This is a genomic window from Gemmata algarum (genome assembly GCF_034097035.1).
Taxonomy (GTDB): Bacteria; Planctomycetota; Planctomycetia; order Gemmatales; family Gemmataceae; genus Gemmata; species Gemmata algarum.
Map to the genome: position 1 here is coordinate 1 of NZ_JAXBLV010000191.1, position 57,671 is coordinate 57,671.

A 57,671-nucleotide genomic window follows, 5' to 3' on the forward strand; every position below is an offset into this window, starting at 1 on the left:
TAATGCCAGGGCGCGTCACGATGACGCAGATGTGATTACAACAGTGTACGGCCCAGGGGCCAAGCGGCGCTGGCAGAATCGCTTGCCTTCAATTCGGCGCGACTTTCCTCAAAACGAAGTCTTCTACCCGCTGCGACGGACCCGCGCCCGCCATCCCTTCAACTTACGTCTTTTTCTGCTTCTCGGCCGGTACGCGCGTTGATGTCAGCGACAGTACGGCGATACGAGTGGCCGAATTTGCCCGCCTACGGCGCTCCGCGGGTCACTTGGATTTTAGGGCTTTCGCCAGCTCTTCGAGTACGGGTTTCACGTCGGTTTCGTTGACCGAGGTGAACGCGAACGACTTCGCCACCTTCCCCTTGGTCACGAGCACCACCGTCAGGTGAACGTCGGGGTTCACGTTCCAGTTGTTGGGGCCGCCCTTCTCGCCGTCGAACGCCGCGAGCGAGGTCTTCGCGAACTTCAGCGACATGTTGATCCGCGGCAGGTACTCCTTGTGCTTGTCGAACGCCTTCTCGCCGAGCCACACGGCCACCACCTCGGCCTTCTCCGCGGTGTCGCCGATCTTGTTGTCCAACTCCTTCAGGAACCGCGCCACCGGGCGCCCGCCGACCGGGACGCCGCTCTCCTCCGCCCGCACGAACACGTAAACCGTCGGTTCGCCCTTGCGGTCCGCGACCAAGTCTGCCTCCTTACCTTCGACCTTGCCCGCGACGCCGAACGCTTTCAGCGCGGGCGCCGTCTCGCCGGCCTTCGGCCCGGACTCCTCGGCCCGCGCACCAACGGCGAGCGTGAACACCGCACAGACCGCGAATAACGCTTTCATGGCTCCTCCAGCGATCGCTAATCGGCTCCGCCGTCGGGCGTCACGCTCAGCGGGTACTCCGGCACCGCGAGGCCGAGCGTCGGGATCGCACACAACCGGCGGTACCCGCGCGACACCCGCCGCTCCTCCGCTGTAACGAACGGGGCGTCCATTTCCGCCTTTGCGAACGGCCCATCACACGCCACCGGCGCGAACGCCGGGTCGACGATGTACTGGGCCAGCGCCGGGTTGCACCGCAAATGCCGTTCCGGCAGCAGGTGCAGGGTTTCGAGCGACACCTCGCCCAGCACGAACCGCAGGTAAAGGTCCGAATCGGTGACGGCCTCCACGTCGCGCCCGCACACCTCGCACCGGTAGCCCTCATCGCACTTCGCCATCGATTGCCCGCCGCTTCGGGGTTGTTGTCCCTATATTAAGCTGATGGCCACGCGAGGCGGCGCTGAAATCGGGAGCGTGATGGGCGTTTTGGACCGGTTCCGGCTCGACGGACGCACTGCGGTGGTCACCGGCGGCAGCCGGGGGCTGGGCCGCGCGATGGCCCAGGCGCTCGCGGAGGCCGGCGCCGACCTCGTGCTCGTCGGCCGGGACCCTGCCGCGCTCGAAACCGTCCGCAGCGAGTTGGCCGCCCTCGGCCGTTTCGTTGCCGTCGTGCCCGGGGACGTGTCCACGCCCACCGGTGCCGAGGCCGCGTGCCGCGACGTGCTGGGCCTGAACCGGCTGATCGACGTGCTGGTGAACAACGTCGGCGGGCGCCGGGTCGATGTGGCCACGGAAGACGTGCCGCTCGCGCAGTGGCGGGAGCTGGTCGATCTGAACCTGACCAGCGCGCTGGTGTGCTGCCAGCAACTGTGTCGCGGGATGCTCGAACGCGGCCGAGGGGCCGTGGTGAACGTGACCAGCATCGCGGGGCCGATCGCGATCAAGGGCATCCGGGGCCGCCATTACGAGACCGCCAAGGCGGCCCTCACGGCCCTCACGAAGTCGCTGGCGGCGGACTGGGCGCCGCGCGGGGTGCGGGTGAACGCCATCGCCCCCGGGGTGTTCCTCACCGCCCCGAACCGCAAGTGGTTCGGCGAGAAGCCGACCTTCCAGAACGAGTTCGTGTCGCACATCCCGATGGGCCGGATGGGCGAGCCGGAGGAGCTCGGGCCGGCGGCCGTGTTCCTGGCTAGCGACGCGGGCAGCTACGTCACCGGGGCCACGGTCGTCGTGGACGGCGGGTACACGCTGTGGTGAGGCGAAAGGCGCGGGCCGCTCGTTGACGGGATCACCAGGACCGAGATCAATGCTCTTGTCCCTCTTGTGATCCCTTCAGGCTTGGCGCGATTCTGTCTTCTTGTGTGCGTTCTGTGCTTTTTTCGGCCATTCTGTCTTCTTTTGAGGTTACGTCGTGGCGCTGCCCCTCGTGGCGATTGTCGGACGGCCGAACGTCGGCAAGTCGTCGCTGTTCAACTGGCTCGCCGGGCGGCGGATCAGCATCGTGGACCCCACCGCGGGCGTCACCCGCGACCGCGTGTCCACCGTCGTCGAGTACGGCGGGCGGGTGTGGGACCTTATGGACACGGGCGGGATCGGCATCGTCGACGTGGACGACCTGAGCGCCGACGTGGAGCGCCAGATCCAGTTCGCGATCGAGTCCGCGGCGGTGGTGGTGTTCATGGTGGACATCCGCGAAGGCATCGTGCCCCTCGACGAGGACGTGGCGGCGCGTCTGCGGACCATCAACAAGCCCGTCATCCTGGTCGCGAACAAGGCCGACACCGCGAAGCTGGGCGAGCAGGCCGGCGAGTTCAACCGGCTCGGCTACGGCGAGCCGCTGTGCGTGAGCGCCGATCAGAAGCTCGGCAAGGACGAGCTGTTCGAGGCGATCGTGGCCCGGCTGCCGCCGGACACCGGCGAGGTCGCGCCCGCGGAGCCGGCGCTCATGCTCGCCATCGTCGGCCGGCGCAACGCCGGGAAGAGCACCTTCATAAACAGCCTCGCGGGCGGCGAGCGGGTGATCGTGTCCGAGATCCCGGGCACCACCCGCGACAGCGTGGACGTGCGCATCGAGCGGGACGGCAAGTCGTACGTGGCGATCGACACCGCCGGCGTGCGCAAGACCGCGAAGATGGGCACCAACATCGAGTTCTACAGCAACCACCGCGCGCAGCGGTCGGTGCGCCGGGCCGACGTGGTGATGCACTTCTTCGACGCCCGGCACCGCGTGAGCCGCGTGGACAAGCAGCTCGCCGAGTACGTTGTTGAGGAGAACAAGCCGGCCATCTTCGTCGTGAACAAGTGGGACCTGGTGAAGGACGGGATGACGACCGAGGAGATGGCCGAGTACATGCGGAAGATGTTCCCGATGCTCGACCACGTCCCGATCGCGTTCATCACGGCGAAGGACGGGAAGAACGTGCTGCGGGTGCTCCAACTCGCGGTGCAGCTCCACAAGCAGGCGGCCGTCCGCGTCGGCACCGGCGACCTGAACCGCGTGATCCGCGCCGCGATGGAGGCCAGCCCGCCGCCGATGGCAGGCAGCAAGACGCCGAAGGTGTTCTACGCGACGCAGATCGGCATCAACCCGCCGACGATCGTGCTGTTCACCAACGGCCCCGAGCTGTTCGAGCAGACCTACGTGCGGTACCTCACCAAGACCCTGCGCGACACGTTCCCGTTTCCGGAGGTGGCGATCAAGGTGGTCCTGCGGGCGAAGGGGGAGGGCGGGCGCCGCGCCGCCGACGAGGAGCCGGTCGCCGAGATGAGCGACGCGGACGAGGAGGTGCCGATCGTCCGCGCGCCGCGGCCCGCCCCGCCGGAGCCGGTCGAGGAGAGCGAACCGGAACCGGCCCCGCGCCCCCGGAAGAAGTCGCGCGGGTCCGAAACATGGGACTTTTAAACGTGTGAACCGGTCGGTTGTGTCTATTTCTTGTGACGCAAGCGGTCCCGTTTGTGCGGCGCACGAAGGCCGCACAGACGGGACTGCCTGCGTTACAAAGACAACGGCCATAACAGATTCCGACAGTTCGGATCGTGGATCGACTCGGCCTTATAATGCACGTCCCGCACCATCGCTTTGCAAACGGGCCGCACTTCACACCAAAACCACGTCTGCCCTTTTCCCACGAGCCCGCAGGCCGCACTCGACTGCTCTGGTCCCTTCCGGCCGGGCTTGCAATAATGGTGCCCCGGTTCCGCACGACCGAGCGGCTGTAACGGCAGTGGTGTTGTCGAGGCACTCGATTTAGCGCATTACGTCGTGCCGCGTGCAGTGGACCGCAACAAGAGCCCGCAACCGCGAAGGGACGGCCGTGACTCACCGACTGCGTTAACCACGATCAAGGGCTTGAAGGTCTGCACCTCGGGCGGAAGACGGTGGCCGTGAAGTCGCTGACCCGGGGCGAGGTGGTTTCAGCGTCCGCCGACGGCACGGCGGTCGATCCGGCGTGCCTCGGTCCGCTGCGGGAGGACACGCTGGTGCTGGTGTCGCCCGAACTGGCGCGCCCGGCGTCGGTGACGACACGTTCGTTCGGCTAATGGACTGTGGCCGGACGGGCACTCGTTTTGCTCCCTAGTTACGCACACACGGAGGTCGTAGTTGATGCCGTTATTCTCTCCGCGGTTTTATCTGCTCGCCGCGCCCCTTGTGGTCGCCCCGGTCGCCGTCGCCGAACCGCCCCGTCCCTCCGAACAGGAACCGGCTTTCGACGTCCTGTACACGCGACTCGAGCCCCGTGAGGCGTTCCGGTACAAACTGGGCGGCGAGGCGGGTGAGTGCTCCGCCGGCGTGTTCCGCTGGGAGGTGCCCCGGACCGAGTTCGGCACCAACGGGCTCGACCGCACCTTTACCGGTTACTGCGCCCAGGTGCGGGTGCCCGTCGTCGCGGGCGAGATGTACCGGTTCCGTCCCAACAACCTGTACGATCCCGCGAACTACAACCTCGCGGGCGCCCCGAAGGAGCGGCTCGACGCGGCCACGAACCGCCGCGGCCGGCTCGTAGGGGAACTGTTCGCCCGCCACTTCCGCGATCCGGTCCGGAAGCCCACGAACCCGACCGACGCGGTCGCGTTCCAGGTGGCCCTGTGGGAGGTCGTCCACGAGGCCGAACCCGCCGAAGGGAACGTCGCCCTGGACCTGTTCGCGGGCGACTTCCGGGCGAACTATCCCCAAAACGAGGCCCCGCAGTACGTCGCCCGGGCGCAGGAGTACCTCGGCACTCTGACCGGGACCGAAGAGGCCCTTGCGACCGAGAACGCGGACCTCACCGGGCGCGAACTGATCCGGTTACAGGGGGTCGAGAACGCCAAGGGGATCGTCGCGCAAGCGCAGTTCGCGCTGCGGTACGCCGGCGGCGGCGCGGGCGGCGCCGGGACGTTCGCCCGCGCGCTGACCGCCGGCGGCGGGGGCGGCGGTCCCGGCATCGTGCCGCTGGGCGGCGGGCCTGGCGGCTCCGGCGGGGGCGGCGGGTTAGGTATTGGTGGCAACGGCGGGGGCGGCGGGCCGAACAACCCGAATCAACCGCCGCCCTCGTCGCCGCCGCCCGTGTCCCCACCGCCGCCGGGCGGCGGGGACGTGCCCCCGCCGGGCAATCCGCCCCCACCGGATGTCGAAATCCCACCGGGCGGTGGCCCGAACGACCCCGTCCCCGTTCCCGCCCCGGCCGGGCTCGCGCTCGGGGCTGTCGCGCTGGTCGTAATCGGCATCTATCGGCGCGATCGGCTGTTCGGCCGACGGGCGCCCGAATAGACCGTTAACCGGTCCGATGTAGACCCGACCGAGTGCGATGAGCATGTGTGCCGTCGCCCGAATTTTGCCGGCGCACTTCTCTCAGTCTTTGGTCCGGAGCGCGTTCCCGACCCACGAATGACCTTGGGGCAGCGAAGCGGTTACCGAACCGGTCGGCCGCGTCGGCGTTGTCCCGGGTCGTCATGCCCATGCTCTCATCGGAACCTTCGTGCCGTGCGAGGTTCCTTTTGCCAAACATTGCGTTCATCACCCGCACGCGGCACGGCTTGCGGAGGGCGCGCCTGGTGACGCTTCGGCCGCCACCGGGGCAGCACCCGGCCGTCCCACTCATCCCGCTTCCTGTGCCGCCTCCGGCGCCCGTTTCGACGGGTCGCGTGCGAGGAGCCGGACCGAGGCGAGGAAGCACACGAGCGCCAGGACTCCCCCTATCCCCATCGCGGAATTGGGCGGGTCGGCGGGGATCACCCCGAACCTCGTTCCCAGGTTCCAAACGCTCGACGCTGCGTTGATGGACGCGTGGCATAGGACGGCCGGCCATACTGATCCGGTGCGCCACGCGACCGCCCCCAGCCAGAGCCCGACCAGGAACGCGAACACGATGTTGGCGGGGTAGATGTGGATGAGGCCGAACAGCCCGGCCGTGGTGGCGATGGCGGCCCACGCCGGCCACCGCGCGAGGAGCCGCCGCTGTACGTACCCGCGGAAGAAGGCCTCCTCGATCAGCCCCGGCACGAGGGCGATGAACAGGACGAATGGCACCGCCGCCACCGGCGTCACCTTCTCAAAGGCCCGCCCGAACGTCTCGTCCGGTGGTGCCACCAGCGACACTGCCTCCGCGCCCGCGACCCCGACCGCGAGCGGGACGAGCGACCCGATCGCAAGGACCGGGTACCCCCAGGCCGTCAGGGCCGGTCGGACGAACCCGAGGCCGCCGCGCGGCCGGACCGGGGCGATCCGGGCGGCGGCGATCGCCGTCGCGAGCAGGGCGAGTTGGTTCACCAAATTCAGTGCGACGAAGATCGGGGTGTCGGCAAGCAGGTCCGGCAGGTCGGCCGCGAGCCTCTTTGCGTTGCCGCCGGTCACGACGTACCACACCCCGATTGCCATGCCGGCGACGAGTTGAGTGGTCAGGGTCAGGGCGACCGCAACCACGAAGGCGACGAAGGCCGGACCGACCGACGGCGCCCGGCGGCGGGGGCGTTTGGGAGGGAGCGGTTCGTCCCCGCGTTCATCGTTTGTCATACGTCTCCCCGTGCGAGGGTAATAGCTTGGGCTTGCCAGCGCATCCCGTTTCCGCCCTTCAACTGGATTTCAGTCGTTTCAAGTTGGTTGTGCGCCGCCCGCAGGGGGGGGCAACCTCGGCGTGTCCGGTCCTGCGATTGATCTCATCACGGCTGTCGCCAAACTTGAAACTACTGGAATGAACGAATTCCGGCCCGTGTGTCCGCTTCGTGTTCTTGCCGCCGGCGTGTGCCCGCGCGCTTGCGGCCACCGCTCGGCACCCGCGCCCGCCACGCGCCCCTCCTCCCGTCCACCTCCGCTATGATGAACGCGCTCCTGTCGGTTCCGGAACGCGCGGCCGCGGGTGCCACCGGGAACCGAGCACCCGGGACTGGAACGGCCGGGCACACCTTCGGGCGGCCTCGATGCTCACCTGGCACGCACACGCGAACGCGGTCACGGCTCTGGCGTTCGGCCCGGAGGGGCGGTTCCTCGTGTCCGCTGGCGATGACAACTCCGTGCGGATGTGGGATCCGCTGAGCGGGGCGGAACAAGCGTGCCTTGTTCTCCGTCACGCGCTCGCGATGGTGCCTGATCGAGCCCCTCCGCTTCGGAAAATTTTCCTGTCCCGTGGCGGCGAACATGTTGCGGTTCACCGCGAGCGAAGCGGGCTCATTTTCGTCGATCGTGCTGCCTTCCGCGTATTCGCAACTCAGTGGGCGGCCACGATCGTCGGCCCGTGTCTCGGCCCAGATGGCGCCTCGGTACTCGGATTGATTGAGTCGCCCCTTATTGGGATGCGACAGTGCGTTCAGTATTCACTCGCCGACGGCTCCGTTGCAGATCTCCCGCGAGTCGTAGACGGGTCCGCCCGGGCGATTGCGTTCGCGCCGGACGGGTCGCACGTGGCGATCGGTCGTCAGTTCTGGCACTGGCCACCGGTCGATTCGTCGCGCGGCACAAACATCGAGACGAAGCGTTACGAACCCGAAGACCTCGCGTTCTCGGCCGACAACCGGCACCTGTTCGCGCTGGTCGGCGGGAAGATCGTCGTGTACGGGCTGCCGGGCGGGCTGTACCGAACGAAGCTCAAGGGGCACACCGGCCGCATCACCGCAATGGCCCTCACCCCGGACGGCTCGCGGCTCTGGACCGCGAGCCGCGACGCCACCGTGAAGTGTTGGGACACGCACGCCCTTACCCTCGACCGCACCTACACCTTCCAGACCGGCGGGCTGGACTGCCTCGCCGTGTCGCCGGACGGGAACGTCGCGGCGGTCGGCAGCGGGCAGAAGGAGACGATCACGCTCTGGGATTTGGGTTAACGCGTGACGTACAATTCCGGTATCCCGTTCGCACTTCTTCACCCGTGCCGAGGAGCCGGAATCATGGCGTTCGACCCCGTTAAACTGGCCGCCGACACCGAAGCGTTCTGCCAGGAGGTGCGGCCGGCCGAAGAGTTCGCCTACGCGAACCGGCAGTTCAACGATCAAGTGGTGCCGCTCGCCGCGAAGTACAACCTCCTGGGCATGAACGTTCACCCGGAGTACGGTGGGCGCGGCGCCGACGCCGTCAGCTACTTCAAGGCCCTCGCCCGCATCGGCCGCGAGGGCACCACCGTCCGCACGTTCTTCTCCGGGCACCTGAGCATCGGCGCGTACCCGATTCAGACGTGGGGCGGCGAGGCGCTCAAGCGGAAGTACCTCCCGGCCGCCGTGAAGGGGGAGAAGATCCTCGCCTTCGGGCTCACCGAGCCGGAGGCCGGCAGCAACCCGCGCGAGATGACTACCACCTACGAGAAGAAGGGCGACCACTACCTCCTCAACGGGGTGAAGTACCTGATCTCCAACGGCGGCATCGCGCACGCGGTGGTCGCGTTCGCGTACCCCGCGGGGCAGGTGGGCACGGGCCGCATCTCCGCGTTCGTCGTGGACACGAACGCGAAGGGGTTCGAGGCCGAGAGCTTCGCCGCGAACGCCAAAATGGGGATGCCCACCTCCAACACCGCGATGTTCGAGATGCACGACGTGGCCGTGCCCGCGGAGAACCTGCTGGGCGAGGAGGGCGACGGGTTCCGCGTGGCGATGGGCACCCTCGTGAGCGGGCGCCTCAGCGTCGCCGCCGGGTGCCTGGGGGTGATCGAGGACTGCCTCGCGGAGGCGATCTGGTATGCCAAGGAGCGGAAGCAGCACGGCAAGGAGATCGCCCGGCACCAGCTCGTTCAGGAACACATCGCGCACATGGAGATGGACCGCGTCGCCTCGGACGCCCTGCTGGTCCGCGCTGCCGAGGCCAAGGACCGTTCGGGTGCGAGCCCGGGCGACAAGGACCTCGCGCGGCAGGCCGACCTGCTCGCGGCGCAGGCCAAGTTCTTCGCCACCAACGCGGCCTGGGACGCCGCCGACCGCGCCGTTCAGGTGTTCGGCGGTCGCGGGTGGAGCACCCTCTACCGCCCCGGCCGGCACCTCACCGACGTGCGCGTGTGCCGCATCTACGAGGGCACCGACGAGATCCTCAAGCTGAAGATCGCCGCCGCGCTGCTGGGCAAGGAGTGGGAAGCGTTCAAGTAGCCGGAATGGGGGCAAATGCCGCCCCGCCCGTGAGCGGGTGGGCGGCACCTGCTCCGCCGCTGCCGAACCCGCCGTAACAACCCGAGAGAGGTCCGTGCCCATCTCCGCGGAACCGGGGCGGGCCAACACGTCCCCGTTCGCTGAACCGTCTGTCCGCACACCGCACATGTCCACACCCCTTATTTCACTCTATTTGGTCGTTCTGGTAGTTCGTGCCGCGCCGTGTGAAGCGATCGGCACCGGGGCTCATTCACAGCGTCGAGGCCAACTGCACCGGCGGCTTCGGACATAACGGCATTTTCTGCAACATGTTGTGTCCTGCTGATTGGAGCCGTTCGGGGGCATTCCGACCGATTTCGAGAGCCGCGCCCGGGGCCAGAAGCGTGGGATTCGTGGGTAGCGATCACCCAGCGAGTTGGTAGCTGGCCGGTAGCGAATGTCCCGTCGGCGCCCCGTTCAAGTACCACCCGTGCGATGCTGTAACCCCCGTTACACGTGAGCCGCGTCAACCGCGGGCGAGGCGATCCGTCCCGGTTCCTCTCTTCTGCGTGACCGCTCCAAAGGCGCTCCGGGCGCTCGGCACATTGCGGGGGCGGACGCCCGGCTCGGTCGGTTGTAGCGGCTTCTCGTACCACGCGCGTTTCACCCATCGCGAGGGTGAGGAGTAACCGAACCGGTATCAGCCGAGCGAACTCGATTGAAGCTGGTTCGCGATGGCTCCGCCTAATACCAGATGGCACGCGGCGCGCAGGACGCGGTGAAGGTGGGTATCGTCAGCGACGGGCTCGCGTCCGGGAAAGCGGGTGAGGGGCGACCTCGACTTCTTGGGAATCGGTGGCGGAACGGACGGCTGGTTGGGGCTTCGTTCCGGCCCCATCGGGCCTCGCACTCATGAAGACAGGATCGACAGGATGAACAGGGTTCATAACCCACGCGGGAGAACCGCACCCGGGCCAAACACAGCCCGACCCCGGCCCACCTCCCTTCCGCCGGCCCGGTCCGCGGAGCTTCCGTGGGCCAGCGGAAGGTAAGGGGGTGGCGCGGGGAGGAGTGGTCCTGGTGCGGGGGGGGCGCCGGGCGTAGACCCACCCCCCAGCCCCTCCCTGAAGGGAGGGGAGCAAAATACGGGCGAACGCGAAGCGTGGCACGCTCCTCTCGCACCGGGACCAACGCTCTCGGCGCCACCCCCTCCCTGAAGTGAGTGGGCCGGGGGGTGGGTCTGCCCGCATGCGCCCCCTCCCGCGCCGGAACCACTCCTCTCGGCGCCACCCCCTCCCTTTAGGGAGGGGGCCGGGGGGTGGGTTGTCTTTGCTCTCCTCCCTTCCGCCGGTCCACGGAAGCTCCGCGGACCGGGGCGGCGAGCACGGCGCGGGGGGGGCGGGGGGGCGGTTGCCTTCGGGCCGGCTTCCGCGGCCCGCCCGGGTCGGGTACCATCCATCACGACGCGCTTCGAAGGAGAGCCATGTTCCGCAAGCTGCTGGCCCCGGTGGTCGTGCTGGCGTCCCTGATCGCCGCCGGCGAGTGGCTGCGCGCCAACGGCTCGAACCGTCCGCTTTCCGCCGACGAACTGCGCGCCCACCTGCGGGGGCGGTTCGACCTCCGGGACGTCACACTCGACCCGCAACCGGACGGGCGGTTTGAAGGACGTGGCGTGGGCACCAAGGGGGAACGGTACCGCTTCTTGGTCACGCAAACGAGCGACACCCGCACTGTTGTCACCGAGTACGGGGGGACCAACGTGTCGGACACCGGTTATAAGTTGCTGACCTCGACCACGTTCTCCGACAACCGCCACATCTACCTCTTGGTGGCGTTCGGCTGTCTCATTTACGTGGGCAAGGTAATCCGCGGCGCTTCTCGCCCGGGGCACCGCGGAGCGATCCCGGCCCCGCACTGAGCCGAACCCGGAGGACACCCGCGTGGAGCGCCGGCCGCACCCCGATTACGACCGCACCACCGCGCGGCGTGTGCTCGCCGGGGCTGCGGTGGTCGGGCTCGCGCTCCTCGGCGGCGGGGCGGCGCACGCGCTCGGGGCCGGTGCGTGGGCGGTGTGGCTCGGCGGCGTCGGGTTCCTGGCGGGCTGCGCGGTCATCGTCCGGGCGCCACTGAACCGCGCCCCGTGCCCGGCGTGCGGTCGCCCGCTGGCCCGCGAGCCCGACGCCACCGTCTTCCCGTGCCGCCCGTGCGGCGTGTGGTGGGCCACGCGCTCATACGGCGCCGATTTCCGGGACGCAACTTCGGCTTCCCAGGATTGAACTTCGTTGACAGAGGCCGGCTACAGAATCATGTCGCTCTTCACCGCATTCGGTATCACACGGACTCATTGGCTCCCACCGACCGGCCACACCAAGGCGGTCCCGTTGGCGTGACCGGTTGCGACCGACTTGCCGTCCGGGCTGAACGCGGCGGCCGTCACCTGGGGGCGAGACGGGAACCGCCGAACCTCCTTCAGCGATGCGGCGTCCCACACGCACGTCGGGCCGGCCACATGCTTCCCGTCGGGCGAGAACACCAGCCACTCGGCCGATGTTTCTGGGGTGGGCGACCGGCGTATCACTTTGCCCGTCTGGGTCTCGACCAGGACCAGGTTGTGCGTCCGCTTCGACGTATCCAGCCACTCCTCACCGCCGATCGAGATGGCCACCGTTTTCTCGTCCGGCGACACCGCTACGGCGCGAACCAGGTTCGGGCGCGGGGCCTGTTCCGGGCGCGGGCGGCCGAGCACGTCGTGATCGGCAACGGCCCACGAGAACCGCTCCTGGCCCGTCGTCACGTCGTAGCCGACGGCTCGCTCGTCGTTCATCAGGAATAGCGTCTTTCCGTCCGGGAACGCGGCCCACTGGAACTTTGCCATGTCGATCGTTGGTTGATCGTTCGGCAGGACTTCGCCAGCGGCGAGGTCCCAAACCTGGATGCTGCGCCCGATCCGTGATTCAACCAGGACGGCGACGTGCTTGCCGCTCGGAACCGAAATCAGCTCCTTCACCCGCCCGATAAGGCCGCCGGAATACTTACGTTCGCCGGTCGCCGTGTCCCACAACTCGGCTTGCCACGGCAGGAGCGCCCCGCGCTCGCTCAGCGCGTAGGTCAGCACCCACCGGCCGTCGCGGCTCGGTACCACGGGAGCGGCCCCGCCAGCGGGCGGGAGGGAGATGGGGCTGGCGCGCCGGCTCACAAGCGCTCCGGTGCCCGCGTCCCAGGTGGCGTTCGACCCGTCGGCACCGGACACCCGGACGTTGCGACCGGTTCGGTCGAACGCGACCCCGATCACCGTGGCTGGCAGAGACGACGGGCGGCCGATTTCGGCCCCGGTTCGCGTGTCGTACAACCGGATGACGCCCCAGTACGTTCCGACGGCGAGCGTGGAGCCGCCCGGGCTCACCTCAACAACCGTCGGTCCGTAAGCTCTCGCGTCCGGGCCGGCCCATCGGGCGAGTTGCTTGCCGGTGGTAACGTCCCATTTGGTGACCAGCGTGGCCCCTCCCCCCGTGGGCGCCTGCGAGGCCACGTACAGCAAGCCGCCCGGCCCAAACGCCGCGGCGCCGAATAACCCGAAACCGTCGGCCAGCACCAGCACTCGCGCGGGACCGGGCACCGTCTGATCCCAGACGGCCACTTCCGTTCCGGTTCCCGACAGGTGCGCGTTGCTCACGGCGGCGACCCATCGGCCGTCCGCGGACATCGCCAACCGGCCCACGCCCGACCTTGCGTTCCGAGTGAGCACCTGAGACGGCTTTCCGGTGCCCGTGTCCCAGAACCTCACGGACGGGTCATCATTCCCGGCGGTAATCAGATGCTTCCCGTCCGGAGAGAACAGGAAATTCCCGGTCGTCGCGCCGTCGAACTTGAGTTGGTGCTGAACGCGCCCCGTCTTTAAGTCCCACAGGTAAACTTCGTGCGGGTGCCCTTCCACGAGGGTGCTACCGTTCGGTGACAGAGCGAACCGTTGCCCCCCGATCCCGATGTCTTGTCCCCGCGGACCGGTGCGGGACGGGACGACGAACCGCTCGGTGTGCTTCCCCGTCGCCAGGTCGTATTCGCGAACCGAGAACCGAAGCGGGGTGCGATCGACGTGCGGGGCAACAACCTTCGTCTGGTCCGGTGAGAGGAACGTGGTACCGAACGTGGTCTTGATGTCTCGCGCCTGGTGCGGGACCGCGGCCCCGGACTTGGCGTCCCACTGACGAACCTTTCCGCCGCCGTAGGAGAAGAGCCGGGTGCCGTCCTCGGAAAACCGCAGTTGAGTAAGCATGTCCGGATGACTCAGCGCGCTCGAACCGAGTCGCACAGCGGCCCCTTCGGGCAGGTCGGCGGGAACCGCGGGGGTGGGCGGGGGCGGTGAATGAACTGGCGGCCCGGACCAAGAGCCGGTCGCGACCGCAACCGCGAGCGCGACGGCGACCACGCCGCCGCACCATCCGGCGGCGGCGCCTCGCGCGACCCACCGGAACTCGGATCGGGCCAGAGCCGTTGCGCGGCTCCCCGGAACTGCTTCCGGACTCAAGAGCACGGCGCCCGCGTCCCCCGCAAGTGCAAGCGCCGCCAGGGCCGAGCCCAGTTCAATTCCGCGGCGCTCGAGCCGGGCTTTCAGCCGCTCGCGCCCGGCGGCGAGACGGCGGCGCACGGTCCGAATGCTCCACCCGCACGCCCGCGCGGCCTCGTCTTGGGTAAGGCCCTCCAGGTAACAGAGGACGAGCGGCACCCGCTCGCTCTCGGGGAGCCGATCCAGTTCCTCGTCCAACATCTGGGGCAGGTCGCCGCCCATCGGCAACCGCTCCGGTGCGGCGATCCCGGCGGTCAGTGGGACCGTCCGTTCGGCTTCCCGGCGCTGGTGTACCGCCGCCCGTCGCGCGATCCGCCGGGTGACCCCGAACAGCCATCCGGCCAGTCGGTCCGGGCGCGACAGCGCGTGCGCCTTTCGCGCCAGAACAAGGAACGCCGCCTGGGCCACGTCGTCGGCTAGGTGCTGATCCCGCACGGCCCGGCGCGCAGCGGCCAGAACCATTTGTCCGTGCCGCCGGGTGAGTTCGGCGAACGCGTCGCCGTCCCGGGCGAGGGCGAACCGGGTGACGAGGTCGGCGTCCGAAAGCTTGGACGGAAGGCCGGACGCGAGCAGGCGTCCGATGGTCGCGGGGGCAGTGCTCACAACTTCCTCCGGCGGGGGCGGTGGGACTGCTGTAATACTGCCCGGCGGAGGGGCAAAGGGGCCAACAATCGCGCGCGTTTACCGCCGGCCCCGGAGCCAGGCATTCTCAGCGGCGGGCAAACGGAACTTCGTGCGCGTGGTGCTGATGTCGCTGTTCCGAAACCGATAAAACGCTGCGCCCGGGAGCCGGGCGGTTCCTCAATCCGTCGCCAGCGGTTGAGCGCCTCCCGGGATTGCGCCGAACGCAGGCGGCTCGGCGTGTGCCTCCCGCCGTCCGCGACTACAATTCTCCTCCGCCCACCTCACCACCGGAGCGTTCCCCATGTTGCGTTTGTTCGCCGCCGCGCTCGTCGCCTGCTGTGCCACGCTGGCGTCCGCCGAAGACAAGAAGCCGATGATCGGGCACATGGTCTACTTCAAGCTCAAGGACAACACGCCGGAGGGCCGCAAGAAGCTCGTGGCCGCCTGCGAGAAGTACCTGTCCGAGCAACCGGGCACCGTGTTCTTCTCGGCGGGCGAGATCGGCGACGACTTCAAGCGCGACGTGAACGACCGCGACTGGGACGTGGCGCTGCACCTGGTGTTCGTCGATAAGGCCGCGCACGACAAGTACGCGGTGGACAAGGAGCACCTGAAGTTCATTGACGAAAACAAGGAGACCTGGGCAAAGGTCCGGGTCTTCGATTCGGAGCTGCGCGGCTACAAGACCGGAAAGAAGTAAGCGCGTTCGCGCGGGGCACCTCAAAAATGGGTGGCGGAACGCACGGGGTGTTCGTGCGTTCGCTTCGGCCCACACGGACCCCGCGTTCACAAAGAACAAGTTTTGACAGGATGAACACAGGGCTGCGCAAGGGTTTAATTTGGGTAGCTTGGGCAGCTAGCTGAGCCACTCGATAAAACGACGAAGGGATTGGAAAACAAGGAGTTACGACATTTCGCTCCCGTTGTCATTCAACCGAGTTTGGATCTCTGCGTAGCCCTGAGGATGAACAGGATTCACTGGATGAAGACCGATTGCCTCGGAATCCTGTTCATCGTGTAAATCCTGTCAACATCTTCTGACTTGCGCCGGGGCCGTGGCGACCGATTCGGTTCCCCGCGCGACACGTGCGGCCCGGCGGAACGTTGTACATCACTTCGGCTCGTCCCGATGATTACGGTCGCTGGTCGCGTCCGCCGCGGGCGCAGAAGCCGCCCGCTTCCGGGGCCAGACGAGCAGCATCACCCCCGCCACGACGAGCGCGGCGGCCGGCCCGGTTCGCTCCGTCACCGCTTCCCCGACAACGGCCCACCCGAGCAGCACCGCGACCACCGGGTTCACGAACGCGTACGTCCCGACGGCCGCCGGCGACGTGACCGAAAGGAGCCAGTTGTACGCCGGCAGGGCCACCACCGCGACCGCCACCAAGTACCCCACCGCGGCGGCCGACTGCCACGACACCGCCGTCAGGTCGAGCCGGCTGGTTTCCCCGGCCGCTAACCCCAGAGCGACCATGATGGCCCCGCCGGCCAGCATCTGCATTGCGGCGGTGAGAGCCGGTGAGGTGGGAAGGTCGGCGTACCGGTTGAACAGCGACCCGACCGCCCACGCCACCGCCGCGCCGAGGAGCACGACGGCCCCGACCGGGTCAACGCCTCCGGGGGCGGACAGGACCGCCACCCCCGTCAGCCCGAGCGCGATCCCGGTGACCTCCATCGCCCGCGGCCCGCGCCGGCCCCCGTACCCCCAGTCGAGTAACAGCAGCCACGCCGGAAGGGTCGCGATGACGAGGGCCGCGGCCCCGGACGGCACCGCCTGCTCCGCCCACGTCACCCCGCCGTTGCCCATAACAAACAGCGGGACCGCCCCGATCACGGCGTTCCGCCACTGCCGGGCCGTCGGGCGGGGCACGCCGGCCGGGCGCCCGAAGGCATACAGGGCCGCGCCAGCTATGAGGAACCGCGACCCGGCCATCAGGAACGGCGGGAGGGTGTCGATCGCCAGCCGGATGGCGAGGTAGGTCGAGCCCCACAGGATGTAAATGGCGGCGAACGCGGCCAGCAGTTTGACCTTGGACGGCGACCCGGTTCCCATCACCCCTCCCGCTCACGGTTCCATCGAACAGAAGGGTACCCGCCCCTGTGCCCGGCCTTTCAAGAGATCATTTGGCCGCGGGCCGACGAGCGCAACACGTGTGGACGTGCCGACGCGGCACGGTTCGCAACTGCCCGGGCCATCACCTTACGAAATGCCACCGCGGGGGCCACCCTCGCGAGCGGCGGCTCAAGAACGGGGATTACGGTGTGCGCTTCCGGTGCCGCTTGAGATGTGTGATACCGAATCCCGTCGTTTCCAGTTCGCACCTCGGAACGGTGCGTTGGTTCGGAGTGTGGTCCGCTCACTCCGTGAGCGGTCGCTCCGGGGATCGGATGCGCGTTGCGCGCAACGACGGAGCGGATGACACCGGGAGCGGATCGGATACGCGGAGCGACCGCTCACGGAGTGAGCGGACCACACTCAAGCGAACCACGCGGCAACGAACTGAAAACCACTGGAATGCAATTGAAGAGTAAATGCGTGCTGTAGCCGGCCTCACAAAGGCCGGCTACAGCATACGGCGTGGATACGGATCAGCCGGGGATTCGGTGCCAGATCGGGTTGCGCCCGGAGTGACTACTGCCCCACCAGTTCTTTGACGAGCGGGGCGGCCGGGTACAGCTTGCGGAGCGCCTCCAGCACCGCCTTCGAGTGGACGGCGATGTGCCGGGCCTGCACGTCGGTGTACACGAAGTTCCGCACCAGCCCGTGCCGGTTGCGGTCGAAGTTGATGCCGACCAGCTCGCCGGCGCGGTTCAGCACCGGGCTGCCCGAGTTCCCGCCGATCGTGTCCGCCGTCGAGACGAAGTTGAACGGCGTCTTCAGGTCGAGCGTGTCCTTGCCGTCAAGCCAGCGCTTCGGCAGGTCGAACGGCTCCGCGCCGCCGAGCTTCGCGGACTTCTCGAACGCCTCGCCGAAGGTGGTATGGAAGTTCAGCTTCTCGCCGCCCACCTCGTACCCCTGCACGGTCCCGAACGCGAGCCGCAGGGTGAAGGTGGCGTCCGGGGCCACCGTGCTCCCGTACGCCAGGAACCGCACGGCGGCGAGCGCCGCGTACGCCTGCCGCTCGGGCTCCTCCACCTCGTTCTCGTAGCGGGCGCGGAGCTTGCGCGCTTCGGCGTCGATCGCCCGGGCGAGCTGGATGAGTGGGTCTTTGCTCTCCGCGACCGCCTGGGCGCCGCCTTCGACCAGGCGCTTGCGCTCGGCCGGGGCGAACAGCTTCGTGCCGGCGGTCAGCTCCTCGGCCCGCGCCGCCGGGTTCTTGCCCGCGAGCGCGAGTTTCACGAGGTCGTGCTCCCCGCCCAGGTTCTCGGCCAGGAAGGTGAGCGACGCGGCGAGCTTCGCGCGCTCCAGCTCGGGGTACAGCGGCGCGGGGCTGAAGAGCTGGTACTTGAGCGACTCCAGGTTGCTGTCGCGGTACTCGCGGAGCCGGTCCGCCGACTTCTTCGGCAGCTCGTCGCCCATGCGCACGCAGTGCCGGGCGATGCCGAACAGCGGGCTGAAGAACGCGTGCCCGGTTTCGACCAGCGCGTGCGCCTTCTCGAACCCGCGCAGCTTCGCCTGCACCGCCTCGATCCGCTCCAGCGCGCTCATGGCGTCGTCGAACGCCGACCGGAGCTTCGGGTAATGGGTCTGTTCGCTCAGCCCCCGCGCGTCGGCGGCGGCGCGCAGGAGGTCGCGCTCGGCCCGCTGCTTCTGTTCCATGATTTTGGGATCGAGCAGCCCCTGGAGCTGCCCGCTGAACGCCTTCCGGGCGTTCGCCACGCTGTGCAGGTCGGTCGCGGCCTGGCGGGCGCACTCGGGGCTCTGCTCGCCGTACTGCTTCAGCGCCGCTTCGAGGGTGCGCAACCGGTACAGCGTGTACGGGAGCAGCTCATCGCGCCGGTGCTTGAGCCGGGCGAGCGTTTCGAGCCGCTGGGTCGTGCCCGGGTGCCCGGTGACGAACACCAGCTCGCCGCTCTGCGGCCCGGTCTGGCTCCACTTGAGGAAGTGGGGCGTCTTCGCGGGCTGGCCGTTCTCGTAGGCGCGGAAGAACGTCACGTCGAGGTTCATCCGCGGGTACTCGAAGTTGTCCACGTCGCCGCCGAAGCTCGCGATCTGCTTTTCCGGCGCGAACACGAGCCGCACGTCGGTGTACTTCTTGTAGCGGTACAGGTGGTAGAGCCCGCCGTTGTAGAGCGTGACCACGTCCGACCGCAGGCCGGTTTTGTCGAGCGACTCCTTCTCGATGCGGCCCATCACCGCCCGGCGGGCCGCGAACGCCTCGGCCGCGGTCATATCCGGCTTGACCGCCGCGTTCACCTCCTTCGTCACGTCGGTGATGTCCTGGAGAACATTGATCTCCTGGTCCGGGCACTTCAGCTCTTTGTCGCGGGCGTCCGCGTAGAAGCCGTCCCGGAGCAGGTCCTTGCCGGCCGTGCTCAGCTTCTGGAGCGAGTCGGCCGCGACGTGGTGGTTCGTCACGAACAGCCCGTCCGGCGACACGAACCCGCCGGACCCGCCGCTGTTGAGCCGCACCGACGCGAGCATCGCGTTCTTCAGCCACGGGTCGGTGAGGTCGAACTGGTGGCGCTCCTTGAGGAGCTGCCGGGGCGGGTCGTTGAGGAGCCACATCCCTTCGTCGGAATGCGCCATCGGGAACCATCCTCCCACAAGCACGAGAGCCAGCGCCGCGCGCGTGTATCGCATAGCAAAAGCCGGGTTGGTTGAGCGGGGAGCGGGTCGGTCACTTCACGTTTCCGGTCGGGGACCGGCTCGGTCGAGCGCCGGGCGACGTGTGTCGCCTTCGGCACCGCCCGGAACGCGAAACCGGAAACGACCGGAACGCTCTCCGTTGTACCCGGGCGCGCCGGGCGCCGCCATCCGTTGTTCCGCGGCGCTTAGCCGTATTTCTGCTTGTGCTCGGCCTTCAGCCGTGTGTACTCGGGGTCGGCTTCGGCCTGCTTCCAGACGGTGTAGAACACCGCGGCGGCTTCGGCCTTCACCGGATCGTTCTTGTACGGCAGCACGCTCCCGTCGGCGCCGTACTTCCGGCCGCCCTTGTGGTTGGCGTACCGCCGCGCGCGGGTGTACCCCATTTGGAGGAACTTGCGCGCCATGTCCATGCCGACAAAATCCCCCCGATCCTTGTAACCGAGGAACAGCGCGTAGATCGCCCGCGACGACTCCTGGGCCACGTCCGGCGTGGCGAACCGCCAGTGCGGCAGGATCTCGCCCTTGTACGGCTCGACCAGCAGCACACCCTCCTCGCCGCGCCCCACTTTATAAAGCTCCGGGTGGTCGCGGAAGTTGACCGTGCGGAAGTCGAGCGCGTAGTCGAACGTCGGGCTGCGGTGCGTGTCCGCGCGGGGCGCGCGGCGGTTCGGAGATGCTCTCGCCATGTGACCCCTCCCGGTCGGGAGAATGCAGTTCGTGTGCCGTCCGGCGCACGGGCGCATCACACCGGCCGGTGAACCGCTCACCGTTTTGGACCTGGAATTTGAAGCGACAGATTTCTGTCCGCTCGGCGGCCCCGTCTGGCAGTATCACGGGACCGAGTTCCACTCGCTGGAGTGCGTCGTGACCCACATTACGCTCGCCCGCCTCATCCGCCCGGGACCGTGCGCCGGCGCGCCCGACGCCGACCTGCTCGCCAGATACTCCGGCGAGGGGGACGAGGCGGCGTTCGCCGAGTTGCTCCGCCGCCACGGCCCGATGGTCCGCTCCGTCGCGTATCGCGCGCTTCGCGATCGTCACGCGGCGGATGACGTCGTGCAGGCGGTGTTCCTGATCCTCACCCGTCAGGCCGGGCGGCTGACCCGTCCGGACCAACTCGCCGGGTGGCTGTTCGGGGTCAGCCGCCGGGTCGCGCTGCGGGCGGTGCGCGTGCGTCGGCAGCACCGAGCCGCGCCCCTCCGCGCCGACCTCTCGGCCCCGGCCCCGTGCGATCCCGGGTGGAGCGATCTGTTGCGCGTGCTCGACGACGAACTCGCCCGATTACCCGAAGACGAACGGGTGCCACTCGTGCTGTGCTACCTGGAGGGCCTCACCCAGGACGAAGCGGCGCGCGTCTGCGGGTGGAGCGTCCGAACGGTCCGGCGCCGGCTGGCGGCCGGGCGCGACCGACTGCGCCGGCGGCTCGACCGCCGGGGCGTCGAACTCGGGGCCGCTCTGACGGCCCTCGCGGTGGCTGCAAGCCCGGGCCGGGCGATGCCGCTCGAACTCGGCACCGGCCCCATGACCGGTCGGGTTTCGGACCTGGTTCGGGCCGAACTCGGCTCGGGCCGGTGGGCCGCTCTCGTCGGGTTGGTCGCCGGGCTCGCGGTCGCGGCTACCGTTGCAATCGGGGGCCTGGCGCCCGCCCGCACCGCGGCGCCGCCCGCGGCCCCCGCACCGCGCGTCGTCACGAACGCACCTGCCGATCCCGATCTGCCATCCGGGGCTCTCGCCCGGCTCGGGTCGGTCCGGTTCCGGCACACCGAACCGATCGAACTCCTCGCCGTTTCGCCGGACGGCCGGACCGTCTACGCCCGCGGCGGCGGTTGGCTGTCGGCGTGGGACGCGGGCGACGGCCGACGTCTGTTCCGGGTCGAAATCGGAGCGGACACCGGCTACCGGTCGTTCGGGACGCTGTTCGCTGCCGCCGACGCCGTTCGGGGCATCCGCGTTGACGGTAACGGGCGTGAGGACAAGAGGTACTCGGTCGTCTCGTTCGACCCGCGAACGGGACGGGAGCTGACGCGCGCGGAAATCGCCGCGGGCGTGGCGGTCAGCCCGGACGGGAGCCGCATCGTTCGTTGGGACGCGGGGGCCGCCGTGATCGAACCGACCGCACCCCGACCGATCTCCTATACGCTGTTCGATGTCGCGAGCAACAAGGAAATCGCCGTGCTGGGCCGCGGCCTGCGCCTCTCGGTCCAGTTCTCCGCCAACGGCCGCACCGTGGTGCTCGCCGATCACGGCGCGAGCTTCCGGGCGTTCGACGCCGCGACCGGGAAGCTGACCGGGGAGTTCCGGTTCGGCGGGGAGAACGGCCGGCAGATGACCACGATCCGGGCCGGGACCGAAGACATGCGGCTGGCTGTTCCGACTCCGGACGGCCGGGCGCTTGCGTTCTGGGGATTGGACGGAGAAAAGGCGGTGCTGAAGGTTTGGGACATCGGGGCGAAAACCGCGCGAACGCTCGGCGACGGGGACGGGCCATTCGCCGAGGACTCGATCGCGATCAGCCCCGACGGCTCGCGGGTCGCCACGTTCCGGCGGCGCGTCGGGTGGACGGTTCGGGACACCGCCACGGCGAAGGAAATCGGCCGCATTCCCCAGCCCGGAACGAGCCAGCGGGCGGCGCTCAGCGCGGACGGCCGGACGCTGTACACCATCCGGGACCGGGATTCTGTCGTGACCGTTCTGGACGTGGCGAGCGGCCGCGCGGTCGAACCGCGCCCGGACACGACAGGAGAAATAACCGACCTCCGGTTCGACCGCGCGGGCCGGTGGACCGCGCTGGCCGACGGTGCGCTGGTCACGTGGGACGCGGCAACGGGCCGGATCGCAAACCGGTCCGGTCCGTTCCCCATCGGCAAGCCGGCCTCGTCCTCGCGGTGGGCCGTATCTGCGGACTGCGGGCGTGTGTTCCGAACCGATTCGTCTTTCGGGTTCGCGGACGTGAGCGATGTGGGCACAGGTAAAATCGTGTGGGCGCAGGAGGGGGGCCATCCAGGTAAAATCGTGTGGGCGCGGGAGGTGGGCCATCTCGGTTTCGTTCACGCCGAGTTCGATCCGACCGGGCAGCGGGTGTTCGCGGCTCATTCCGGGTGGGCGATCGCGTTCGACGGGCGGTCCGGGAAGACGCTCTGGACGGCCACGGCCGGCACCGGGTACGGGGCGTTCGGGACGGCACTGGCGGTCAACCCTGATGGCCGGTCCGTCGCGCTGGCCGGCGGCTGGGCATCGACCCGTCGGTCGGGGACGCTGGGCCTGTTCGACGCCGCCACCGGGAAGCAACTGCACACCTGGGAGAGCGCCGGCTTCGAAGCGGGCGCGCTGACGTTCGCACCGGACGGTCGAACGCTGTACGCCGCGGAAGCAGGGGAGAACTACACGGTCGCCCGGGTCCGCGCGTACCGCACCGGTACGGGAAAGGTCGTGACCACCTTCAACGTCCCCACGCCGCTACCGCGGGTCGCCACCGTCAGTCCGGACGGCCGGACCCTGGCCGTTGCCTCCGGGCGCCACGTCCACCTGCTCGAACCGCTCACGGGGCGGCTGCGGCACACGTTCACCGGCCACGAGGCGCGGGTGAGTGCCCTCCGGTTCCGCCCCGACGGCCGGGTACTGGCGGCAGCCAGCCCGGACGCGCCGGTGTTGCTGTGGGACGTGTACGGCACATCCACCGGCCGCCGGCCGCTTCCCGCCCCGGATGGCCTGGGGAAGGCGTGGGACGATCTGGCCGGCGCAGACGCACAGGTCGCGTTCCGCGCGGTCCGGGTGCTCGCCGCCGGGACGGATGCGATTCCCGTTCTGCGCGAGCGGATGAAGGCCGTCCGCCCGCCGGATCTGGAAACGGTGAATCAGTGGGTTGCGGATCTCAGTTCGGCCGACTTTGCGACGCGGGAGCGGGCCACGGCCGCGCTGGCGAAGGTCGCTCGACTCGTGGAGCCCGAACTCCGAAAAGCGCGAGAGGCGTCCGAACGGCCCGAAGTGCGACAACGGCTCGACGCGGTGCTTGCGGACGCCAAACCGTCGGCCGAGGAACTCCGCGTCGTCCGGGCGGTGGAAGCGGTCGAGGCGATCGGCACCCCGGCCGCAGCGAAGTTACTCGGCGAGTGGGCGGAAGCGGGTGGCCTCTTGGCCCAGGAAGCGAAGGCCGCGGTCGCACGGCTCAACGGGATGTGATCCGGCGGCGAACCGTTCAGTCGGTTGGGACCGGAGCGACGCCGAGTTCCGCAAGCAGCTCCTTCACCTTTGCTCCGATGAGGTCGCGGACCTCGCGGAACTCCTCGGGCGGCATCTCGCGCGGGTCCGGGATCTGCCAGTCGAACCGGCGCCGGGCCTTCACCAGCGGGCACGCGTCGCCGCACCCCATCGTCACGGCCGCGTCGATCTCCTGGCCGTTGTAGTCGTCGAGACCCTTCGAGGCGTGGGAGCTGAGGTCGTACCCGAGTTCGGCCATCGCCGCGACCGCCTTCGGGTTCACCCGGCCGCTCGGGCGGCTGCCCGCCGAGAGCGCCTCAACCCGGGCGCCGCCGTAGAGCGCGGCGAACGCCTGGGCCATCTGGCTGCGGTTGCTGTTCTCGACGCACACGAACAGCACGCGGGTCTTGCGGTCGCTCACGCACATTCTCCTTTGCAGCAGCCCGGTTTCTGGATGAGCGCGCAGGTCGGAACCGCGACCGCGGCCCCGAGCAGCGGGGCCGCGACGTAGATCCACAGGTGCTGGACGCTGCCCGAGACGAGGGCCGGCGCGAGCGACCGGGCCGGGTTCATGCTCGCACCGGAGATCGGCCCGGCGAAGAGCGCCTCCAGCGCGATCAGCGCGCCGACGATGACGCCGCCGAGTGCCCGCACCGGCGGCTCCGCCGCGGTCACCGCGAGGACCACGAAAACCAGGACCGCGGTGAGCCACACCTCGAGCACGAAGGCGTGCCACGGCGGGCCGTGCGGGAGCGTCGCCCCGAGCGTCGCGTGGGCGGGGAACATCGCCCAGAGTAGCCCGCTGGCCGCGAACGCCCCGGCGAGCTGCGCGGCGGCGAACGGCAGCACCCGCCGGCCGGGAACGCGCCCGGCGAGCCACAGGCCGACCGTCACGGCCGGGTTCAGGTGCGCGCCGGACACGCCGCCGACGGCGTAGGCCATCACGAGCACCACGAGGCCGAACGTGAGGGCGACGCCGAGGTGCCCGATCTTCCCCGGGTTCGCGGCGTCGAACACGATGGCGCCGGTGCCCGCGAACACGAGCACGAACGTGCCGAACGACTCGGCCAACAGGCGACGCGACACGGGCGGCCCTCGACTTATGGTGTGCGGGGTCGTTCTAGCGAGCGGCGGCCCGGGCGGCCGGCCTTCCCGTGGGCGCCGGGGGCGGTAAAGTAACTCCGGTTCCGGCCCACGCTCCCGGCGCGACGACCATGCACCCGCCCTTTCCCGACCCGTACGAACACGACCACCCGCCCGTTCGGAACACGAACGAGGTCGCCACCTCGACCCTGTCGTTCAGCGCGTGGGCCGCCGACCGCGTCGCGGCGCTGGTCGGCTCGTGGTGGTTCATCGGGGTCCAGTCGCTGGTTCTGGCGGTGTGGGCGGGGTTGAACGTGGCGGCCTGGGTGGAGCACTGGGACCCGTACCCGTTCATCCTGATGAACCTGTTTCTGTCGATGCAGGCAGCGTACACGGCCCCGATGATCATGATGAGCCAGAACCGGGTCGCGGCGCTCGACCGCATCCGCGCCCAGAACGACTACGAGATCAACCTGAAGGCCGAGGAAGAGGTCCGCGTGGTGCTGGCGCACCTGGAGGCCCAGAGCGCCGTACTGCGACAGCTCCAGCAAGAGCTGCGCGAGTTGAAGGCGCAGCTCGGAAAATCGAACTGAAATCGCGTTCCTGCCGCCAACGTCAGACAAGAATACTGGGACCAGAGGCACCAAAGCGATTTACATCGGGACTGACTTAATAGCGTCGGGCAGGAGAGTCGCTCCCGCCCGGTTTCTGCGTTACTTGAGTGCGGTTTGCCCAAACGGTTCCGCACCCCAATAAGCTGCGGCTTGCACATCTCGCCTGGCCGTAGCCGCCGGCGTCACAGGGAGGGCGTTGCCGTCCAACCGGCCGAACTCGTGCAAGCCACCGGCCCGTGAACGCTGCGAGAAAGTCATAGCGCCAGAAGTGGACCGGATCGGGCAATCCATTTGACCTTCCAGCCCCAAACGGGTTCTTCCTTACCCGTTTTTACACTCGCCTTTGTTGCCACGTCGCGGTGGCCGAAGATGCTCCCGCCCAGCTTAGCAATGGCGCTGTATTTGATCCCTCCGCTCGTTGACTTGGCGATCTTGATCGACACCGTACCGGTCCCGACCACCGCCACGTTCCCGGCAGCCTTGATACCCCCGATCTGTGCCTCCTTGACGGCGGTAACGACGAAATCGAACTCCCTCTTCTTGTTGTAATACGCCTCGAACTGGGCCTCGACCTCGTGATAGCCGCAGGCCTCCACGGCCCCCCCACCGAAGTCGAACTCCCCCTTCCCGTTCCAGGAACTCTTGATGTCCGACATGGAGGTGACAACGACGAGGTACTCCGCGCTGCTGGTGTAAGAGGCCGTGGCGCCCACCTCGACCTTGGGAAAATTCAACAGATTGCCAGACAGTTCGGCTTGGGACACGGCCGCGGCCGAGCTCTCCAGTGACCACTTGTCGATCTCGATGCCACCCCGATTTTTGAGAGCGTTCTGGTGCCATCTCAACTCGAACCGCATCGCCCAAAGAGACTTGTCCAGCTCGCCAGACAACGCGAAGGTCGTTTCCTGCTTACCGCTTCGCTCGTGCGGCAAAAGTAGAAGTGTCGATAAAAATGCAATAATCATATAGATCTTTGGTAGCTTTTCTGTTGCCCACTCGGTGGCGACGATTTGGAGGGGCTCGCCCTTCCGCGCTTGTCCACTTGCCTTCGCCGCCGGTCCTTTCGAACATCCGCAACCGCGCTGCATCGGGGAGCCGGTTTTCGAATGTCTCATGGAAATGGGTTGTTGTAATATGACGATTGATAGACATCGGGCGGTTCATTTCGGAGCCGACGAGCATGGCAGGAATCCGTTTCGCTCCCTTCCTTCCCGTTGCCCGCCGGGGGCTTCAGAGCGGTTAAATCGGGTAACACGGCGGGGTACCCGAACGCCCGCCTGTATATCGCGTCGATGTCGGGGTCATCGGGGTGGCTTTGCTTGGCTCGGAGAACGGCCAACCGGTCGGCCCGCAACCTGTCGCGTCCCGGCGCGTCGAGATCGAAAAGGTCAATGAAATCTTGTCCGGCGGTAGTTTTACCCGTGATTTTCCCCCGGTCGTCAACGACGAGATGGTCCGCAAGGGGTGTGGTGAGGGGGTTGATCGGCAGCGGTTCGGCTCGGCGGTAGCTATTGCAGTCGTTACAGGCGTAGATCAGGTTCGTGTAAGTGGCCGCCAACTCCTCGTTGAGTGATTGCGGTTCGAAGTGATCGGCCCCCAATTCGGCGTGCCCGCTGACGCTGGAGCCCCAGGTCTCGCGCTTGAGGCAGTACACGCACCGGAAGACGAATTCGTCTCGCAACCACGGCTTGTAGGCCTGGTACTCTGTGTACCCTGCGGGAGCGTGCTTGTGCGCATGAGCCGCGGTAGGGTACGCGAACGGCGTCAGCAACGACATCAAAGAGCGCCCTTGGCAGCAAGGATGGCTTCGATTTCCGGGGCGAAGTAGTGGGGCGGTTTCGACGCACGCTCGACCAACGCCCGCGCTGTTGCTTGGAGGAAATCGAATTCGGCTCGTTCAACCTCGTCCAGTCCCTCTCGGTTCTTTTTCCGACTCAGAGCCACCCGGCGAGCGTTTTTCGCTTTCCATTCGGGCGAGTCGAGGGAGCCGATTGGTTGAGACATTACGAGCGATTGCTGATCGGCCGCCGCACTTGATAGCGGAGAAACTCCCGTCCCAGCCGTCACCCCCATACCCGCGAAGAAAGCCAGCAGCGCGTCCCTGGTCGACTTCGGGCGGCCGGGGAAATGTTCCGGTTCGACGGGTGTGAGCGAGCCGGGCTGGTGGGAGGAGGCGACGTATCCCGCCCACGTCACCGGCGAGCGGTGGAACTGGACCCCCAGGCGTTTGGCGATGCTCGGCAGCGCGGTTGCCGTGGCGGGACTTTCTCGGGCGGTATCGGCGAATGGCACCCAGGCGATCAGAGGGAGCCCCTTCGCGTGCGCGAGTTGAGCAACCTGGGTTGCGAGCTTTCCGCCAATGCCCCGGCCCCTGGCTTCGTGAGCAACAAATAGTTCTTCCAACTCGATCGACTTGCCGGTATCGAGTGCGAAGGCCCAGCCGAGACGCTCTTTGTCCGGATTGCCGGCCTCGAATGCGTACACACGGCGATCGAACTCATCCCGGCCTTGCCACGCCACCCAACCCGGCGACGGCTTCCTGACCTGTATGTTCGTAAATTCTTCCAGGAAGTATGTCGTCCAGTGTTCAATGATGTATCTGTCGTAATAAGCAAAAGGGAGCATGCCAAAGCCGAGACGTCCCCATCCTTCTCCCCATGAATTGGCAAAAAGAAAATGGAGCGCGTCTTGCACTCCCTCGACAACGGTCCCTCCGCTCCGGAATGGCATCTTCAGGTGGACCGCGTGTGTTTCCGGGGCGGCCACTTCACCCGGCGCGGGCATCGAAATGAACCCGTCGAGCGGCTTGACCCAACTCGAAAAGAGTGGAAGACACACCTTCGTGAGAGCTTCCGGCCCGCGTCGGGAGATAACGTGCGCGGCTTCGTTAGCCGAGCGAATGCGGCGGTAAAAGCGCCTTCGCTTCGGCCAGAAGAACCGCCGGAGGTGGGCCGGGGTGTTCTGGAACGTCCCGTCCTGATTGACGGGAACCATGTGCTCTTCAAGGGAGTCGGGCAACCCCTCCAGGTACAGGAGGCGCATGTTCGTAACACCCCACTGCCCCACGTCGTGGGGGTGGCGCCCCTCGAACTCGAGAGACCGGGTGTACACGTAAGGGATCTTGTGCATTTTGGGCGGCTCCCGCAGCCATTCTATCCGCTCTCTTGCCGCTGCGAAATCCTGGCCGTGTTCCGCTTGCGCGAAGTCCTGAGCCGTGCCACCTGCCCCGGCGGTAAGATCGTGTCGAGCCAACCGAACAGGTTTGCGGTGTGCGGCAGAGGCGGGCGGTCCACGTCACTCCTCCGTCGGCCGCGGGCGGTTGCCCCAGTGCGCAGGCGGGGCGCCCGCCACGACCACGCCCTTCTCGTGCCAGCCCATGTGCGCCCGCACGTCGCCGGTGGTGTAGCGGAGGGTCAGCCCGCAGCGGCGGCGGTCGCTCGTGTTCGCCTCGGAGCCGTGCAGCAGCAGGTCCGAGTGCAGCGACGCCTGCCCGGCCTTGAGCTCGACGTACACCGGGGCGCCGTACCGCTCCACCTCGGGCACCGTCTGGTTCAGGACGTTGCTCTCGTCGGTCTCGCTGAGCTGGTAGGTGAGGTGCCCCAGCCCCTGCGTGCCGGGGATGTACTTCATGCAGGCGTTGCCGCGGTCGGCGTCGTCGATCGCCAGCCACACCGTGACCGCCTTGCTCGGGGTGAGCGGCCAGTAGCTCGCGTCCTGGTGCCAGCTCACCGTCTTGCCGTCCCGCGGCATCTTGCAGAAGAAGTGCGACCCCCACGCCACCACGCTCGGGCCGAGCAGGTCGGACACGACGGCGACGATCTTCGGGTTTGTCAGCACGTCCCACACCCGCCCGTGCCGCAGGTGCGCGGAGCTGATGGAGTAGCTGTCTTTCCCTTCCGCCACGTACCTTCGCAACAGGTCGTCGAAGTAGCGGCGCAGCTCATCAGCCTCGCCCGCCGTAAAGATGTCGAGCGGCTTGACGTAGCCGTGCCGGTTGTAGTGTTCGACCTGCTCGCGGGTGAGCGTCTTCGGGTCGGTGGTGCCGCTCGGGTGAAACGAGAGGTCGCGCGGGATCTGCTGGAGGTCGTCCTGTCCCGGGATCGCTTGGAACGTGTTCGGGGCGCTCATGGTGGGGCTCTGTGGGGAGGGGAAGAGCATTTTACACGCCCCCGGCCGCACCGCCACACGGCGCGTCGCCCTCATTCACGGCCCGGCTGGTTGTGTCTGTTTTTGTGGCACAGACATTTCTGTCGGTGCGGCGCGAGAAGGCCGCACCGACAGGAATGTCTGTGCCACAAAGACAAAAACCAAAACGGGCACCAACAGCCGCTTCGTGTATCAGCCGGTGCGCACCGGATTCATTAGATTCAAGACAGTGTGATTTTGAATGCGTTGGTGCGGCACGTTTATTAGTCAGACATGAAATGACCGGCACACTACTTCCGCAACAACTTCGCGCACGCGGCCTTGGCGGCGGCGCTCACGTGCTGGTCCGGGTCGCCGCACGCCGTCTGGATGTAGCCCAGGAACTGGGGATCGAAGTAGCCCAGCTTGCACAGGTGGGTGACGCACGCCGCCCGCACCTCGCCGCACGGGTCCGCCTGGGCGGCCTTGAACAGCACCGCCTTCACCCCGTCTGTCGAGCCGTGCCGGCCCTCCGCTAGGCCCTTCGCGGCCGTCAGCCGCGCCGACGGCGCGTCCATCGATTGCAGCGCGATCACGAACGGCTCCACGTCGCGGTCGAACGCCACTTGCGGCGGGACGTACCCCGCCGGCACCACGATCTGGAGCGGCTTCGTCGATGACGTGCCGCCCGGCGGGACCGGGATCGGCGGCAGCCCGCTCCCGCCGCCCGGAGCTGCGGGGAGCGGCACCGGGATCGACGGCGGGGCGGTTGTTGCCGGGGCGGACGGGAGCGGCGCCGGGATCGCCGGGACCGTCGGGAGCGGTGCGGGGATCGACGGCGTTGTCGTCGCCGGCGCGGGCGCCGGAACGCTCGGGGCGGTCGTCACCGGTGGCGGCGTGACGGGCCTCGTCGGCATCACGCGCGGCGGCTCGGCCGTGGTGCTCCCGCCGGTCAGCCCGCCGGCGGGCGTCGGGATCACGGCCGGCGGGGTCGCGCTCGTCGGCTTGGCGCCGGCCGGCGCCGTCATGGCGGGCGCGCTCGCGGCCGGCGGCTTCTTCGGCCCGAACACGCGGCCGAACAGGCCGGGCTTCTTCGCCGGCTCGTTCGGCTCCGGGGACTTGTCCCGGTCGCCGAACACGCGGCCCAGGATCGGCCGCTTGTCCTTCTCCTTCTCTTTGTCCTTCTCTTTGTCTTTCGCGGCGTCGGGCATCGTTGCCGCGAGCGGCGGGGTTAGCGGGTCGTTGGCCCGCGGCTTCGCCTTCGGCGGCGCGGCGTCCGGCGCCTTCGGCGGTTCGACGGGTTTACCCGGCTCCGGCGCCCCGGCGCCCTTCGCGGGGGCCGCGTCCGGCTGGTCCACGAGCGTGATCGTTTCGCCGGACTTGGTGTCCTTGAGCTCGGAGTGGTAGGAGCCGTCCGCCTGCTTCTCGCACTTGAGCACCTTGAACTGGCGCTCGCCCTTGCCCTCGATGGTGAGCGAGATGGTCGCGCCGACCTTCTGGGGCGGCGCGTCCGCGCCGACCGCCGCGAGCGAGACGGTCATGGTGGCGCCGACCGCCGCGGCCCACGCCCACCGCTTGCTGAACCAACGGGTCATGCCATTGCCTCCTTGCAGCGTGCCCGTGTCGCCGTCCGTGGCGCTGCGAGCGTCCGTGCGTAACGGAAGAATCGTCCGCCGCGGATGTGCCGGTTGACCCCGGACTGTGGAAGATAGGGGGATCGCGGCGGAACGTGGGCAAACTGTGCGTGACATGCGGGCCGTGCAGGCACCGCCGGAGTGATCGGTTGAGCCGCGGCCGGCCGGCCCCGGGCCGACCGTTCAACGGAGGCGTGGCTTGTGAGAAAGAAATGCGAATGCCTCACCGGGGCGCGCACGAGTTGCGGCGAGCAATATAAAAGGAAGACGCGTGACCGTAAGCGTTCACGCCGCCCGGCCGGTGGCGCCCGCGGGGCGCGAATCCACCGGGATCTTCGTTCCACGCGCGGGGCGGGGGCGGTACGATGAGCCCGCCGAAGCCGCTGCGGTGAGGAGCCGATGACCAACGTTCCGCCGATCGACCCGCTCGCGCTGCTCCGCCCGAAGCGGAAGGTCACCGGCATTTCGGCGATCCTGCTCCCGTTCACGAGTTCCGGCGAGATCGACTGGCCGGCGTTCGCGGCCCACTGCGTGCGCACCGCCGAGGCCGGGCTGACGCCGGCCGTGAACATGGACACCGGGTTCGTCAACCTGCTCACGCCGGAACAGAAAATTGCGGTGCTGGACGCCACCCGCTCCGCTCTGGGCGGAAAAAACTTTGTGGCGGGCACGTTTGTCGGAGACGTTCCCGGGGCCGCCTTCGATTTATCTGGGTACCAGCGGGCGGCCGCCGAGGTGGTCGCGCGCGGCGGCACGCCGGTGATCTTCCAGAGCCACGGCCTGACCGCGCTGCCCGGCCCGGAACTGATCGCGGCCTACGAGGCGTTGGGCTCCGGGTGCGACTCGTTCATCGCGTTCGAGTTGGGCACGATGTTCGCGCCGTTCGGGCGGATCTACGACCTCGAGGTGTACCGGGGGCTGCTGGGCGTGCGCCGGTGCGTCGGGGCTAAGCACTCGTCCCTGAACCGCGAGGCGGAGTGGCGGCGCCTCGCGCTGCGCGACGCGGTGCGCCCGGAGTTCAAGGTGTTCACCGGCAACGACCTGGCCGTCGACATGGTCGTGTACGGCAGCGACTACCTGCTCGGGCTCAGCACCTTCGCCCCCGACCTGTTCGCGCTGCGGGACTTGTACTGGCTGAACGGGGACGTGCGGTTCTACGAACTGAACGACGTGCTACAGTACCTCGGGTTCCTCGCCTTCCGCGGCCCGGTGCCGGCGTACAAGCACTCGGCCGCCATGTTCCTGAAGTTGCGAGGGTGGATCGGGTGCGACGCGACTCACCCCCGCAGCCCGGCCCGCCCGGATTCGGACCGTGAGCTGCTCCGCGGGATCGCGGGGCAGCTCGGACTTTGACCCGCCCGGCCGCTGCTCCCCGGTCGCGCGGTTGTATTGGCCCACTGAGGAGGACGCCCGAAATGGCCCTCGACGATTGCACCCCGCTCCCGACGACGCTGCTCCCGCGCCCGCGCGTTCTGGTCGTGGACGACGAGTCCAGCATCCGGATGATCGCTCGGATGATGCTGGAGCGGGCGGGTTATTTGGTCGAGGAGGTCGGGGACGGGGCCGGGGCGGTCCAGCGGGCGGGGCTCGCGGAGCGCCCCTTCGCCGTGGTGCTGCTGGACGTTTCGCTCCCGGACCGCAGCGGGGTCGAACTGGTGTCCGAGCTGCGCGCCCTGGTGCCGCACGCCAAGTTCGTGCTGATGAGCGGCCGGCCCGAAGAGGACTTACCGAGCCACGGGGCCGACGGGTACCTGGCCAAGCCGTTCATGCGCGACCAGCTGATTGCGGCGGTCCGTGCGGCGCTGGCGCTCAGCCCGCGGTGAGGCGCGGGCCGGGCGCATCAAGGAGCCCGCCCGCTCGCGTCAGGCGTGCCGGAGCGACAGCCACGTGTGTACGGCCCAGTCGCGGTCGGTCTCGCTCCCGACGTACACGTTGCACACCGCCAGTTCGCCGGGCGCGCCGGTTACGCCGCTCAAGCGCCACAGCCGCCGGCCGTCCTCTTCCACGACCCCGAACACCGCCTCGCCGCGGAGCCCGTCGCGGTCCAGCGGCGGCAGCGGCTCCCCCTCCGGTAAGCTCTTGCGCCCCACCTCGGCGGTCTCGGCCGCGGTCGGCTGGGCGCCGTCCTTCTTGGTGAACCGCAGCGCCTGGAACCACACCGTGCGGGTGCCGTCCCAGGCGGTCCAGGTGCGGTCGTGGTTCCGCTCGCGGAGCAACTCGCCGGGCACCTCCACCGACCACCCGCCGTCGAGCTGCACGCGGACCGCGTAGCGCCGGTAGCCGATCCGCTCTTTCGCGGGCGCCGGGAGCGGCCCGAGGTGCTTCCACAGCTCGATGCTCAGCCCCGCGTCGTCGGGCGTGACGCAGTACCCGTCCTCGTCCCCGCGGATCGCGGTCAGCAGCTCGAGCCACTCCGCCCAGGGCAGCTCCGCCCCGGGATCGAGCTTGAACGCGCTAGCGAGGTCGTTGGCGATCTGGTCCGCCAGCTCGCCCTCCTCCTCCGACAGCGGCGGGCGCCACGGGAAGTCGCACCAGAGCCGCACCAGCGCCCGGTCCCGGTAGAACGCCGGGTCGAGGTCCGGCGCCCACCACGGGAAGAACTCGCGCCCCCGCGCCGGGGCGGCGGCCACTTGGTCGCGCCACGCCCGCGTCCGCGGCCCGAGCGGCGTGAGCACCTCGCCCGGGTGGCTGTATCCGTGGTTCGGGGGCAGGCCGGGGCTCGTCGCGCCGGCGGCGCACGCGTCGGCGAGCCAGCGCAAGAACGCCTGCTCGCACCGCTCGCGGTCGCGGGACTGGAAGTAGTTCGTGGGGTCGGTGCAGTCGTCGAGGGGCCACGCGAATTGGAACTCGGCCGCCAGCCGGCGGAGCAGCCCGCACAGGTGAATGTGGTACCCCGGGCCGGCGGGCGTCGTGACCGCGGTCACCCGGACCTTCCCGCCGGCCCCGAGCCGGACCTCGGCCGCGGGCGCCGCCGGGTGCAGCAGCACCAGCAGAACGGGCCGGTCCTCGCCGTCGCGCACCACGCGGGCGTCGAGCACCACGTCCCCGACGCCCTCGAACCAAACCGCGGCGCGGCTGAGCCAGTCCCGGACCTCGTCGCGCGCGAGCCGCTCGGGCGGGTTCAGGTGGCCGGTGAGGGTCAGAACGATCGGCATCCGGGGTGGCCCGCTCCATCGTGAAGGCGAGTGGGTTCCTTCGTGCTGCCAGTGTACGACCGTGAGCCGCAAGGAGAAGGGAAGCCGTGCCGTGCGACCGATCGAGCCGCCCGGCCTTTGCGCCGGGCCGGCGGGTTCTCAACGCCCCGTTCCCGTCCCGGCGGGCCGCGGGACCCGGCACCGCCCGGGCGAACGACGAAGCGCCGCCGGAACTTCCGGCGGCGCTCGGCGGCGATCAGGAACGCGAGGTTACGGTTGCCGTTTCGGCCCGAACGGGTTGTTCTCGTCGCCCATGCCGCCGGGGCCGGCGGTCTTCCGGGACTCGACCGTCTTCAGCCAGTCGGTCCACTTCGAGGTGATGTTGGCGCGGTTCTCGTCCCCCTCGTCCGCCCGGCTGTTGCGCACTTGCAGGGTGCCGTTCGGGTGAACGATCAGCATCTCGGTGGCCGCGTCCTCGTCGACCACTCGGGTCTGGTTCATCAAGTTGCCCTTGTCGTCGAAGCGGGCGTTGAAGCGGTTCTTCACGCGGCCCCCTTCGAAGTCCACCAGGATCGACTTGGTCGAGAAGTCCACCAGCCAGCCCTTCGGCTGCGGCGCCTCCTTGCCCTTGGCGGGGACGATCTTCTCGGGCACCTCGCGGAGCACGTACTGCGGCGGCTGCGACTCGGACGACCACAGCGGCAGCTTCACGAACTGCTTGCGGCCGATGTACTCGCCCCGGCCCACCGGCATCTCGGCCATCACCCACGCGCCCACCGGCTCGCGCTTGCCGCCGGCCTCGGTTCGCACCTGCTCCATCCAGGTGGCCATTTGCACCACCGCCTGATGGTCCTGAAGTTGGAGCCGCTTCAGCAGCTCCTTCTGGCCGGCGTACTCGGTCTCGGTGTGCTCGCGGTACGCCTTCGTGTCGTGCGCGTACAGGAACGACTCGGCGGGCACCGTGATCGACACGTTGAGCTGCTTCCACTTGCTGTACAGCACCTGCACCTTGGCCGCCGCCGGGTCGGCGACCTGCTTGTCTTGCTGGTAGTTCGGGTTCAGCATCTTGAGCCGGACGCGGTACTGGTAGGTGCGCCCGGGCTGCACGTCGCAGTCCACGAACCGGAGCAGGAAGTTCTCGACCTCGACCGGCGGCGGGCCGCCGGCGCCGAACCCGAACCCGCCCGGTCCGCCCGGCATACTGCCCGAGCCGCTAGACCCGCTCGGCAGGGGCGGCCCGCCCGGCATACTGCCCGGTCCGGGGCGGATGCCCATCGGCCCGCCCGGCATCGCACCCGGCGAACCGCCCGGCATCGCACCCGGCGAGCTCACCCCGCCGAACTGCTCGCCGCCGATGCCAAACGAGCCGGTGGTGTTCACCGAACCGCTGTAGAGGCCGATCCGCCCGGTCTCGCCCTGCAACTTCTTCGCCAGCTCCGACGCCGTCACCTTGGGCTTGGCGGCGTCCTCCAGCTTCTTGATGTTGTCGGTGATCGACTTGAGCCGGATGTCGGGGTACTTCACCTTGAGGTCCGGCGCCAGGAGCGGCAGCGGCATCGACAGCATCATCTCGGGCTTCAGGAAGTACGGGAGGAAGCCCTCGTCGTAGTGGTGCCCGATGGCCCGGGTGTGGATCTTCTCGATGTACTTTTCTTCGAACTTGTAGTTGAAGTCGGACCGGTTGTCCTTGGGCACCACCTCGCCCCACTCCTGGATGACGCGCTCCGTCCCGTCGCTCATGACCTGCGTTTCGCGGCGCTGGATGTCGAACCCGTCGTACCACGCCCAGCGCCGGGCCTCGGCCTCGGCGGCGTCCAGCTCGGCCTGGTTCCGGAACCCGCCCTTGCCGTCCGGGATCGGCACCGGGGACGGCAGGCGCAGCGCCCGCTTGATCTCGTCCAGTTGCTGCTTGTAGGGCACCGCCGCGTGGATGGTGACCAGCCGCACCGGGATCACGGTCAGCGCCGGCGGCTTGCCGTCGGCGAGCGCCTTGTCGATGTCGGCCAGCGGCACGTACGTGAGCACCCGGCCCTCGTCGTTGCGCCGGCTGTTGTTGTCGTACATGCCGCCCGGCATGCCGAACGGCGACCCGGGCATCGAGCCCGGCATCGCACCCTCCCCGCCGCGCCCCGGTCCGCCGGCCCCGAATTGCCCGGGCGAGCCGCCCGGCCCGAACTGCCCTGGTGCCCCACCCGGCCCGAACTGTCCGGGCGAGCCCCCCGGCCCGAACTGCCCGGGCGCTCCGCCCGGCCCGAACTGTCCGCCGGGTTGCGGTTGTTGCGGCTGTTTGGTGACCTTCTTGCCGTTGATCGCTTTCCGCTTCAGGGCGTCGGCGGCCTGCTGGATCTTGGTCCGATCCAGCTCGCTCTTGACCTTCGTGGCGAGCACCGCGATTAGCGGCTCGTTGTCGTTGTTGTAGATGATGTCGTACCCGGGCATGGCGGACCGGGTGAGGTCCACCTGGTACTCGCCGATGGTGAGCACGAACGGGTTCTCCCGTTTCGTGTTCGGCTGTGCGGTCGGGTCGAACAGCGGCACCTGGATCGGGAAGTCGTTGATCCGCGCCGGCCGGTTGATCGGCGGCTTGGTGATGAACGGCGGGGGCTGGATCTCTTCCAGGTCTTTAGGCGAGGCCGTGTCGTTCTGGATCTTCTGCGTGAGGCTGTTGGCGCTTTGGGCGAGCTTGCTGGCGATGTCGGTCGGGTCCTTGGCGCTGCCCCACTTGGACACGCCCCACAGGAGCAGCACGACCAGGCAGAAGCCGGCCACGCCCATCACCAAGTACTCGCCCTTTTTGAGCAAGAAGTCCTTGGGGTCGAACTTGATCTTCGCTTTCGCCACGGTTGGTCCCTCGTGTGGGCCGGTGTTCGCGTCCGGGCCGCCGGTTGAATAACGGCGCGTGCCCGGGAAATGTTGGAGCCGGTTGGGGGCGGTTGTGATTCGTGGGCTCCCGCTTCGGGCGCGGGAGTGCGGGCGTTACCTCACCTCCGGACGCGGCGGCGCATCTTCGGGGCGTTCGGCGCCGGTGTGTTCGGTGCCGGTGTGTTCGGTGCCGGCGTGTTCGGCGCCGGGGTGTTGGGTGCGGCGGTCGCGTCCGGCGTCGGCGGCGTCGCGGCTTTCGGTGCCTCGTACAGCGACACGAGCCCGTACACGCTCAACTCGACGAGGCCGGAGGTGATCTGCGACTCGCTCACCACCGACGAACCGCTCCCGCCGGGGTACCCCGACGAACCGCCCGGGGGGCCTCCGAAGGTGCCGCCGGGCATGCCGCCCGGCATACTGATCGGCCCGCTGCCCGACCCGCTGCCCGGTCCCATCGGAGTCGGGAACCCGGTCGACCCGGCCCCCGACGGGCGCCCCAGTCCCGGGCCGGCACTTCCGCCCCGCCCGAACTCCTCGCCGAACGACGCCGGACCGCTCCCCGATTCGAGGTTGCTGCCGCCGCTGGAGCCCGGGGTGATCCCCAGCCCTTCCAGGTTGCCGCGGAACCGCGTCCAGTTCACCTGGGTGATCTGGAACCGCAGCGGCGAGTTCGACAGGGCTAGGAGCACGTCCTGGATGTACGCCTGGTCGATCACCACCACCACCGCGACCGGCATCCGGCGCACCTGCTGCGTGACGGCCAGGTACCGCTTCTTGTTCCCGTCGGCGATCGCGGCCAGCGGCCCGCCGCCGATCGGCTTGGCGGCCCCCGCGGCGCCACCCACCCCGCCGGGGCCGCCCATCCCGGCGCCGATCGTGCCCGGCATGCCGCGCCCCGGACCGGCCATCGGGGGGCCGCCCGGCATCGCGGCCCCGCCCGGCATCGCGGCCCCGCCCGGACCCGTCGACCCGGAGCCGCCCGCCGCGTTCGGGTCGACCGCGTTGGGGTCCTTGGTGAACGTCTCGGAGAACAGGCCGCCGTTGGCGGTGGAGAGCGGCATCAGCAGCCCGGTGGTGGCGATCGGCTCGACGTTGCGCGCGTCCACCGCGGCCTGGTTCCCGATCACCAGCCAGTCGATCCGCTTGAGGGGGACGGTGCGGACGTCGTAGATCTGCTCGACGCGGACGATCTCGGCCCGGTCGAGGGTGGTCCCGGGGGGCAGGATGTTGAGGTCCTTGTCCGGCCCCACGACCTTCACGTTGGCGGCCACCGTCTGCGCGCCCCCGTCCTTGTTGACGGTCTTCACGGCCCCGCGGCCGGGCAGGAACTCGCCGCCGATCCGGAACACCACCGGCTGGGCGCCGGGGTCGCTGGACAGCCACACGTTCAGGGCCATGCCGTTGCCGCCGTCCAGCGACTTGCCGAACAACTGGAGCCGGTCCGAGATGTTGGTGAGGCTGCCGACGAGCCGCAACTGCCCGTTGGCGTCCCCGGGCACGATGTCCAGCTCCACCTCCCAGATGCGGTTGCGGAACTTCCGGGCCTTGGACTGGGGCGCCGCGCCTTTGGGCGCGGCGTTGGCCGCCACCGGCTCGAACTTGCCCATCTCGGTGTTCACGGACCGGAGCCCGGCCAGCAGGGACCGCTGCACCCACATGTCCTCAAGGATCAGCCACGCCTGGTCCTTCGTGATGAACACCTGGCCGAAGTCGTTGACGTGCCGCAGCACGTTCTGCCAGCCGCCGTTGAACTGAGTCGGGGCCATCAGGTCGGCCATCCCGGTGCCCGGCGAGAGCGTGCCGTCGGGCCGGACGGTCGCCGACGAGTACTCGTGCAGGTAGGTTTCGGCCCGCTGGAACTCGCCGTGGAGCGCGGTCAGGTCCGGGAGGTTGCTGCCGAACGGGAGCTGGCGCTCTTCCAACTGCCGGAACCGGTCGGAGTTGCCGGGCCAGCTGAACAGGGCCTTCTGCCGCTCCCAGTTCTCCTTGTGCAGGTCGCCCTGCTTCCGCTCCACGAGGGACGAGATCTTGTCCAGCTCGCTGATGAGCTTGACCGGCTTGACGTTCTGCTTTTTGCCGATGTCGCTCTCGGCGTCGGCGATGTCCTTCTGGCGGGCATCGATCCGGCTGCCCACCTTGGCGTCCACCACGATCACGCCGACGAGGGTGACGAGCGGGACCACGCCGCAGAGGATCCAGAAGTGGTGCTTCTTGACCGGACTTTCGCTTTTCATGCCTGCGAACCTCACTAGGCGGTGTTCGGCGACGGCCGCGGGGCGGCGATTGTTTCGGGCTCAACGGCGGGCGCGGGCGCGAACGGCCCGCACCCGCCGTGACGAATTCGATCAGGGCCGCGGCGTGGTCGGGGTGCCGGGGCGGTGCCCGCCGGCGCTCACCGCGGCTCAAGAGCGCCGGCGGCTCGGGGTTAACCTCGGACCCGTTCCGGCGTCACGGCGTCGTCGCCGCCGCCGCTGCCGCGGGGGTAGACGGGGTGGGCTCGCGCCAGAGCATCATTACGACGAACTCGAACCGGGTCTTGACATCCTGGCCGGGCGGCCGCTTGGCGTCGCCCGCCGGCGCCCCGGCGGCCCCGCCGCTGTGGCCCAGCCCGCTCCACGCGGGGGCGAGGGCCGCGGGCGCGGCCGTCCCGCCGTCCGCGCCCGACCCCGAGCCCATGCCGCCGGGCATCGCACCGGGGCCCATGCTGCTGGGCGGCGGCGGCCCGAGCGACCCCCGCCCCATCTCGCCGTCCCCGCCGCCGGGGCTGCCGAAGCCGCCGGGGCCGCCGGGACCGCCGAAGCCGCCCGCTCCGGCCCCGCCGAGCAGCCCGTCCAGGTAGGAGCCGCGCGCGATGTTGATGAACTGGCCGGGCTGCGGGTTGTAGACGGGCCACACCCCGTACACGAACGCGTGGCTCGTTTTCCCCTTCACCGGGTCGGGCACCCCCACGATGAACTCGCCCACCTTTTCTCGGCCCTGCTTGTCCTTCTTGGCGAACTCGTCGAGCCGCTGCAGGTTGCGGAGCAGCGACTGCTCGACGAACCGCCGGCCGCCGGTGTGGTCCGTGTACCCGCGGACCTCGATCACCCACGCCCCGCCCTCGGCCGCCTTCGGCTTCCACCGGCCCTTCTCGGCGTCCTTCTCCCGCTCGTCGTTCTTCATCCAGTCCGCGATCGGGTTCCCGAACCGGAACTGCACCTGGTCGTCGGCGGCGGCGAGGAACGCGGACGCGTTGGTCACCCAGCGGGTGTGGACGGTCTCGATGTTCAGGAACGCGAGCGCCTCGGGGTACTTCGAGCGGGAATCCTCGATGGCCCGCTCGATGGGCACCCCCTCGCTCATCCGCTGCACGAACCAGTCGTACGCCCGCTGGCCCGTCGCCCCGTTCCACAGCTTCGTCTGGTCGATGGGCGGGAGGTCCGGGCTGTCGTTGACCGTGCCCCCCACCTCGGTGAGGTTGCCGCCGTCCTTCGCGAGCCCGGGCCGCGGCAGGCTGGCGGTGAACACCTCCGTGAACCGCGGCCAGTTGAGCCGCTCCTCCTGGCCGGCGATGATGAGCTTGGTCTCGTCCTGCTTCTTGTTCTTCTCGGCCAGCTTCGTGTTGTAGGTGCTCTCCTGGGCCGAGTACTTGCTCCCGGCGTCCTTGGTCATCTGGATGCCCTTGTCGACGTTCTTGTCGGTCAGGGCCGCGTGCGGGCCGGAGAACCCGGCGGCCATCCCGCCCAGGCCCAGCAGCAGGGTCGCCGCCGCCGCCGCCGCGTACGGCTTCTTCGAGCGGATCACCCGGTCCATCCGGATGCTCTGGGGCAGCAGGTTGGTGGTGAGCCGCGCCTGCCCGAGGCCCTGGAGGGCCAGCCCGTAGGCGATCGGGAACGTGAGCAGGTTCTCCTGGAACAGCGGGTCGTTGAGCACCGCGTCGCCGGCCAGCTTCTCGAACCGGGCCGGCTTCTTCACCTCCAGCGACAGCTTGTCCGCCAGGTACTTCTGGAGCCCCGGGAGCTTGAACGCGCTGCCCAGCCCCACCATGTGCGCGACGTGCGCGTTGCGGTGCGTGTTGGTGAAGTACCCCAGCGACCGCTGCACCTCGCCGACGAAGTCGGTGAGCACCGGCTTGATCGCCTTGAGGATGCTCGCCATGTCCGGGCTCTTGGCGGCGTTCCGCTTGAGGTGCTCGGCCTTGGCGAACGTGAGCTTCAGCTCCTTCGTCAGCGCGCGGGTGAAGTTGTTGCCGCCCAGCGGGATCGGCCGCTGCCAGATGATCTTCCCGCCGTCGGTGATGATCAGGTTCGACGCGTCGGTGCCCACGTCCATCACCACGGTGCAGCGGCTCTTGCCCCGCGGGGTGTCGTCCTCCTCGGCCGCGGCCGGGTCGCCCTTCGGCTTGAGCAGCTCGTAGGTGGCGAAGTTGACCAGCGCCAGCGGGGACATCTGGATCAGGTGGACCTCGATCTTGCTGCCCGAGAAGTACCCCATGTACCGCGAGATCACGTCCCGCTTCATCGCGAACAGGCCGATCTCGGTCTCCAGCGCGAACCCGTCCACGGCCTCGCCGCCGCCGATCTTCTGGAAGTCCCACTCCACCTCGTCGAGCGGGAAGGGGATCTGCTGCTTGGCCTCGAACTTGACGATCTCCGCGATCTTCTTCTCCTCGACCGGCGGCAGCTTCACGAACCGGGCCAGCCCGGACTGCCCGGCGATCCCGACCGCCACCTCGTCGGTCTTGACGCTGTTGCGCGACAGGAACTTCTCGAGCGCCTCGCGGATCAGCAGGTCCACGTCGGCGTCCGGCTGGGACAGGATCTTGGAGTGCTCGACGTAGTCGAACGCGGTCGCGGTGGGCTTCCCGTCGATCAGCTCCAGCCGAAGGGCCTTGAGGGCGCACTGCCCGATGTCGATACCCCAGTACCCTTTCGCGACGGCCATATTGCGGTTCTCCGGGTGCGGGCGGAATCGCCCGCGGACTCCAGGTTTCGGCGGTCCGGGGCGCGGGCGGCGCCGGCGGTGAGCGGGGGACGTAAGCGTTCGGGGCGCGAGGTGCCCGTTTGGTTCACGGTATCACCCTCGCACCGCCACTGTCAACGAACTCAACGGCCGCACGGGCAAATTGTTGGCGCAAGTCGCGGGGTTAGGCACGTTCGTTAATTTCACCCGTTTTACACACACGTCTGAACCGGCGGTTATTAGACTTCTGTGTAGCCTCTAGCGTGCGGTTGTGTAGTACAGTATACGCTGACCTCGGGTGACACGTGGCCAAAACGTGGGCGAAAGTGTGCGCGGCCGGTGCGTGTGTTCTCGCTGTTTTGGTGGTCGCGCTGGTCCGCAACGAGGCGCTGACGGCCGCTCCCAAGCCGGACCTGAAGGCTTCGGCGCACTGGGTGTTCGATGTTGACGCGGTCTCGGCCAAAACGGTCGCCGACCGGGCCGGTAAGCTGCCCGCCACCCTCACCGGCGACGCAAAGGTCGTTACGGGCGAGGGCGGGAGTGTGTCGTTTCTGCATCTTACGGGGCCGGACGACGGCGCGATGGTTAAGGAGCGCGCGGCCGCGGGCGCCCCGTTCCTGCCGACCGAGGCCCTCTCGGTCGTGGCGTGGGTCCGGGTCGACGAGCCGACCGAGTGGGCCGGAGTCCTCGGCTGCTTCCAGGACAACGGCCCGGCGGAGGCTGGTTTTGTCGTGGGCTCGAATCTCAAGCGTTTCTTCTTCGGCCTCGCGACGAAGGGGGCGGACGACGGCGACGGCAAGATGACCTACCTGGAGTCCAAGACCGAGTACCAGCGGGGCAAGTGGTACCACGTCGCGGCGGTGTACGACGGTAAACAGATGCGGCTGTTCGTGAACGGACAGTTGGACGCCACGAGCGACGCCCAGTCCGGACCCGTGCTGCACGCGAAGGAGGCCCCGCTCGTGATCGGGCGCTACAAGGACCGGGACGAGGACTTCCCGCTGTTCGGCGCGATCCGGGAGGTGGCCCTCTGCACGCACGCCGTGGACGCGGGGCAGGTCGCGGCGCACTTCGCGGCCGACAAGGCGCTCGCGGAGGCGCCGCCGGCGGTGCCCGAGGGGCCGCGGTTCGTGGTCGCGCCGTACCTCCAGTACGTGACCCGCACGGGCGTCACGGTCATGTGGGAGACCGACGAGCCGTGTACGGCGGTGGTGGAATACGGCCCCACGTTCCCGCCCAAGCAGCAGGCGAAGGTGGAGGGGGCGAACGTGATGGGCGAGGTGCCGCTCGCGGGCCTGGAGCCGAACACGAAGTACTTCTACCGCGTCGTCTGCACCGACGCGCAGGGCCGCACGCTGGAGGGCAAGCCCTCGACCTTCATGACCGCGCCCGGCCCGAACGACGCGTACAGCTTCACGGTGATCGGCGACACGCAGCGCAACCCGGTGGTGACCGGGAAGGTGGCGAAGCTGATGTGGGAGCGCCGGCCGAACTTCGTGATCCACTGCGGCGACGTGGTGGACGACGGGGCCTCGAAGCTGCAGTGGACCGGCGACCTGTTCCGGCCGTGCGCCGAGCTGTTCAGCCGGGTGGCGGTGTTCCCGACCATCGGCAACCACGAGAAGGACCACCCGTACTACTACAAGTACTTCGCCCTGCCGAAGCCCGAGTACTACTACTCGTTCACCTACGGCAACGCCGAGTTCTTCGTGCTCGACACGAACTCCAAGCGGAACCTGAAGGCGGACGGCGAGCAGTACAAGTGGCTGGACCGGGCGCTGGCCGCGTCCACCGCCAAGTGGAAGGTCTGCTACCACCACCACCCGGCGTACTGCTCGGACGACGACGACTACGGCAACACCTGGAAGGGGAGCAGCACCTACGGCGACGTGCGGGTGCGCAGCTTCGTGACCCTGTACGAGAAGTACAACGTGGACGTGGTGTTCAACGGCCACGTCCACGTGTACGAGCGGTCGTGGCCGATCCGCGCCGGCAAGGTGGACCAGAAGAACGGCATCATGTACGTGACCAGCGGCGGCGGCGGCGGCGGGCTGGAGAACTTCGCGCCGACCCCGCCGTTCTTCAAGGACCAGTTCCGGTCGGACCACCACTTCTGCTACGTCACGGTCCACCAGGGGACGTTCAAGCTGCACGCGTTCGACCAGGAGGGGCGCCTGTTCGACCAGTTCACGATCAAGAAGGACTGACGCCGGCCGCGCGGCGGCGCGGCCGTTGAACCGCGCCGCCGCGTACACGCGCGCATAAGAATGTTCTGGGCCGGGCCGGCGCGCCCCGGCCGGCGCCGCGAACCCGGGCACCACCAGCCGTCCAACGGAACGCTCATGAGCGAGTCGAACGGGGCACCGAAGTACGTGGAAGTGGCCGCCGCGCTGGAGGTCCAGATCGGCACCGGGAAGTGGGACGGCGGCCGGATGCCGAGCGTGCGCGGGATCGCCACGCAGCACGGCGTGAGCGTCGTGACCGCGTCGCGGGCGCTCCAGATCCTGCGCGACAAAGGGCTGATCCACACGGTCGAGCGGTCCGGCAGCGTCCGGGTGCCGCCGCCGACCGCGGACCGGTGGGCGCTGGTGCTGCGGCTCACCCCGGGGCCGTGGCAGAAGGCCACCATCAGCCTGAGCCGGGTCGGGTTCGAGGCGCTGGCCCGGCGCGAGCCGATGCACCTCGAGTCGGACGCGTTCCCGCTGGCCCAGAACCTGACCGAGGCGCAGATCCGGGTCACGGTGCGGCGCGCCCGGGACGCGGGCGTCGGCGGGGCGTTCCTGCTCCCGTCCCGCCACAGCGACGCGGAGATGCGGCTGGACGAGCGGTTCCTCGACGCCTGCCGCGCGGAAGCGCTGCCGGTGGTGCTGCTCGAGCGGAACCTGCGCGGGAACAACCGCGAGCTGAGCCACGACCTCGTGGCGGCCGACGACCTGGACGGGGCTGCCCGCTGCACCCGGCACCTGCTGGACCTCGGGCGCCGCCGCATCGGGATCGTGGTGGCCTCGCCGACCAGCAGCCACAACGACAAGGTGTCGGGGTACCTGTTCGCGCTGCACGCGGCGAACCAATCGCGCACCGGCCCGAAGCTCGAGCCGGTGGTGCTGTACCAGAACTCCGACCAGTCCAACCGCGAGGCGTACTCGGTCCTGGCGGACCAGATCCGGCAGCACGGGCTGGACGGCGTGCTGTGCTACCAGGACTACACCGCGATGGGGCTCATCTTCGAGCTGCTCAACCGCGGGCTGAAGGTGCCCGACGACGTGGCCGTGGTCGGCGCCGACGACCTGCCCATCGGGGAGCAGTTCGCCATCGGCATTACGACATACGCCTATCCGTCCGATGGTATGGCGGAGCAGGCGGTGCGGCTCATGCGGGAGCGGCGCCAGAACCCGGGGCGGCGGCCGTTGAAGGTGGTCGTGCCCGGGCACCTGATCGTCCGCGAGAGCTCCATCGGGGTCCAGCGCACGGCGGACGGAGGGTACAGTGTCCAGTGACAAGCGGGCGGACGTGGCGGTGGTGGGCGCGGGCATCGTCGGCCTGGCGTTCGCGTGGGAGGCGGCGCGGCGCGGGCGCTCGGTGGTGCTGTTCGACCGCACCCCGGGGCCACAGGGCGCGTCGGTGCGGAACTTCGGGATGGTGTGGCCGATCGGTCAACTGCCGGGGCCGGCCTACGACCGGGCGCTGCGGAGCCGCGCCCGGTGGCTGGAGCTGAAGGAGCGGGCCGGGCTGTGGGTGTCCGAGTGCGGGTCGCTGCACGTCGCCCACGACGACGACGAGGACGCGCTGCTCCGAGAGTTCGCGGAGCTGGCGCGCCCCGGCGGGATCCGGTGCGAGTACCTGCCGCGCGCCGACGCGCTGGGCCGGTTCCCGGCGATCAACCCGGCGGGGTTCCGCGGCGCCCTCCACAGCCCGACCGAGCTGGCCGTGAACCCGCCGGACACGCTCGCCCGGCTGCCGCGGTTCCTGGCGGACGCCCACGGCGTGCAGTTGCGGCTCGGCGAGGCGGTGACGAGCGTGGAGGCGCCCCAGGTCCGCACCGCCGCCGGCGACGTGTGGCGGGCGGACCGCGTCTTCGTGTGCTCCGGGGCCGACTTCGAGACGCTGTTCCCGGAGACGTTCGCGGCCAGCGGCATCCGCCGGTGCAAGCTCCAGATGATGAAGACGCGACCGCAGCCCAACGGCTGGCGCGCCGGCCCCCACATCGCTGGCGGTCTTACACTGTGCCACTACAAGGCGTTCGAGCTGTGCTCGACGCTGCCGGCCCTCAAGGCCCGGATCGCGGCCACCATGCCCGAGTACGTGAAGTACGGCATCCACGTGATGGCGTCGCAGAACGACCGGGGCGAGGTGGTGATCGGCGACTCGCACGAGTACGACGCCGACATCAGCGTGTTCGACAAGACCGAGATCGACGAACTGATCCTGAAGGAACTGCGGACGATGATCGACGTGCCGGACTGGACGATCGGCGCGCGGTGGCACGGGGTCTACGCGAAGCACCCGGAGAAGCACTTCGTGACGCACGAGCCGCACCCCGGCTGCGTGATCGCGGTGGCCCCCGGCGGCCTCGGGATGACCATGTCGTTCGCGCTGGCCGAGGACTGGTGGAACGCGAACACTTAAGAGGAGTCGCAAGTCCCAAGTCCGCAGGTCGCAAGCCACAAGTCCGGGAGTCGCAAGTCCGGGAGTCGCAAGTCCGCAAGTCGTAAGGCCGAAGACCTCCGGTGTGAGGGTCTTCGGCCTTACGACTTGCGGACTTGGGACTTGTGGACTTGCGACTTTTGACCTACCGCCACCGCACGGTGAAGCAGGAGTTGCCCAGGACCATCAGCTCGCGCTCGGCGTACCCCTGGCACTCGAGCACATCGAGGAGTTCTTCGGCGTCGCTCAGTGCGGTCACGGTCGCCAAGTTCCATTCGCTCAGGGTAACGGGCCGGAGTTGGCAGCCGGTGGCGAGCGTGTCCGCGGCCGGATCGGACAGGCCGACGACCGTGTTGTCGCTCGCGAGCACCACGTCTTTGGCCTTTGCGGTAACCACGTAAGCCGCCGCAAGGCTGAGGGCAACGCCGCCGACCGTCAGAAGGGTGAGCATCATGATCGAGCCCTCAGGTGCCGTACTCCGAATGTAGCGGAACCGTAGAACAGGAAGCCTACACGGCTGAGAAATTCGTCTGAAAAACCGGAATATTCGGAACCTTCTGCGCCGGGCGAAAGAGATCGTGTTGGGCGCGAAACAAGTGACGTGCAATTAGGCTCAGGCAGTTGCTTACCCAAGTTAACCAAGTTAACAAAAGGAATCGCGGGTGCCCGACTGTTAGTCATTGTACCCATGCCAAGCGGGCACGAGTAACAAATATGACGATTGGGAGAGTAGCGAAAACGGTGCCGCGATTTGTGAGAAATGAGGTGCCGGCCGTTGGACTGATTTACGGATTCAAAGCGGTCCGAACCGGAACTTGATCCCCTCCCAGCACTCGGCGGTGGGCACCATGAGAGAACGGGCGACCCTTTTCGCGGTGTCCAGCCGCGAACGGTAAGCCGAGGCCGACGAGCGCAGTTGCGCTGCGCTTTTTGTGACGGTCTGCATTGCTCAACCACATCTCTAAGGAACTAGGCGTAGTCGGAGGCAATGCCCCCAGCCCGCAGCGGCTCAACGGTTCGGCGTCACCCACCAAAGTCGCCCGCACTCGTCGCCCTCTTCAACTTGTTCAGGTTCGGCGGGATCGTTAAGTTACCAATCGGTCGAACGGAAGACCGTGGCCTACTAGCCTACGTTGGCTACTCAACGAGGATGATCGTGAAGGGACGTCACCGGGATAACAAGTGTTTTCTCACCTGCGAAGCACTCGAACCACGGCTAACCCCGACGAGCTCGGCGATTGAGGGGGATCTCAGCAACGACGTTCTGCCGCCGTGGCCGGCGGCTCCAGTCTGGGGGGATCTGTTCAGCGGGTACGCCGGGACGGTTTCATTCGCGCGTATTGATGACGTGACCGGCGACGGCCAAAACGACTCCGTCGCCTGGGCCAGTGACAACGGCCACGTGGTCGTGTTCGATGGGCGCACCGGAGTCGCAGTTCGTAGCTTCTTGGCGTCCTCTGGCTACATTGGGACGACCGACGTGAACACGGGGGACCTCGATGGCGACGGCTACGCCGACATCATTACCGGGGCCGGTTTGAACGGCCACGTAAAAGTGTTCGACGGGCGGACGCTGAGGTCCGCAGCTTCTTGGCGTACCCCGGTTATACCGGGGCCATGAACGTGAGCACCACACGCTTCGGGAGCTCCGGCGCTGTTAGTGTGACTTCACCGCCGATCGTTGCCGAAGGCAAACACTTCCTGGACATGACGGGCGACGGCGGTGCGGACCTGCTGACGGTTGCTCAAGAAGGTGGTCACGTTAAGGTTTTCAACGGTCAGACCAGCACCGAGGTGAGGAGCTTTCAATCATACGCCGGGCACACCGGCCCGGTGTCGCTGGCACTGTCGGATGTCAATCGCGACGGCATTCCGGATTTCATCACGGGCGCCGATGTCGATGGTCACATGAAGGTGTTCGACGGGCGGACCGCTGCCGAGGTCCGTAGCTTCTTGGCGTTCCCGGGCTTCTTCGGTGCCATTGATGTGAGCACGTCGAATCAAAGTCCCGATGAGTTCCAGTACATCAATGCAAGAGTCAGGCAAGGCGTCACTAACAGTACGTTTGACGGCCGTACCGGGGAGCTTGTCTACAGCTTCGTCGACCGAAACGGGGTCGGGGCAGTAACGAGCGAGGACGTTCCGTAAGCGTTCGTGACTGCCAGATCTCTTTCTGTTCCAAACCGCCCGACGCTTTTCGCACTATCTCGTAGGCGGTGCGGGACGGTGTGGTCATGCCGAGCCTGCGGGCGCCGCGTTCAGAACGAGTCGAACGCGACGCCCGTGCGGTTGGTCGGTTGGATACCCTTCGGTCAGCCGAAGGCGGGCGAGGTGCCTGCCCCGCAACTTCAATACCCGGCGCGCTTACGCTCCCGCCTTGGCGTCGCGGGCGATCAGGTCGTTGACCCGCTTGGCGAACGCCACCGGGTCCGGGACCTTCGACCCTTCCGCCACCACCGCCTGCTCGTACAGCAGGCGGGCGTAGAGGTCGAGCCGCACGTCGGCGGCGTCCTTTTCGTGCAGCGCGCGGACCGCTTCGACGGTCGCGTGGTTGGGGTTCAGCTCCAGGACGCGCTTCGCGGTGCCGGCGTCGCGGCCCATGCGCTCCATGAGCCGCTCCATGTGCGCCGACACCCCGTGCGCGTCGGCCACGAGGCACGCGGCGCTCTCGGTGAGCCGGTTCGTGAGCCGCACGTCCGCCACGTCCGGCAGCTTCTCCTTCAGCGCGCCGAGCAGCGCCTTGAACCGCTCCTTGTCGCCGTCCGGCACGTCGCCGCCCCCGGCCGCCTCGCCGCGGTCCGCCGCCACCAGTTTCTTGCCCTTGTACTCGCCGAGCTGCGGGATGGCGAACTCGTCGATTGGGTCGGTGAGCAGCAGCACGTCCTGGCCCTTGGCCCGGAACGCTTCCAGGTACGGCGAGTGCCGGAGCTGCTCCGCCGATTCGCCGATCAGGTACGCGATGTCCTTCTGGCCCTCGGGCATCTTCCCGACGTACTCGGCCAGCGTCGTGAACTTGCCCGCCTCGGTGTTCGCGCTCTCGAACAGCAGCAGGTCGGCGATCTTCTCGCGGTTGCTCCAGTCGCGGGTCAGCCCCTCCTTCAGCACCGTGCCGAACGCCTTGTAGACGCCCAGGTACTTGTCGAACTCGATGTTCTTCATCCCCCCGAGCGATTCCAGCACGTTCTTGACGACGCTCTTCTGGATCACGTCGAGCAGCGGGTTCTGCTGGAGCAGCTCGCGCGACACGTTCAGCGGCAGGTCGGCCGAGTCCACCACGCCCTTCACGAACCGCAGGTAGGTGGGGAGCAGTTGCTCGCACCGGTCCATGATGAGCACGCGCTGCACGTACAGCTTCAGCCCGGCGACCGGCTCCTCGTAATCGAACCCCCACGGCTTGCGGGCCGGGACGAAGCACAGCACCTTGAACTCGGTCTTCCCCTCGGCGGCGTAGTGGATGATGTCCGCGGGGCCGTCGCTGTCGTGCGTGAGCGACTTGTAGAACTCGTCGTACTCCTCCGGCTTCACCTCGCTCTTGGAGCGGAGCCAGATCGCCTTGCGCGAGTTGAGCGTCTCCTCGGTGACCTCTTTCTTCTTCTCCTCGCCCTCGCCCACCTCCTTCTCGACGTCCATCGTGACGGGGTGCTCGAGGAAGTCCGAGAACTTCCGCACCAGCGAGCGGAGCCGCCACTGATCGAGGAAGTCCTTCGCGTCGTCCTTGAGGTGCAGGATCACGTCCGTCCCGCGGGCCGGCTTCTCGGCCGCTTCGAGCGTGTACGCCCCCTGCCCGTCGGACTCCCACCGGGTGCCATCACCCGGTGAGCCCGGGCCGCGGGTGACCACCGTCACCTTGTCGGCGACCATGAACGCGGAGTAGAAGCCGACGCCGAACTGCCCGATCAGCCCCGGCGCTTCGCCGGACTTGCCGGCCTGCTTCGCGGCCTCCAGGAACGCCTTCGTGCCCGACTGGGCCACCGTGCCGAGGTTGGCGATCACCTCCTCGCGCGTCATCCCGATCCCGTTGTCGGAGATGGTCAGCGTTTTCGCTTCGGCGTTGGGGGTGAGTTTGATCTTCCAGTCGGTGTTGCCTTCGAGCTTGTCGGCGTTGGCCAGCGCGTCGAACCGCACCTTGTTGATGGCGTCCGAGGCATTGGAGATCAGCTCGCGGAGGAAGATCTCGCGGTCCGAGTACAGCGAGTGCGTGATGAGGTGCAGGAGCTGCTTCAGTTCGGCTTTGAACTCGAGCGTTTCGGCGGCCATCGTTTGAACCCCAGAAAATCGGAAGCCGCTGCCACCGCACGGCAGCGGGCACACGGAACGTCAGAGCCGGCCCTGCCGAAGCAACCGCCCGATATGCCGTAACTTACGGCGAAAGTGACGGACGGCAGGGTGACAAAATGTCAGTATATTGTTGGGATGTCCCACACTAATGCGATCTGCGTGCCATTTCGTGACCGGGGGAGACCGGCGACGCCGGATTCGGTCTTTCGACTCAAGTGTCAACCCGGACGGCCCAATCTGCCGAAACAGGTCGTGACGGATGCGCCGGATGGCCCAGCCCGGCGCGCACTTCCATAGGAGTCAGGGATGACGACTTCGCAGGTGACGGTGAGGACGCTCGCTGCGCTGACGCTGGTGGTCGGGTTCGCCGCTGCCGCGCGTGCCCAGCCGGCCCCGGTGACGGTCGAGTGGGCGCTCAAACAGACCCCGAAGCAGCCCGGGGTGAACGTCTCGACCCCGCCCGCGGCGGGGTGCCGGATCGCGCCCGTTCTGAACCCGGACCCGAAAGCGGGCGGCAAGTCGATGGGCTCGCTCCTGAAAGGCCCGGACGACAAGCCGGTGCGCCAGTTCGTGAGCTACGACGACAAGAGCTTCAACATCATCGTGTACTACCTCGACGGGGTCGAGGCGTACCGCGAGGTGTACATGCCGGACCCGAAGGAGCCGTTCCAGTTCCGCTGGGTCGGCCCGAACGGCACCAAGTGGGGGCTGGACCGCAACCGCGACGGGGTCATCGACGAGTGGGCGGTGATCTCCCCCGAAGAGGTGAGCCAGGAGGTGGCCGCGGCGCTGGCCGCGAACGACCCGAAGCGGCTCGCGGCGCTGGTGGTGACCCGCGAGAACCTCGCCGGCCTCGGGCTCCCGGCCGCGGACGTCAACCAGGCGCTCGCCCGCGCGAGCGGGGTGCCCAAGCGGCTGGCGGACACCGCCGCGGCCCTCAAGCTGAGCGACAAAGCGCGGTGGTTGCACGTCGAGTACGGCATCCCGAGCGTGCGCCCCGCGGACGCGTTCAACGGGCGCGAGGACTACACCGCCTACAAGAACGGCACGGTGTTCGTGGAGGACGGCGGGAAGGGCGTCCCCTTCCAGATGGGCGAGCTGGTGCAGATCGGCCGCGCGTGGAAGCTCGTGGACGGCCCGGCGCCGGGCGCCGCGGTGCAGCAGGTGAACGCCGGCGGGGCCGAAGCGGCCCCCGTGCCGGACGAGATCCGCACCCTGGTCGAAAAACTTAACGATCATGACAAGACGGGCTCTGGGCTGACCTCCCCACAGGAGATCGCCAAGTTCAACGCGGTTCGCGCCGGCATCCTTGAAGAAATCAACAGCCAGCTCAAGGACGAGAGCAAGAAAGAGACCTGGATCAAGATGCTGCTGGACAGCCACGCGGCGGCGGCCGAGGGCGATAAGGCCGGCAACAAACACTTGGTGCGGATCGATCAGTTCAAGAAAGCGTATTCGGCGCCGGGGGCGAACGCGGCCATCGCCTCTTACGCGGCGTTCCGGCTGATCCTCGCCGAGAACGCGGTCGCGATGGCGAACCTGCCGCCGAACGGGCAACTCGGCCCGATCCAGGACAAGTGGCGTGAGTCGCTGGAAGAGTTCGTGAAGGCGTACCCGCAGAGCACCGACGCCCCCGAGGCGCTGTGGCGGCTGGCGATGGCGCACGAGCACTCCGGCGCGAAGGACGGCGAGGCGAAGGCGCGGGCCGCGTTCGAGGCGCTGGCGAAGGGCCACGCCAACACCGCGCAGGGGCTGAAGGCCGCGGGCGCGCTGAAACGGTACGACGCCGAGGGCAAGCCGCTGGAGCTGGTGGGCACGGTGCTGGGCACCACGCAGCCGTTCAACGCCGCCCAGCCGGGCAAGGTGGTGGTGCTGTACTACTGGGCGAGCTGGAGCCAGTCGCTGCCGGAGGACGCCAAAAAGCTCCAGTCCCTGATGAAGGAGTACGAAGGGAAGGGGCTGGCGGTGGTGACGGTGAGCGTGGACCACGACCCGAAGGTGGCGGCCGAGGCCGCGAAGAAGGTCGGGCTGCCCGGCACCCACCTGTTCGCGGAAGGCGGGCTGGACGGCAGCGCGCTGGCCGCCGCCTACGGCATCCTGGCCCCGCCGCACGCGTTCGTCGTCGGCAGGGACGGCAAGATCGTGAACCGCAAGGCCCAGGTTCAGACCCTTGAGGACGACCTCAAGAAGCTGTTCAGCGACAAGTAACCGCCGGCGAGCGGGGCACGGGTTCCGGGGTTCGGTCGGGCGTTCGCACGCGGGGGGCTTGTGCCCCCCGCTTTTGTTATTATGGGTGTTTGGCGTTCGTTGGTGGTGGGGACTTACGCCCCCGGCTCGCCTTTGATACTGTGGCCACATGAGCACTCCCTTCGCCGCCGAAGTCGCCGCCGCCCGCACCGCTCAGGGATCGTGGGGGCAGCATCCCGTTCGTGAGCGCCTTCGGTGCGTCCGCAAACTGCGGGCGCTACTGGTCGAGCGGATGGACGCCGTCGGCGAGGCCATCGCGGCGGACATCGGCCGCCCGGCGCTCGAGATCGCGGGGAGCGAAATTCTCCCCACCGCTGCGGCGCTCAAGTTCCTCGAAAAGCGCGCCGCCCGCGCCCTCGCCCCGCGGGCCGTGTCGTGGTGGGACCAGCCCACTTGGCTCATGGGCAACCGGGATGTCGTTCACCACCGCCCCTGGGGCGTGGTCGGGGTCATCGGGACGTGGAACTACCCGGTGTTCCTGAACGTCGGGCAGATCGCGCAGGCGCTCGTCGCGGGCAACGCGGTGCTGTGGAAGCCGAGCGAGAATGTGCCCCAAACGTCGGCCGCGACGGCCCAGCTCTTCCGCGACGCGGGCTTCCCCCCGGCCCTGCTTCAGGTGCTGCCGGCGACCCGCGAGGCCGGGCCGCAACTGGCCGAGGCGGACGTGGACCACGTCGTGTTCACCGGGTCGGACGTGGTCGGCCGGAAGCTCGCGGCCCGGCTGGGCGAGCGGCTCGTCCCGTCCACCCTGGAGCTTTCCGGGTGCGACGCGATGTTCGTGTTCGCCGACGCCGACCTCGCGATGGCCGCGAAGGCGGCGTGGTTCGGGCTGTCGATCAACCGCGGCCAGACCTGCATCGCGGTGCGGCGCGTCTTCGTGCAGCGGCAGTGGTGCGAGGCGTTCGTGGCGCTGCTGAAGCCGCTGATCGAGCGGGCCGGCCCGATGGGGCTCGTCACCCCCGGACAACTCACCCAGGCCGAGCGGCTCATTCGGGACGCCGTCAAGCGCGGGGCGACGGCGGTACCGGTTCCCACCGGCGAGGGCAACGACGGCCCCGTCGGCGGGGGGACGGCTTCCGCCTCCCTGCGCCCGACGGTTCTGATTAACGTCCCGGCGGACGCGGCGTTCTGCCGCGAGGCGTGCTTCGCGCCGGTCACGGCCGTCATCCCGTTCGACACCGCCGATGAGGCGCTGGCGCTGGCGAAGCTCTCGCCGTTCGGGCTGTCCGCGTCGGTGTTCTCGGCGGACGTTGAGGCGGCGCGCGCGTTCGCGGCCCGGGTACCGTCGGGGAGCGTCGTCATCAACGACGTGCTCGCGCCGACGGCCCACCCCGCGACCCCGTTCGGCGGGCGCGGGGCCAGCGGCTGGGGCGAGACCCAGGGCCGGGAAGGGCTGCTCGCGATGACCACTCCGCAGGTGGTGACCGTTCACAACGGCACGCTGCGCCCGCACCTGGACGACGCCGCGAACCCGGACCCCGCCACGGGCGAGATCCTGCGCGGGCTGATCCGGTTCTCGCACGGGCGCGGGCTGCGGCACAAGCTCGGCGGGCTGTGGCAGATGGTGCGGGGCGTCCGGCGCAAGAAGAAGTGACGGCCCGGCGCCCGGGAGAAATAATTGAAACTCAATTAATGATTGGGTTTGGCCGTCCGGCAAGTTCTTGCCACAGTTCCATTGCCCCGGTATGATGCGCTCCGCTGGGTGGAACCAAAACCCCGAGGCGCGCCGTGTTCTCGCCCGTATTTTGCCAGCGGTGCCAGAAGTCTCAGGCCCTTCTGCCGAGCGGTGTGTGCTCGGCGTGCGTAGCCCCCGGCGCCAGCGCGCACACGTCACCAGAAGTACCGTTCCCGAGCGGCTTTGTGTACGAAGGGCCGACGACGCCCGCGCCGCCGTTCTTTTTCGCCCCGCAATCGGCCTCCGCCGTCCGCCCGCTGCCGGCCCCGCCACCCGGGTTCGATCTGCTCCGGCGGCTCGGTGAGGGCGGAATGGGCGACGTGTACCTGGCACGCGAGTGCCCGTCCGGCCGAGAAGTCGCGCTGAAGTTCTTGAAGCGCCCCGAACATTACGTCGCGCACCAGCGCTTCGTGACCGAGTTGCAAGTCTTGGTCGAACTGGCGCACCCGAACATCGTTCCAGTGTACGCGTCGGACTTCATGCGCTCCACCCCGTTCTTCACTATGGAGCACGCCACGGGCGGTTCGCTGTCCGATGTGTTCGGGGCGGGCGAAGGAGGGCCGAATCCGCTGACGCTGAAGGACGCGACCCACATCATCCGCGTCGTCGCCGGGGCGATCGCGGCGGCGCACGCGAAGGGCATCATCCACCGCGACCTGAAGCCAGGTAACGTGCTGCTGTTCGGCGGCCCCCGGGAGTGGGACAAGCTGAAAGTGGCAGACTTCGGGCTGGCACGACGGCTGAGCGCCGCAGGCGACGAGAACCTTACGGTGCCGACCGACACGATCGGTACCCCGGGGTACGCGCCGCCGGAACAGGTGTCCCGGGCGAACGGCGACATCGACTTCCGGGCCGACGTGTACGGGCTCGGGGCGACCCTGTACCACCTGCTGACCGGTCGCGCCCCGTTCACCGGCCCGACCCAGGCGTCCGTCATCGAGCAGGTGCTCGCGGACCCGCCCGAGCGGGTCCGCAAGCGCCGCCCCGAGGTGCCGCTGCGCCTGGAAGCGATCGTCCTGAAGTGCCTCGCGAAGGACCCGGCGGACCGGTACGAGTCGGTTACGAGCTTCCTGGCGGACCTGGACCGGTACGAGGCCGGGTTGCGTCCCAACGCGCCCTTGATGACCCGGCGGCGGCGGGCGCGGTACTGGGCGAACGATCGCCGGCACGCCCTCGCCGGCGCGGCGGCGTTGATGTTCCTCACCTCGATCGGGTCGGTCGGGGCGATGCGTGGGGTGGGATTGGGATCGGCGGACGCCGGTGTTATCAGACCGCCCTTGGTGCCGGTGCCGAAAGTGGCCGATCTGCCGGCCACGCCGTCCGCCGTCACTTTCTGCGCCGAACTGACGGCCGAAGATGTGACCCGTGCCCTCCGGAACGGGCAGCGCGTCGAGTTGCTCGGCCGGAGCGGACCGCGGACCCCGATCGGGTGGGGCCTGAACCCCTGTCCGGCCACATTGCCGGAAGGAGGCGGCAACGGCCTCGTGCTCAAAGGCCGGGAGGGTTGTGCCCTCCAACTTCTTGCCGACCCGGGCGTTGACAGCTACCGGATCCGCGCCGTTCTTCGCCAGGACCGCCGGACCCCACCGGTCGGGCCGGCCGGCAGCGGAATAACCCATGTGCCGCGCGTCGGGATCGTCCTCGGATACCGCCGGATCAAGGCAAATGACTGCACCGTTAATGCGTTCGTGACCGCAACGATTTGTGAATCGGGACGGAACGGGCAAGAGGCCGGTGAGCTCGCATTGACGGATTGCGGTGTGATCGAATACCCGCTGGAACGGCCTTCTTGGTGCAGGTACCCCAACGGGCGCTTGCCGCTCACCGCGAACGAAACGACACCTTCGCCCCGGACGCTGGAAGTTGACGTGACTCCGCAGAAGCTCGTTTTCCGCCACGGGGGCCAAGAACTCGTCCGGCCGACCGTAATCCCGCGGGGCTGGGTCGCCATCGAAGACGCGCTGAACGCGAACCCGCAGCTCGGGGGACAGGTCACTCTTGGTGCGTGGTCCCCGCGGCGCCCGGTCGGCATCTGGGTCCAGGAGTCGTGGGCGACCGTGCTCAGCTTCAGTATCGAGCCGCTGCCCAAATAGCGGGGAGAGGGTTTATGGCGTCACACGTTTCAATCTCCAACCTGAGCAACGACGATTCCCAATCGGCCCCTTACGAACTCGTAGTCGAGTACATTGCGGACGCCGGCGGGTTGGAAGTGGTCATCGAGTACAACGGCATTTCCGTGGCGGCGCAGGACGCCTCTCAAACGTCCGGGTCGCTCTCATTCTCCCTGAATTATCTCAACAGCACGATCGGGGAGACGGTCCGAGCCGTGCTCCGTGTCAAAGCCGCCCCTAACACCCTTGTCGACACGGACACCCGCACCGGACTCAGCTTCGAAACCGACAGCCCTCCTTGATGGCGCGAGCCGGGCCTAATTTTGCGACACCCGTCGCACCAGCCGGCTCGTTGCGCTCGCGTGATCTCGCACCCCGAGTTCGTAGACGCGAACCGCAGTTTCTACGGGTTGAGCCCGGGGCGCCTGCGGCTCAAACACGTCGCCGCTCGCGGCGGACCCGAGTGAACTCGCGTTCGGCTCGGGCTTATAAGGTTTTGACGGCCGCGATCCGGCCGCGGCCCGCGGGCGCCTCCGGTTCCGAGTGGCGTCCCTATCTATAACAGCAACGCACCCGGGCACGGATCGGGGTCGGTTCGCGCCCGCGGCTCACGCTTTAAGAAGGAACGCCGAGCTCATGGCCGACGCCATCACACGACGCGCGACGAACTACGCCCAGTGGTACCTGGACATCGTCAAAGAGGCCGGGCTGGCCGACAACTCCGACGTCCGCGGGTGCATGGTCATCAAGCCCACCGGGTTCGCGCTGTGGGAGAAGATGCAGAGGGCCCTCGACGGCCTGTTCAAGAGCACCGGCCACGTCAACGCGTACTTCCCCCTGTTCATCCCCATGAGCTTCCTCGC

At 68.4% G+C, this 57,671-nt stretch carries 44 protein-coding genes and 1 pseudogene (1 of these 45 running past the window's edge); 25 read left to right on the plus strand and 20 right to left on the minus strand.

Annotated elements, in window-relative coordinates; translation table 11 throughout:
- Positions 1-202 (plus strand): hypothetical protein (locus tag R5W23_RS19465; RefSeq protein ID WP_320687720.1); only part of this gene is annotated, 202 nt, incomplete at its 5' end.
- Between the two features lie 60 nt (positions 203-262).
- Here the strand turns inward: R5W23_RS19465 and R5W23_RS19470 are convergent.
- Positions 263-826: a hypothetical protein gene (locus tag R5W23_RS19470; RefSeq protein WP_320687721.1), complete on the minus strand. Its 564-nt coding sequence runs from the start codon at positions 824-826 to the stop codon at positions 263-265.
- A gap of 17 nt (positions 827-843) precedes the next feature.
- Positions 844-1,203 carry a hypothetical protein gene (locus tag R5W23_RS19475; protein WP_320687722.1) on the minus strand — a complete coding sequence of 120 codons (360 nt, stop codon included), beginning with the start codon at positions 1,201-1,203 and terminating at the stop codon, positions 844-846.
- A 79-nt stretch (positions 1,204-1,282) separates the two neighbouring features.
- Between R5W23_RS19475 and R5W23_RS19480 the strand changes: the two genes are divergently transcribed.
- The 4 genes from R5W23_RS19480 (at position 1,283) to R5W23_RS19495 (ending at position 5,555) form a co-directional block, all read left to right on the plus strand.
- Positions 1,283-2,062, plus strand: a complete 780-nt coding sequence (locus R5W23_RS19480) for an SDR family NAD(P)-dependent oxidoreductase (protein WP_320687723.1) — start codon at positions 1,283-1,285, stop codon at positions 2,060-2,062.
- 154 nt (positions 2,063-2,216) lie between these two features.
- Positions 2,217-3,707, plus strand: coding sequence for a ribosome biogenesis GTPase Der (gene der, locus R5W23_RS19485; protein ID WP_320687724.1), 1,491 nt, complete (start codon positions 2,217-2,219; stop codon positions 3,705-3,707).
- A gap of 482 nt (positions 3,708-4,189) precedes the next feature.
- Positions 4,190-4,345 carry a hypothetical protein gene (locus R5W23_RS19490; RefSeq protein ID WP_320687725.1) on the plus strand — a complete coding sequence of 52 codons (156 nt, stop codon included), beginning with the start codon at positions 4,190-4,192 and terminating at the stop codon, positions 4,343-4,345.
- Between the two features lie 64 nt (positions 4,346-4,409).
- Positions 4,410-5,555 carry a hypothetical protein gene (locus R5W23_RS19495; protein WP_320687726.1) on the plus strand — a complete coding sequence of 382 codons (1,146 nt, stop codon included), beginning with the start codon at positions 4,410-4,412 and terminating at the stop codon, positions 5,553-5,555.
- 327 nt (positions 5,556-5,882) lie between these two features.
- Here the strand turns inward: R5W23_RS19495 and R5W23_RS19500 are convergent, their stop codons facing one another.
- A complete protein-coding gene (locus R5W23_RS19500; protein WP_320687727.1) occupies positions 5,883-6,797 on the minus strand; it encodes a CPBP family intramembrane glutamic endopeptidase in 915 nt (304 codons plus the stop codon).
- Positions 6,798-7,201: 404 nt separating this feature from the next.
- Between R5W23_RS19500 and R5W23_RS32750 the strand changes: the two are divergent.
- The 5 genes and pseudogenes from R5W23_RS32750 to R5W23_RS19520 all read left to right on the plus strand — a co-directional run.
- Positions 7,202-7,297: pseudogene (locus R5W23_RS32750) on the plus strand (WD40 repeat domain-containing protein); the annotation flags it as partial.
- Between the two features lie 384 nt (positions 7,298-7,681).
- Positions 7,682-8,101 (plus strand): WD40 repeat domain-containing protein, encoded by a 420-nt coding sequence (locus tag R5W23_RS19505; RefSeq protein WP_320687728.1) that lies wholly within the window; start codon positions 7,682-7,684, stop codon positions 8,099-8,101.
- A 63-nt stretch (positions 8,102-8,164) separates the two neighbouring features.
- Positions 8,165-9,346, plus strand: coding sequence for an acyl-CoA dehydrogenase family protein (locus tag R5W23_RS19510; protein WP_320687729.1), 1,182 nt, complete (start codon positions 8,165-8,167; stop codon positions 9,344-9,346).
- A 1,462-nt stretch (positions 9,347-10,808) separates the two neighbouring features.
- Positions 10,809-11,243 carry a hypothetical protein gene (locus R5W23_RS19515; protein ID WP_320687730.1) on the plus strand — a complete coding sequence of 145 codons (435 nt, stop codon included), beginning with the start codon at positions 10,809-10,811 and terminating at the stop codon, positions 11,241-11,243.
- A 22-nt stretch (positions 11,244-11,265) separates the two neighbouring features.
- Positions 11,266-11,601 carry a hypothetical protein gene (locus tag R5W23_RS19520; RefSeq protein WP_320687731.1) on the plus strand — a complete coding sequence of 112 codons (336 nt, stop codon included), beginning with the start codon at positions 11,266-11,268 and terminating at the stop codon, positions 11,599-11,601.
- A 65-nt stretch (positions 11,602-11,666) separates the two neighbouring features.
- On the opposite strand, the gene R5W23_RS19525 is transcribed toward R5W23_RS19520, so the two are convergent.
- On the minus strand, positions 11,667-14,492 hold the full coding sequence (locus R5W23_RS19525; RefSeq protein WP_320687732.1) for a sigma-70 family RNA polymerase sigma factor: 2,826 nt from the start codon (positions 14,490-14,492) through the stop codon (positions 11,667-11,669).
- A 322-nt stretch (positions 14,493-14,814) separates the two neighbouring features.
- On the opposite strand from R5W23_RS19525, the gene R5W23_RS19530 reads away from it, so the two are divergent.
- Entirely contained in the window at positions 14,815-15,213 is a 399-nt protein-coding gene (locus R5W23_RS19530; RefSeq protein WP_261189965.1) for a Dabb family protein, read from the plus strand.
- A gap of 411 nt (positions 15,214-15,624) precedes the next feature.
- On the opposite strand, the gene R5W23_RS19535 is transcribed toward R5W23_RS19530, so the two are convergent.
- The 3 genes from R5W23_RS19535 to R5W23_RS19545 all read right to left on the minus strand — a co-directional run bounded on the left by R5W23_RS19535 (position 15,625) and on the right by R5W23_RS19545 (position 19,949).
- Positions 15,625-16,566 carry an EamA family transporter gene (locus tag R5W23_RS19535; protein WP_320687733.1) on the minus strand — a complete coding sequence of 314 codons (942 nt, stop codon included), beginning with the start codon at positions 16,564-16,566 and terminating at the stop codon, positions 15,625-15,627.
- 579 nt (positions 16,567-17,145) lie between these two features.
- Positions 17,146-19,203 carry a S46 family peptidase gene (locus tag R5W23_RS19540; protein ID WP_320687734.1) on the minus strand — a complete coding sequence of 686 codons (2,058 nt, stop codon included), beginning with the start codon at positions 19,201-19,203 and terminating at the stop codon, positions 17,146-17,148.
- 245 nt (positions 19,204-19,448) lie between these two features.
- Complete coding sequence (locus tag R5W23_RS19545; RefSeq protein ID WP_320687735.1) at positions 19,449-19,949, minus strand: DUF4385 domain-containing protein; 501 nt, start codon at positions 19,947-19,949, stop codon at positions 19,449-19,451.
- Positions 19,950-19,971: 22 nt separating this feature from the next.
- On the opposite strand from R5W23_RS19545, the gene R5W23_RS19550 reads away from it, so the two are divergent.
- A complete protein-coding gene (locus tag R5W23_RS19550; protein WP_320687736.1) occupies positions 19,972-23,442 on the plus strand; it encodes a sigma-70 family RNA polymerase sigma factor in 3,471 nt (1,156 codons plus the stop codon).
- 16 nt (positions 23,443-23,458) lie between these two features.
- Here the strand turns inward: R5W23_RS19550 and R5W23_RS19555 are convergent, their stop codons facing one another.
- Complete coding sequence (locus R5W23_RS19555) at positions 23,459-23,881, minus strand: arsenate reductase ArsC (protein ID WP_320687737.1); 423 nt, start codon at positions 23,879-23,881, stop codon at positions 23,459-23,461.
- Complete coding sequence (locus R5W23_RS19560; protein ID WP_320687738.1) at positions 23,878-24,546, minus strand: MIP/aquaporin family protein; 669 nt, start codon at positions 24,544-24,546, stop codon at positions 23,878-23,880. Before R5W23_RS19560 ends, R5W23_RS19555 begins: the two co-directional genes overlap by 4 nt.
- Positions 24,547-24,674: 128 nt before the next feature.
- Here R5W23_RS19560 and R5W23_RS19565 point away from each other — a divergent pair, with 128 nt between their 5' ends.
- Positions 24,675-25,136: a DUF1003 domain-containing protein gene (locus tag R5W23_RS19565; RefSeq protein ID WP_320687739.1), complete on the plus strand. Its 462-nt coding sequence runs from the start codon at positions 24,675-24,677 to the stop codon at positions 25,134-25,136.
- A 275-nt stretch (positions 25,137-25,411) separates the two neighbouring features.
- On the opposite strand, the gene R5W23_RS19570 is transcribed toward R5W23_RS19565, so the two are convergent.
- The 5 genes from R5W23_RS19570 to R5W23_RS19590 all read right to left on the minus strand — a co-directional run bounded on the left by R5W23_RS19570 (position 25,412) and on the right by R5W23_RS19590 (position 30,877).
- The gene (locus R5W23_RS19570; RefSeq protein WP_320687740.1) at positions 25,412-26,122 is read right to left on the minus strand and encodes a hypothetical protein; all 711 of its coding nucleotides are present in this window, start codon (positions 26,120-26,122) and stop codon (positions 25,412-25,414) included.
- Between the two features lie 146 nt (positions 26,123-26,268).
- On the minus strand, positions 26,269-26,934 hold the full coding sequence (locus R5W23_RS19575) for an HNH endonuclease (protein ID WP_320687741.1): 666 nt from the start codon (positions 26,932-26,934) through the stop codon (positions 26,269-26,271).
- Complete coding sequence (locus R5W23_RS19580; protein ID WP_320687742.1) at positions 26,934-28,199, minus strand: GNAT family N-acetyltransferase; 1,266 nt, start codon at positions 28,197-28,199, stop codon at positions 26,934-26,936. The genes R5W23_RS19575 and R5W23_RS19580 overlap by 1 nt, the downstream gene beginning before the upstream one ends.
- Before the next feature lie 252 nt (positions 28,200-28,451).
- Positions 28,452-29,285, minus strand: coding sequence for a phytanoyl-CoA dioxygenase family protein (locus R5W23_RS19585; RefSeq protein ID WP_320687743.1), 834 nt, complete (start codon positions 29,283-29,285; stop codon positions 28,452-28,454).
- A gap of 308 nt (positions 29,286-29,593) precedes the next feature.
- Entirely contained in the window at positions 29,594-30,877 is a 1,284-nt protein-coding gene (locus tag R5W23_RS19590) for a hypothetical protein (protein WP_320687744.1), read from the minus strand.
- 438 nt (positions 30,878-31,315) lie between these two features.
- Between R5W23_RS19590 and R5W23_RS19595 the strand changes: the two genes are divergently transcribed.
- Positions 31,316-32,269 (plus strand): dihydrodipicolinate synthase family protein, encoded by a 954-nt coding sequence (locus R5W23_RS19595; protein ID WP_320687745.1) that lies wholly within the window; start codon positions 31,316-31,318, stop codon positions 32,267-32,269.
- Between the two features lie 62 nt (positions 32,270-32,331).
- On the plus strand, positions 32,332-32,739 hold the full coding sequence (locus R5W23_RS19600; protein ID WP_261190349.1) for a response regulator: 408 nt from the start codon (positions 32,332-32,334) through the stop codon (positions 32,737-32,739).
- Positions 32,740-32,778: 39 nt separating this feature from the next.
- On the opposite strand, the gene R5W23_RS19605 is transcribed toward R5W23_RS19600, so the two are convergent.
- From R5W23_RS19605 to pilM, 4 genes are all read right to left on the minus strand, one after another.
- Positions 32,779-34,071: a hypothetical protein gene (locus R5W23_RS19605; protein ID WP_320687746.1), complete on the minus strand. Its 1,293-nt coding sequence runs from the start codon at positions 34,069-34,071 to the stop codon at positions 32,779-32,781.
- A gap of 249 nt (positions 34,072-34,320) precedes the next feature.
- Positions 34,321-36,891, minus strand: coding sequence for a hypothetical protein (locus tag R5W23_RS19610; RefSeq protein ID WP_320687747.1), 2,571 nt, complete (start codon positions 36,889-36,891; stop codon positions 34,321-34,323).
- 140 nt (positions 36,892-37,031) lie between these two features.
- Positions 37,032-39,146 (minus strand): hypothetical protein, encoded by a 2,115-nt coding sequence (locus tag R5W23_RS19615; RefSeq protein WP_320687748.1) that lies wholly within the window; start codon positions 39,144-39,146, stop codon positions 37,032-37,034.
- 214 nt (positions 39,147-39,360) lie between these two features.
- Positions 39,361-41,835, minus strand: coding sequence for a type IV pilus assembly protein PilM (gene pilM, locus R5W23_RS19620; protein ID WP_320687749.1), 2,475 nt, complete (start codon positions 41,833-41,835; stop codon positions 39,361-39,363).
- Positions 41,836-42,158: 323 nt separating this feature from the next.
- Between pilM and R5W23_RS19625 the strand changes: the two genes are divergently transcribed.
- From R5W23_RS19625 to R5W23_RS19635, 3 genes are all read left to right on the plus strand, one after another.
- Positions 42,159-44,060 (plus strand): LamG-like jellyroll fold domain-containing protein, encoded by a 1,902-nt coding sequence (locus R5W23_RS19625; protein ID WP_320687750.1) that lies wholly within the window; start codon positions 42,159-42,161, stop codon positions 44,058-44,060.
- A gap of 135 nt (positions 44,061-44,195) precedes the next feature.
- Positions 44,196-45,350, plus strand: a complete 1,155-nt coding sequence (locus R5W23_RS19630) for a LacI family DNA-binding transcriptional regulator (protein WP_320687751.1) — start codon at positions 44,196-44,198, stop codon at positions 45,348-45,350.
- Complete coding sequence (locus R5W23_RS19635; RefSeq protein WP_320687752.1) at positions 45,340-46,479, plus strand: TIGR03364 family FAD-dependent oxidoreductase; 1,140 nt, start codon at positions 45,340-45,342, stop codon at positions 46,477-46,479. Before R5W23_RS19630 ends, R5W23_RS19635 begins: the two co-directional genes overlap by 11 nt.
- Before the next feature lie 163 nt (positions 46,480-46,642).
- Here R5W23_RS19635 and R5W23_RS19640 read toward each other — a convergent pair whose 3' ends face one another.
- On the minus strand, positions 46,643-46,951 hold the full coding sequence (locus R5W23_RS19640; protein ID WP_320687753.1) for a hypothetical protein: 309 nt from the start codon (positions 46,949-46,951) through the stop codon (positions 46,643-46,645).
- Between the two features lie 534 nt (positions 46,952-47,485).
- On the opposite strand from R5W23_RS19640, the gene R5W23_RS19645 reads away from it, so the two are divergent.
- On the plus strand, positions 47,486-48,118 hold the full coding sequence (locus R5W23_RS19645) for an FG-GAP repeat domain-containing protein (protein WP_320687754.1): 633 nt from the start codon (positions 47,486-47,488) through the stop codon (positions 48,116-48,118).
- Positions 48,119-48,120: 2 nt separating this feature from the next.
- Complete coding sequence (locus R5W23_RS19650; protein ID WP_320687755.1) at positions 48,121-48,645, plus strand: FG-GAP-like repeat-containing protein; 525 nt, start codon at positions 48,121-48,123, stop codon at positions 48,643-48,645.
- Between the two features lie 216 nt (positions 48,646-48,861).
- On the opposite strand, the gene htpG is transcribed toward R5W23_RS19650, so the two are convergent.
- On the minus strand, positions 48,862-50,754 hold the full coding sequence (gene htpG / locus R5W23_RS19655; RefSeq protein WP_320687756.1) for a molecular chaperone HtpG: 1,893 nt from the start codon (positions 50,752-50,754) through the stop codon (positions 48,862-48,864).
- A 327-nt stretch (positions 50,755-51,081) separates the two neighbouring features.
- Between htpG and R5W23_RS19660 the strand changes: the two genes are divergently transcribed.
- From R5W23_RS19660 to proS, 5 genes are all read left to right on the plus strand, one after another.
- Entirely contained in the window at positions 51,082-52,983 is a 1,902-nt protein-coding gene (locus R5W23_RS19660) for a redoxin domain-containing protein (RefSeq protein ID WP_320687757.1), read from the plus strand.
- Between the two features lie 148 nt (positions 52,984-53,131).
- On the plus strand, positions 53,132-54,616 hold the full coding sequence (locus R5W23_RS19665) for an aldehyde dehydrogenase family protein (protein ID WP_320687758.1): 1,485 nt from the start codon (positions 53,132-53,134) through the stop codon (positions 54,614-54,616).
- A 266-nt stretch (positions 54,617-54,882) separates the two neighbouring features.
- Positions 54,883-56,790 (plus strand): serine/threonine-protein kinase, encoded by a 1,908-nt coding sequence (locus R5W23_RS19670; RefSeq protein WP_320687759.1) that lies wholly within the window; start codon positions 54,883-54,885, stop codon positions 56,788-56,790.
- 14 nt (positions 56,791-56,804) lie between these two features.
- On the plus strand, positions 56,805-57,110 hold the full coding sequence (locus tag R5W23_RS19675; RefSeq protein WP_320687760.1) for a hypothetical protein: 306 nt from the start codon (positions 56,805-56,807) through the stop codon (positions 57,108-57,110).
- A 334-nt stretch (positions 57,111-57,444) separates the two neighbouring features.
- Positions 57,445-57,671 carry the 5' portion of a proline--tRNA ligase gene (gene proS / locus R5W23_RS19680; protein ID WP_320687761.1) on the plus strand. Its footprint extends 1,312 nt past the window's final position, so only the first 227 of its 1,539 coding nucleotides appear in the window; the start codon lies at positions 57,445-57,447; its stop codon lies off the right edge, out of view.

What these genes read in the sequence shown, in the direction of transcription:
- R5W23_RS19550 (WP_320687736.1), top strand. Translation starts at nt 19,972, where the DNA reads ATGCAGTTCGTGTGCCGTCCGGCGCACGGGCGCATCACACCGGCCGGT.
- R5W23_RS19495 (WP_320687726.1), top strand. Translation starts at nt 4,410, where the DNA reads ATGCCGTTATTCTCTCCGCGGTTTTATCTGCTCGCCGCGCCCCTTGTG.
- R5W23_RS19500 (WP_320687727.1), bottom strand. Translation starts at nt 6,797, where the DNA reads ATGACAAACGATGAACGCGGGGACGAACCGCTCCCTCCCAAACGCCCC.
- R5W23_RS19575 (WP_320687741.1), bottom strand. Translation starts at nt 26,934, where the DNA reads ATGTCGTTGCTGACGCCGTTCGCGTACCCTACCGCGGCTCATGCGCAC.
- R5W23_RS19630 (WP_320687751.1), top strand. Translation starts at nt 44,196, where the DNA reads ATGAGCGAGTCGAACGGGGCACCGAAGTACGTGGAAGTGGCCGCCGCG.
- R5W23_RS19605 (WP_320687746.1), bottom strand. Translation starts at nt 34,071, where the DNA reads ATGCCGATCGTTCTGACCCTCACCGGCCACCTGAACCCGCCCGAGCGG.
- R5W23_RS19510 (WP_320687729.1), top strand. Translation starts at nt 8,165, where the DNA reads ATGGCGTTCGACCCCGTTAAACTGGCCGCCGACACCGAAGCGTTCTGC.
- R5W23_RS19580 (WP_320687742.1), bottom strand. Translation starts at nt 28,199, where the DNA reads ATGCGCCTCCTGTACCTGGAGGGGTTGCCCGACTCCCTTGAAGAGCAC.
- R5W23_RS19600 (WP_261190349.1), top strand. Translation starts at nt 32,332, where the DNA reads ATGGCCCTCGACGATTGCACCCCGCTCCCGACGACGCTGCTCCCGCGC.
- R5W23_RS19530 (WP_261189965.1), top strand. Translation starts at nt 14,815, where the DNA reads ATGTTGCGTTTGTTCGCCGCCGCGCTCGTCGCCTGCTGTGCCACGCTG.
- R5W23_RS19470 (WP_320687721.1), bottom strand. Translation starts at nt 826, where the DNA reads ATGAAAGCGTTATTCGCGGTCTGTGCGGTGTTCACGCTCGCCGTTGGT.
- R5W23_RS19665 (WP_320687758.1), top strand. Translation starts at nt 53,132, where the DNA reads ATGAGCACTCCCTTCGCCGCCGAAGTCGCCGCCGCCCGCACCGCTCAG.
- R5W23_RS19585 (WP_320687743.1), bottom strand. Translation starts at nt 29,285, where the DNA reads ATGAGCGCCCCGAACACGTTCCAAGCGATCCCGGGACAGGACGACCTC.
- R5W23_RS19535 (WP_320687733.1), bottom strand. Translation starts at nt 16,566, where the DNA reads ATGGGAACCGGGTCGCCGTCCAAGGTCAAACTGCTGGCCGCGTTCGCC.
- R5W23_RS19590 (WP_320687744.1), bottom strand. Translation starts at nt 30,877, where the DNA reads ATGACCCGTTGGTTCAGCAAGCGGTGGGCGTGGGCCGCGGCGGTCGGC.
- R5W23_RS19475 (WP_320687722.1), bottom strand. Translation starts at nt 1,203, where the DNA reads ATGGCGAAGTGCGATGAGGGCTACCGGTGCGAGGTGTGCGGGCGCGAC.
- R5W23_RS19615 (WP_320687748.1), bottom strand. Translation starts at nt 39,146, where the DNA reads ATGAAAAGCGAAAGTCCGGTCAAGAAGCACCACTTCTGGATCCTCTGC.
- R5W23_RS19660 (WP_320687757.1), top strand. Translation starts at nt 51,082, where the DNA reads ATGACGACTTCGCAGGTGACGGTGAGGACGCTCGCTGCGCTGACGCTG.
- htpG (WP_320687756.1), bottom strand. Translation starts at nt 50,754, where the DNA reads ATGGCCGCCGAAACGCTCGAGTTCAAAGCCGAACTGAAGCAGCTCCTG.
- R5W23_RS19675 (WP_320687760.1), top strand. Translation starts at nt 56,805, where the DNA reads ATGGCGTCACACGTTTCAATCTCCAACCTGAGCAACGACGATTCCCAA.
- R5W23_RS19540 (WP_320687734.1), bottom strand. Translation starts at nt 19,203, where the DNA reads ATGGCGCATTCCGACGAAGGGATGTGGCTCCTCAACGACCCGCCCCGG.
- R5W23_RS19545 (WP_320687735.1), bottom strand. Translation starts at nt 19,949, where the DNA reads ATGGCGAGAGCATCTCCGAACCGCCGCGCGCCCCGCGCGGACACGCAC.
- R5W23_RS19640 (WP_320687753.1), bottom strand. Translation starts at nt 46,951, where the DNA reads ATGATGCTCACCCTTCTGACGGTCGGCGGCGTTGCCCTCAGCCTTGCG.
- R5W23_RS19565 (WP_320687739.1), top strand. Translation starts at nt 24,675, where the DNA reads ATGCACCCGCCCTTTCCCGACCCGTACGAACACGACCACCCGCCCGTT.
- pilM (WP_320687749.1), bottom strand. Translation starts at nt 41,835, where the DNA reads ATGGCCGTCGCGAAAGGGTACTGGGGTATCGACATCGGGCAGTGCGCC.
- R5W23_RS19480 (WP_320687723.1), top strand. Translation starts at nt 1,283, where the DNA reads ATGGGCGTTTTGGACCGGTTCCGGCTCGACGGACGCACTGCGGTGGTC.
- R5W23_RS19595 (WP_320687745.1), top strand. Translation starts at nt 31,316, where the DNA reads ATGACCAACGTTCCGCCGATCGACCCGCTCGCGCTGCTCCGCCCGAAG.
- R5W23_RS19515 (WP_320687730.1), top strand. Translation starts at nt 10,809, where the DNA reads ATGTTCCGCAAGCTGCTGGCCCCGGTGGTCGTGCTGGCGTCCCTGATC.
- R5W23_RS19570 (WP_320687740.1), bottom strand. Translation starts at nt 26,122, where the DNA reads ATGATTATTGCATTTTTATCGACACTTCTACTTTTGCCGCACGAGCGA.
- R5W23_RS19645 (WP_320687754.1), top strand. Translation starts at nt 47,486, where the DNA reads ATGCCCCCAGCCCGCAGCGGCTCAACGGTTCGGCGTCACCCACCAAAG.